Genomic DNA, 57,671 nt, shown 5'->3' on the forward strand with positions numbered 1-57,671 from the left:
ACCCCTGGTTAGTGGTGGGGTCATGATTTTGTTAATGGCCATAAATGTCGTTATAAAGGTCTATGTATTTTTCTTTGACTATTTTTCTTTTGAGCTTCATGGTAGGGGTAAGGTGACCAGCATCGATGCTCCATGTGTCAGGAGTTAGGCGGAACTGTTTTACTTTTTCCCATCTTGCAAATTGCTCATTGGCCAAATCTACTTCTTCTTGGTATCTTTCCAATACTTTAGGATTGGATATCAAATCTTCGTTACTCGTGAAAGAAATTCCTTTTTGCGTAGCCCAATCGCCCAAGAATTTAAAATCTGGCTGTATAAGGGCTGCAGGCATTTTTTCTCCTTCACCGACGACCATTAATTCTTCGATAAAGCGAGATTGTTTAAACCGGTTTTCTAAAATTTGTGGAGCTACGTATTTACCTCCAGAGGTTTTAAACATTTCTTTTTTACGGTCGGTAATCTTTAAGAAACCTTCAGAATCTATTTCGCCGATATCACCTGTATGAAAATATCCGTCTTTTAATACCTCTTTCGTTTTTTCAGGGTCTTTGTAATAGCCTAGCATTACGTTTGGACCTTTACACAGAATTTCACCGTCATCGGCTATTTTTACTTCTACCTTATCTATAATCTTACCGACGGTCCCAATTTTCCAGCCTTTGCCTTCTTCTTGGTTTACGGCAATTACAGGAGAGGTTTCGGTAAGGCCGTAACCTTCCATAACGGGTATGCCCGCAGCTCCGAAAACTCTAGCGAGCCTTGTTTGTAATGCAGCACTGCCCGATACCATGGTGGTTAGGTTTCCACCCAATCCATCTTTCCATTTACTGAAGATTAGTTTTCTTGCTATGCCCAATCGCTTTTCGTACCACCAGCCATTTGCTCCATAAGGCTCAAATTTCAATCCTATACTAACGGCCCAAAAGAACAATTTTTTCTTAATACCTGTTAGGTCGCTTCCTTTGGCTATTATGGCGTCGTAGACTTTTTCCAACAGTCTGGGTACAACGGTCATAACATTGGGTTTTACCTCTTTTAGGTTGTCGCTGATTTTGTCGAGTCCCTCTGCAAAATGAATTTGGATGCTGCAATATTGGTAGAGATACAAGATCATACGTTCAAAAATATGGCATACGGGAAGAAAGCTCAAGGCGCTTGCCCCTTGGTCAAAAGGAACGCGCAATTTACTGGCGACTACATTAGATACAATATTGTCATGTGACAGCATTACCCCTTTGGGCCTACCGGTCGTACCAGAGGTATAGATAAGTGTGGCCAATTGGTCAGGGGTAACCATTTCCTTTAATTTTTCTACTTCGGGCTGATTGGATTCATCTTCTCCCATATCAAGAATCGTCTGCCAATTATCACAGTTCTCAACCGAATTGAAACTATAGATTTTTGTAAGGTGTTTTAGGTTTGGCTTAATGGCATTGACCTTTGCCAGTACTTCATCACAGGAGACAAAGCAATATTTAGCTTCCGAATGGTTCAATATATATTCGTAGTCCTCTTCCGAAATGGTAGGATAGATAGGAACGGTCTGCGCTCCTAATTGTAATACTCCAATATCCATTATATTCCATTCGGTGCGGTTCGTCAATGAAATTATGGCTATTTTATCGTTTGGTTTTACACCAAGCCTTAGTAGTCCACGACTTATTGCGTTAGCTTTTTTGATATACTCTTCGGTTGAAGTTGCTATCCACTTTCCGTCATATTTGGTAACCAAAGCTTTTTCCAAAGGAAAGTTTTTCAGTTGGTAATACGGAAAATCGAATAGACGGGTAACTTTTTGCATACTTGGATTCTAAAAACTTTATTGCAAAATAATGAAAGAACTCGGTACTTTAAAATTGTATTAATAAATTTAATAGGGGTAGATTGGATATTCTATAATTGAAAGGAAGCTCTTTCTGTTGAGAGTGCCTTTGTTGTTTTGGTGCAATAATTTGTTGTTGAACGTGTTATGGGTCTTATTTTTAGAATCGATGGCAGGAACGGGACTGAAAATGTTTTTATTTGGATTTTATTAAAATTTTGGAATGAAATATAGTTGGAATAAGATCTTTTGTAAAAAGATCTTATTCCTGAACAAGTGTTTCTTTTCTCCTTACAGTGTTAATTTGTGGATTATGAATATCATTTCAAAATACACTTTTGGCAGAAGAAAGAAGTTTATGTCTTAAACAGGAAATTTTATAGAATTACCTATTTAAAATCCATTCCCTTGCATTTGTAAATGCTTCTAGCCATGGTGAAACTTCATCATTTCTATCAGAGGGGTAATAAGCCCAATTCCAAGGAAAGATAGAACGTTCTATATGTGGCATGGTAACCAAGTGCCTTCCCGTTCTATCGCAAAGCATCGCCGTGTTAAAATCACTGCCGTTAGGATTTGCGGGATAACCTTCGTATCCATATTTGGCAACTATGTTATAGTCGCTCTCTGATTTCGGCAATTTAAATTTGCCTTCCCCGTGAGAGATCCAAACACCCAAGGTCGCACCTTCTAAAGAAGAGAGCATTATAGAATTGTTCTTCTGTATTTTAACGGATGTAAAGTTACTCTCGTGTTTATGTGAATCGTTATACGTCATTTTTCCATGCGTATCATGTTCCGGATTTATTAAATCCAGTTCCATAAACAGCTGACAGCCATTACAGATCCCTACAGAAAGGGTATCCGGTCTCGCAAAAAAGTCCTTAATGACTTTATTGGCTTTTTCGTTATACTTTATAGCACCGGCCCAACCTTTGGCACTTCCCAATACATCTGAATTAGAGAAACCGCCTACGGCACCTAAAAACTGAATGTCTTCCAAGGTTTCACGTCCAGAGATAAGATCGGTCATGTGTACGTCTTTAACATCAAAACCTGCCAAATACATGGCATTAGCCATTTCTCTTTCAGAATTACTTCCTTTTTCCCTTAAAATGGCCGCTTTTGGTCTTTTTGGGGTTTCTTTCTGAGTACGGTTTGGAAGGTTGATCTTGTCCGTAGTCGGAAAATTATAGTTTAAAGATTGCTTTTTATAGTTGTCATATCTATCCTTTGCAAGGTCGTTAGCCGTCTGCTTATTATCTAAAAGGAAAGAAGTTTTATACCATGTATCTCGTAAAGAGGCGATATTAAGCCCCATTTCCATTCCCCCGTTTTTAACGGTCAAAGTGGCATCGGAAACAACATTTCCTATTTTTATGGCCTCTATTCCGGCAGCGGTCATATCTTGTTCAAAATGATCGTCTTTTGCCTGTACTACGATACCGGCGTTTTCTGAAAACAATAATTTTATGGTATCGTTTTCACCCAATCCCGATAGGTCCAATTTTGCGCCCAAATCAATATCGGCAAAACATAGTTCCAATAAAGTGGTGATCAATCCTCCAGACGCAACATCATGACCAGCAGCTACTTGCCCTTTTTTAATTGAAGTTTGGATCGCATCAAAGGCCTTTTTAAAATACGCGTCGTCTTTTATGGTAGGGGCTTCGTTTCCAATGGCATTTCTTACTTGTGAAAAAGAAGAGCCACCTAGTTTAAAGGTATCTTTTGAAAGGTTTATGTAATAGATAGAGCCTCCGTCTTTTTGTAAAACAGGTTCTATTACATTGTTGATATTGTTACAGTTTCCGGCAGCTGAAATAACTACGGTTCCCGGGGCGATAACCTCTTCGTTTTTATATTTCTGTTTCATGGAAAGAGAATCCTTTCCTGTAGGTACATTGATACCTAGGGCTATCGAAAATTCGGAAACAGCTTTTACGGCCGCATATAACCTGGCATCTTCGCCTTCGTTTTTACATGGCCACATCCAGTTCGCGGAAAGGGACACTGATTTTAGGCCATCTTTTAAAGGAGCCCATATTATGTTTGTAAGGGCTTCCGCAATACTGTTTTTGCTACCTGCCGAAGGGTCTATTAATCCGGAAATAGGGGAGTGGCCTATGCTTGTGGCAATGCCTTCCTTGCCTTTAAAATCCAGCGCCATTACACCTACGTTGTTCAGAGGTAGTTGCAACGGGCCGGCACATTGTTGCTTGGCAACACGGCCTCCGACACAACGATCTACCTTATTCGTAAGCCAATCTTTACACGCTACGGCCTCTAGTTGTAGTACCTGTTCTAAATAATCATGGAAAAACTCTAAGGAATATTCGGGGTTCGAATATGTTCTGGATACCGAATTGTCTTGCATGATGGTTTTTGGCGAACTACCAAAAATGTCGCTTAATTGAACATCCATCGGTTTTTCCCCGGTGGTTTTCGATTCGAAGGTAAAACGATCGTCCCCGGTGACGTCTCCGACCTCGTACATAGGAGAACGTTCACGATCCGCAATTCGTTTTAAAAGATTAGCACCTTCGTCGCCAATTACCAAGCCCATACGTTCTTGCGATTCGTTTCCTATAATTTCTTTGGCCGATAGGGTAGGGTCGCCTACCGGTAATTTGTCCAAGTCGATTTTACCACCTGTTTCTTCCACCAACTCAGACAAACAGTTCAAGTGACCTCCAGCTCCATGATCATGTATGGAAACAATAGAATTTTTGTCTCCCTCTACCATTCCCCTTATAGCATTCGCTGCCCTTTTTTGCATTTCGGGGTTAGAACGCTGTATGGCATTCAACTCTATTGCAGAACTAAATTCTCCTGTATCTGCACTGGAAACGGCGGCTCCGCCCATTCCTATTCTATAATTATCGCCACCAAGAATTACTATTTTGTCTCCTTTTTCCGGAGTTTCTTTTATGGCTTGGTCTATTTTTCCGTAACCGATACCACCGGCTTGCATTATTACCTTGTCGTAACCCAATTTTCTGGGTTCGGCACCACTAACAGAAACATTTTCATCGTGTTCGAATGTAAGTACTGAGCCAGAAATCAAGGGTTGGCCAAATTTGTTTCCGAAATCGGAGGCTCCGTTAGATGCCTTTATCAGGATATCCATAGGGGTCTGGTATAACCATTCCCTTTCTGCCATACCTTGTTCCCAAGGTCTTTCTTTTTCCAATCTTGATAGGGCTGTCATGTAAACCGCTGTTCCCGCTAAGGGTAAAGAGCCTTTTCCACCGGCTAGCCTATCTCTGATTTCACCTCCCGAACCTGTGGCGGCACCATTAAAAGGTTCTACGGTTGTTGGAAAGTTATGCGTTTCGGCTTTCAGTGAGATTACGGACTCAAATTCTTTTTCTTCATAAAAATCGGGCTTGTCGGCCGATTTTGGAGCGAATTGAACCACTTTAGGGCCTTTTAAAAAGGCTACATTGTCCTTATATGCAGATACAATATCGTTCTTGTTTTCCTGAGATGTTCTTTTGATCAGTTTAAAAAGACTGGAAGGCATTTCTTTGCCGTCTACAACAAAGGTACCGTTGAATATTTTGTGTCTACAATGTTCTGAGTTCACCTGACTAAAGCCAAAAACTTCCGAATCGGTCAGTTTTCGTCCCATTTTATCGGATAGCCCTTTAAGGTAATCCACTTCCTCATCGCTCAAGGCCAAGCCTTCTTGAATGTTATAGGCAGCTATATCGTCAATTTCCAAAACGGGCTCGGGCTGTACGTCTACGGTAAATATATCTTGGCCCAATCCATTGAATTTCTGAAAAAGCATCGGGTCAAAATCATTGAAACTGTCCGTTACCGCGTTAAACTCCTCAATTCTGATAATACCTGCTATACCCATGTTTTGGGTAATTTCTACGGCATTGGTACTCCACGGGGTAATCATGGCCGCTCTTGGTCCAACAAAAAAGGCGTCTAGAGACGCCGCGTTTATTTTTGGTTGATTCCCAAACAACCACATAAGTTTTTGTTCGTCTTGAGAAGTAATTTCTTTAGTAGTTTGGACGGCAAAAATCTTTGTTGCCAGATCTCCGAAGAAGTGAATCATATCAGCTTGGTTCTTTATCTAAAATGGAAAATGCAAAATTACGATTTTATGCTAGATTTATACAGATGTTCATCAACAGTTTTCAACGGTAATTGTTGATATTTAAAGAAGGTGTTTTATGGTAAATTACCGGTCTTTATTAAAACGGTGTCCTTCTGTATTTCAAAGCGTATCCAACTATCCAAAGAGCCCCCGTTCGTGTAATATCCGCCTTGTACATGCTCTTTAGAACCATCGAAATGGTCAAAGGTTAGGGTGTAACTGCCATCTGTGCGTGTGTTTTTCATGGTTAAAAAGCCCTTGGCAGCCTTATTAGGACCAATAGTTTTAATAACCGTACTGTCCATTTTTTCAGACGTAGATAGTACAATATTGTTGATTTCTGTATCCGAATTATTGACAACCTTATAACTGATACCGTTTTCTTTGGTCAGATTGCAGGAAAACAATAGAGATAATATGAACAAAAAAATTACTTTTTTCATATGAGGAGGTGTTCTATGAATGTTTCTATCAAAGATAAGAGATTGTAAAAACGGCGTAGAGATATATTTAAGAAAACTTAAAAATGTAAGATTTAGATTTTACTACGATGAAACAAAATATGAAAGCTAGCTAGAGCAATGGGGAGAGGAGTATCCAACATTGAAAAAATAGTTTTTTGTTGTTTTATTGGCTAGTCTTATTTTTAGACCTAAGCTTTGGGTGTGCTTATGTATGAAAAATAGACTGTATTCGTTATTTTTGTTTTCTTGTAATATTTTATTAGAATGAAAAAGGAAACCTCTTCGAAGAACAACCCAAAACCCGATCCTTGTCCCGTGGCATTCTGTATGGAGGCGATCGGAGGTAAATGGAAACCCATTATAATTTTTCGTATTTCAAAAGGAATAAACCGTTTTACGGTACTCATGAAGCATATAGAAGGCATTAATAAGCAAATGCTAAGCAAGCAACTGAAAGAAATGGAAAAATCGGGTATTTTAGAAAGAAAGATTTTTCCTGAAATACCACCCCGTGTGGAGTACTCCCTGACCTCTAAAGGAAAATCGCTCTTGCCCGTGATCCAGGCCATGAACAAATGGGGCCTAAAGCATATGCCAGGTGTTAAAACAGCCAAAAAGGATGATACTCAGCAATTACCGCTATTCGATTGAATAGCTACGCTTTCTTTTCTAAAAGTGCCATATAGAATCCATCATAACCACTTTTTGAGGCATAGATCTTTTTCTCTTTTATCAAAGAAAAGTCGTTGCCTTCCTCAGAGGCTAAAAATGATTTTACTTGATCATTGTTTTCTTGTGGCAATATAGAACAGGTAGCGTAAACAACTTTACCGCCTGGTTTTACGATTTTACTGTAACTGCGAAGAATTTCTTGTTGCGTTTTTGTGATCTTGTCCAAAAACTCCGGTTGTAATTTCCATTTGGTGTCGGGGTTTCTGCGAATAACACCTAGACCGGTACAAGGAGCATCTATTAGAACCCTATCGGCACTACCATATAGCTTTTTAAAGACCTTGGTAGAGGTAATTTCTCTTGGCTCTATATTGTGTGCCCCGTTACGTCTCGCCCGTCGCTTTAACTCCTTAAGTTTGCTACCGTAGATATCCATGGCGATCAACTGTCCCTTGTTTTCCATTAAAGCGGCTAGGTGTAAAGATTTACCCCCTGCACCTGCACAAGTGTCTACGACACGTTGGCCTGGTTTCACGTCTAAAAATGCGGCGACCAGTTGAGAGGAAGCATCCTGTACTTCAAAAAAGCCATTTTTAAAACTTTGGGTCACAAAAACATTGGCTCTTTCCGGTAACCGTAGGGCGTGTGGATATCCTTTAATGGGTTCTGTAACAATACCTTCATCCAATAAGGCCTTTCTCAGGTTTTCTTTGGTAGTCTTTAAGGTGTTGGTTCGTAGAATTACTTCTGCGGGCTCGTTCAATTTAGCTATTTCTGCGGTCCAAAGCTTTTCTCCCAAGGCTTTTTCGCATAGCTCATCTATCCAATCGGGAACTGCTTCCCTATATTTTCTGATTTTTGATAGTTCATCGAATTTTCCCTTAATACGTCTTTCTGGTGTGGGCTCTATTTGTTTCCAATCGGGTAAATTAATTCCCTTTAAAACTGCCCAGACTGCCCACATGCGAAAAAGATCAGGTCGGGTAAACGGTGCTTTTACATCCGCTATTTCACTGTAGAGTCTTTTGTAGCGAACCATCTCGTACGTGGTTTCGGCAATAAACCCACGATCTCGGGCTCCCCATCTTTTATCAAATTTTAATACCTTTTGTACTACTTTATCAGCATATTCGCCTTCGTTAAAAATTAAGTTTAACGCATCTATGACGGCAAATACCAAGTTTCTGTGCAATTTCATTCTAAAAAATTAAGGGTGCAAAGGTATTGTTTTAGAGTTGATTCCATTTATTTTTGAGAAATTTTGTACGTATGCGACCAATTATGCTTCTTTTGTTTGTAACCTGTTTGTTCTCTTGTAACAATTCTAAGGAACCTTTAATTTTTTCAGAAATTAGAGTGGATGATGTTTATACAGATTCTGTAAGTATCAGGGCCATAGAATTTCTGGACGATAATACGCTGGCTTTCGCCGGCAGTAATGGAATATATGGTACGGTTGATGTTTTGAGTGGAAAGGTACGGACCAATGTAATGCAATATGATTCTTTGACCCCTGAGTTTAGGGCTGTAGCCCATACGTCTTCCGATTTTTTTATGTTGTCGATAGCGAATCCCGCGTTACTTTACAAGACGGGTGATGAGGGGCGAATGAATTTGGTGTATAAAGAAGAAGGGGAGACCGTATTTTATGATGCCATGAAATTTTGGAACGATAAAGAAGGTATTGCCGTCGGAGATACTGTAGGTGGTTGCTTAAGTATAATTATTACAAGAGATGGAGGAAAGTCTTGGTCAAAATTGTCTTGCGATGTACTGCCGGCATCCGTTGATGAAGAAGGTGCTTTTGCCGCAAGTAATACGAATATCGAAATTGTTGGTGATAGTACATTGTTAGCGACCACTGCCGGACGTATTTATTTTTCGGGGGATAAGGGCGTACATTGGAAGGTTATTGAAACGCCAATGCAAAATAGCGGGCCAACACGGGGTATTTATTCTATTGATTTTTATGATGCAAAAACAGGTTTTGCAATTGGAGGTGATTATACAAAACCAGAAGAAAACAATAAAAACAAAATGTTTACAAACGACGGGGGGTATAAATGGGAGCTTACGGCCGATGGAGCTCCGCCAGTCTATAAGAGTTGCGTGCAATATGTTCCCGGTTCTTCGGCAAAAGGTTTGGTAGCTGTTGGTTTTACCGGAATTTCCTATTCTAACGATGGGGGAAAGAGCTGGAGGCAGCTTAGTGACGAAAGCTTTTATACGATTCGATTTTTAAACGATAAAGTTGCATATGCAGCTGGTAAGAATAGAATATCAAAGCTTGTTTTCAATTAAATAGGAATGGTGTTTACTTTTATTGCAACCCCTGTTCGGCCCTATGTTTAATGAATGTATATAAAAAAAAAGGGCTCAAGGGCCCTTTTTATAATTGTACGTCAATAAAATTATCTTCCTCCTTTGTTTTTCCGGTATTGTTTTATTAACTGACGTTTAAAATCATCCTCGGAACGCATTAGGATCAATGTTTTTTTTGCGGATATGACTTTGCTTACCTCTTTTAAATAAACCTTGTCAAGTTCTTCTTCTTCCTCTTCTATTTTAATGTATTTGTCCAATAAATTTTGAGCCTCTTTTTCAGATAAAGCCCCGGCATCCTTAAATTTACTTCTGAGTTCAATCCACTTTTTTTTACGTAGAGCTTCCCTTTTTTCTTCGTGGCCATTATAAACGGGCCAAAACTCTTGAGCCTCTTCAGGGGTAAGATCTAGACGTTCTGTTATAAAGGCGACTTTTAAAGTTCTTATTCTTTCTTTCGATTTATCTTGGGAGTAAGAGGAAACCGTAAGCAAAAGCAATGCAAGTGATAGTAGCTTATTCATTGTTTTCAATATTTAATTCTTCTATGTCTTCAACATTTTCATTAAGATAATCCAATATGTTTTCCTCGTTCATTGAAATATCTATAAAATCATATATTTCCATACCGTCTACAGGAATCACTTCTGCGATTTCATCAACAGAGAGGTCCAGATCATGGTTTTCAAAGTAACTTTCTATATCTGAATTGGCTATATCAGCAAACTCTATGGCATCTTTAGAATTCCAATCGATACCTATGGCCATTAGAACAAGTGCGGCAATAGAGGCTGCTATACCAATAAACTTTTTATAGGGTTTTAATTGTATTACCTTGACTTTTTTGTCGTTTTTAACTTCTGTGTCTTTCTTAAGTTTAGCGTTTAGCTTGGACTGGAAATCATCAAAATAAGATGGAGGAACGGTAAAACCGGTATTTTCTGGAATACGGGAAGTTTCCTTGGAAAGTTTGGCCATTAAATTGTCCTCAAAGTTATCAAAATAACCTTTTGGAGTGCTAAATGGATTTTTATCTAAATTCTTTCTTTTCATCTTATTGTTATGACTGTCAATTGTTTAAATGGTTTAATCTTGGGTTAAATAATTTTCTAATTTTTTTATGGCCAAGTGATAAGAGGCTTTTAAACCGCCTACCGAGGTATTTAAAATTTCCGATATTTCTTCATATTTTAAGTCTTCATAATATTTCATGTTAAAGACCAGTTTTTGCTTTTCGGGTAATTTTGCAATGGCTTTCTGAAGCTTTAATTGAATCTCGTCTCCTTCGAAGTATACATCGGCCTGCAGATTTTCCACCATTTTCTCTTGGTAATCGATGTCACTGACACCAAGCTTTTTGGTTTTTTGTTTCAAAAAACTTAGAGCTTCATTGGTCGCAATTCTGTACATCCAAGAAAACAGCTTACTATCCCCTTTAAAACCTTCAATATTTCGAAATACTTTTATAAATGTATTCTGTAAAACATCGTCCGCATCATCGTGGTTTAGCACAATTCTACGAACATGCCAATACAATCGCTCTTTGTAAGTGCTCACGAGCACTTCAAAAGCATGTGACTGTGTGTCTTTTGATTTTAATTCCTTTACTAAAGTTTCCTCTGCAATCAACGGAACGTGTTTTGTTTGTTAGACGATCAATTTTGGAAAAGGTTTAATGGTAGTTTTTAATCAACCAAAAAAACACCAATTCTAACAATTTATTTCTTATTTTTTTAGATATTTCAAAAAAGGTTTTATATGATATAACACATTGTAAGCTAGAATGTTGTGGTGGTAATAAAAATAAAAACTACTTTATAAAGTGGTTTTGTAAAGAATAGTGGCATAGGTCATATTACACCAACGTTTGCATATCTACGAGTTTCTTGTAGGTTCCTTTTTTTGCCAAAAGTTCAGAATGGGTGCCCTGTTCTACGATCTCTCCTTTTTTAAGCACAATAATATTGTCTGCATTTTGAATGGTGGAAAGGCGGTGGGCAATGACAATGGAGGTTCTGTTTTTCATCATTTTTTCCAATGCATCTTGCACAAGTCTTTCGCTTTCGGTATCCAGAGCGGATGTTGCCTCGTCCAATATCATAATGGGCGGATTCTTTAATACGGCCCTGGCAATGGATAAACGTTGTTTTTGGCCTCCGCTAAGTTTGTTTCCGCTATCACCGATATTGGTATTGTAGCCTTCGGGCAGATCCATTATAAAATCATGGGCGTTTGCTATTTTGGCCGCTTCTATGATCTCTTCTTCGGTGGCATCTTCTTTCCCTAATCCGATATTGTTCTTAACCGTGTCGTTAAAAAGAATAGAGTCTTGGGTAACAAGCCCCATTAAGCCTCGAAGCGATTTTTTTGACATATTCCTTATATCGACACCATCAATGGAAATCTCACCCTCGTTAACATCGTAAAATCGGGTGACCAAGTTGGCAATGGTACTTTTACCACTACCGGATTGCCCAACAAGGGCTACAGTACTTCCTTTGGTGACCTGAAGATTGAAGTTTTTAAGAACATATTCGTCTTCGTACTTAAAAGAAATATTCTTTAAGGTAATATCCGAATCAAAACCATTTTTCTCGACAGGATCGGTAATTTCAGAAATAGGGTTTTCTGTTTCTAAAACTTCCAGTACACGCTCTGCTGCCGCATTCCCTTTTTTTACCCCGTAAGAGGCTTTACTGATTGATTTTGCAGGGGTTAATATGTTGTAGGCCAGTCCCATGTATGCGATAAAGGAAGAAGCGTCCAATGTTTGGTCCACCAATACCATTTTACCACCGAACCAAAGTAATGTGCCAATTACCAAAATACCTAGAAATTCTCCGGTAGGAGATGCAAGGTTTTGTCGGTTGAGCAATATGTTGCTGAAATTAAAAAAACGCTTTGTAGAGTTGGTAAATGTTTTCTGGAACCTAGATTCTGAATTAAACGCTTTTATGACTCTGAGGCCTCCAAGGGTTTCCTCTATAATCGATAAGAATTCACCTTGTTCCCTTTGTACATCATCCGATTTCTTTTTTAACGATTTTCCGATCCTACTGATTATCATTCCTGCAACGGGAATAAAAATAAACACGAACAAAGTCAGTTTCATGCTTATGCCGAACATGATTAGAATCGTAAACAAAATGGTCAAGGGTTCTCGTACGATCAGCTCTAACACAGAAAGAAAAGAGTGTTGTATCTCTAAAACATCTGAAGTAATACGTGCTATAATATCTCCTTTTCTTTTTTCCGAATAGTAAGAGATGGGCAATTCTATCACCTTTTGGTATAGCTTGTTTCTAATGTCTTTTAGCACACCATTTCTTAAGAAGGTAATGAAGTACATGGCCATATAGTTAAAGAGGTTCTTTAGTAGAAAAAGAACCAGGATCAAACCTATGACCAACAATAGGCCTTTCATTTCATCATCACCCGAATATGCAGTAACCCTATAGTTGATATACTCTTGTAGGTAATCTTTTAAGTGCCCGATGCCTGTATAGCTAGGCTCTTTAAAAACCTTTTTTGATTTGTCGAAAAGAACGTCCAACATGGGGATAAGTGCAGCAAAGGATAATGCGCTGAACAAAGCATAAAGGATGTTAAAGAAGATGTTTAAATAGCCGTATTTGCTATACGGTTTGGCGAACCGTAGAATTTTTTTAAAATACTCCATTAACCTAGATTAAGCTCACTAAGGATGCTTTTTATTTTTTTATCCAATTGAGCAGACACGTTTTTGTAATTTTCAACACTGTCCAAAGTGGTGTTGGTACTGATATAAAACTTGACCTTAGGTTCTGTTCCGCTGGGTCTGGCGGCTATTCTTGTACCGTCTTCTGTTTCATATATCAATACGTTGGATTTGGGTATATCTATATTTTTCTCTTCGCCTGTCAATACATTTTTAGCGATAGAGGTGTTGTAATCCTCGATCCATTTTACTTTGGAGCCGGCCACGGTATCTACAGGATTTTCTTTAAAATCCTTAAGCATTTGTTTTATCTCTTCCGCACCACTGATTCCTTTTTTTGTAATGGATATCAAATGTTCTTTATAGCAACCATAATCTACATAACAAGCTACCAGTTCTTTGTAGAAAGAACTTCCGTTTGCTTTGGCCTGGGCTGCAATCTCACAAGCCAGTAGGGTAGAGGTAACCGCATCTTTATCGCGAACAAAATCGCCCACCATGTAACCAAAACTTTCCTCGCCACCTCCAATAAAATCGGACTGTGGGAAATCTTTGATCATTTTACCTATCCATTTAAACCCTGTGAGCGAGGTCTTGAACTCTACGCCGTATGCTTTGGCCATGGCTTCCATCATAGGGGTGGATACTATGGTCGTTGCAATAAACTCGTTGCCCTTAAATCCTTTTTCTTTTCTTTTTTCCAATAAGAACTTGGTCATTAAAACCATCGCTTGGTTTCCGTTGACTATTTCCATATTTCCGTCCATGTTTCGAACGGCAATACCCAAACGGTCACTATCGGGGTCGGTACCCACTACCATGTCCGCTCCGATCTCCTCGGCCTTTTTAACGGCCATAGAGAGTGCTTCGGGTTCTTCGGGGTTGGGCGATTTTACAGTGGGGAACGCCCCATCTGGTTTGGCCTGTTCTTCTATTATGGTAACATTTTTATAACCTGCACGTTTTAATACCTCTGGGATGGCTGTTATAGAGGTGCCATGAAGTGACGTGAAAACAATTTTGAAGTCGTCTTTGCCTTTGGCGTTAAAATTGCCGTTGGCAACGGAAGCCTCTATAAAAGCCTCGTCTACCTCTTTATCTATGACCTGAATTAAATTGTTATTGGAGTCAAATTTAATGTCCTCGTAGTTTAAGGCGTTTATTTCTGCAATAATCTCACCGTCTTGTGGTGGAACTATTTGACCTCCATCTGTCCAATATACTTTATAACCGTTATATTCTGGTGGGTTGTGCGATGCGGTGAGTACAATACCTGCATGGCAACCTAAATGTCTTACAGCGAAAGATAATTCTGGAGTGGTCCTCAATTCTGAGAACAAGAAAACCTTGATACCGTTGGCAGAAAATACTTCGGCCACCGTTCTTGCAAGTGTATCGCTGTTATGGCGACAGTCAAAAGCTATAACGACTTTAATTTCATCTTCTTCCGAATATACCTTTTTAAGGTAGTTACTGAGTCCTTGGGTGCTTTTCCCTAGGGTGTATTTGTTTATTCTGTTGGTACCTACACCCATTACACCACGCATACCTCCGGTGCCAAATTCCATATTCTTATAAAACCTGTCCTTAAGCTCTTCCGTATCATTATCAATTAGGTACTGAACTTCTTTTTTTACGTCAGGATCAAAAAAATCGGAGAGCCAACTCTTGGCGGTATCTAGGATGTTATCCATGTAATGTGTGATTTAAGTTTAGTATTTAAATTTACAAAGAATATTGGGTTTGTGTCGAATTCAAGTTTATTTCTTCGGCAATACGGTAACGTGGTTCGTTTCTTCGCGAACGAATCAAAATTTCACCTATAAAACCTGCCAAGAACAATTGAGTACCTATGATCATTGCTGCCAATGAAATAAAAAATTGGGGCCTATCGGTTATTAACCTGCCAAAAGGATTCAAGAAAAGTTTGTCTATTCCTAAATAAATGGCAAAGCCAAAACCTATAGTAAACATTAAAACCCCCAAAGCACCGAACAAATGCATGGGGCGTTTTCCGAATCTTGATACGAACCAAATGGTGATTAAGTCTAAAAAACCGTTTATAAAACGTTCCATGCCAAATTTCGTTTTACCGTATTTACGAGCTTGGTGCTTTACTACCTTTTCACCTATTTTGCTGAAACCGGCATTTTTGGCCAATACGGGAATGTACCGGTGCATTTCTCCTGAGACCTCAATATTCTTAACAACAGAGTTGTTGTAGGCCTTTAGGCCACAATTAAAGTCGTGGAGTTTTACGCCAGAGGTCTTTTTGGCCGCCCAGTTGAACAGTTTTGAAGGAAGGTTTTTGAACAGTACAGAATCGAATCTCTTCTTTTTCCATCCAGAAATTAAGTCGTAACCATCTGTGGTTATAAGACTGTACAGTTCTGGTATCTCTTCGGGGTTATCCTGCAAATCGGCATCCATCGTAATGATGACATCACCTTCGGCAGCTTTAAAGCCTGCATGTAGGGCTTGCGATTTTCCAAAGTTTTTGTGGAAACGTATGCCTTTAACATTGGCGTTTTGTTCGGACAGTTCTGAAATGACGGACCACGAATTGTCGGTACTGCCGTCGTCCACGAATAAAATTTCGTACGAAAAATGATTGGACTGCATTACGGACACAATCCAATCATGTAGCTCTAAGAGCGATTCTTCTTCGTTTAATAAAGGAATTACAATAGATAGCTGCATTGTTTGCTTCAGGAATTCCCTTCAAAAGTACAAATTAGTTGAGATTTTCTTGTCTTTTTAAAACTAATGCGGGAATTAATGAAAAAACAAAACCTATAAATAGGCTAAATATGAGCCCAAAAACAATTTGCATGGTAGGTGTAGAGAACTTTTTGCCCATTTCCATTTGAGCATCGATCTGTTCGGGAGTCAAAGCCGTCGTTTCCATTAATTGATTTCTTTGAAATTCCATGGCCTTGGTCATCATTTCCGGGTCGATTACGTTGGCCATTAACTGATTGAATATTATTCCGATAATACCACCGATTAGACTTACCCCGACACCGATTTTAAGGCCTTGGGCAAAGGTCATGAATCCGTTGTTCGCCTTTCTAAACTGCAACATGGCAATGATCACCGCGGCAAGTGTAATGGCCAAGCTAATCAACATAACGGCAATACCCCCTTGGTAATGCATATCTGCCGTATAAAGCATAAAAGCGAATATCACTGAAATGGCCCCTAGAATAAGACCATAGGTTAAAGCGTATTTTCCTGTTTTGGGTTGGTTTTCTTCCATTTTTATATAGGTTTTAGATGTTAAATACTGAATTAGTATATCAATAGCGTTATTTGTTACATATAAAATTACATATATTTTGTTTTTTTAGAGGTAATAAATTGTGGGTTTATATAAAATGACTAAATTTGCAGCCTTAAAATGAGTGCCCGTTGGAATGGGTGCGGTAAAGTTTTTAAAAATGAAAAAAGGAATACACCCAGAAAATTATAGATTAGTAGCCTTCAAAGACATGTCTAACGAGGAGGTTTTTATTACCAAATCTACGGCGGAGACAAAAGAGACATTAGAAGTTGATGGTGTTGAATATCCATTGGTTAAATTGGAGATTTCAAGAACTTCACATCCGTTCTACACCGGTAAAGCCAAATTCTTGGATACCGCAGGACGTATCGATAAGTTCAAGAACAAATACAAGAAATTCTCTAAGCCAGCTAAAAAGGAAGAGGAATAACATTTTGTTTATTACGACGATATATAGCGCCTCCGAACTTTCGGAGGCGTTTCTTTTTTGAAAAAGAACCAGATTTTAGGTGTTTGGGCCGGTTTTTACAATAAGTACTACAGTATTGATTAATTTTGAAAAAAAATCGAATAGATGAATTACATTCTTTTTGATGGTCCTGTTCGGGAAAATTTACTTCCGTTCACATTTACCCGCCCGGTAGCGGAGATTCGAATTGGGATAATGACCATAAAAGAAAAGTGGGAAGCATATTTAGACCACACGGTATCATACCTGACAGAAGAGTATCTAAGCCATAAGTTTCCATTGGTTTTAACAGCCGAGAATGTATTTATAGATGGCTCCATTTTACCGGATGCCAAATTATTAAAGGCAATAGAGAACCTGAAAACATTACAAGTATTAAAGCGGGGCGATACTGTGATTGCTTATAAAAGTGATACAGCCAATACCGACAACAATTGGGAAAGGTTTGAAACCATTGATTATAATGACGAATTTTTTCAGATAAGATATACTTGGGATATTTTCTCGAAAAATGGAAAAGCACTTCAAGACGATTTTGATTTTTTAACGAAGGGAAGAAAGAGTCAACCTATCTCCAAGACCAATAGTATTATTCATCCCGAAAGAATATTCTTGGAAGAAGGGGCGAAAGTGGAGTACAGTATTTTAAATGCTACCGACGGCCCTATCTATATCGGAAAAAATGCAGAAATATGGGAAGGAAGCCTTGTTAGGGGCGGATTGGCCCTTTGTGATAATGCCATAGTTAAAATGGGAGGCAAACTATATGGCGCAACGACTATCGGTCCGTATTCAAAAGTATGTGGAGAGGTGAGTAATTCCGTTATTTTCGGTTATTCCAGTAAAGGGCATGAAGGTTATTTGGGGAATGCCGTTTTGGGTGAATGGTGCAATATTGGAGCAGATTCAAATAACTCAAACTTAAAGAACAATTACGCCAAGGTTCGCCTGTGGAACTATGCGACCGAGAAATTTGAACAGACAGGGTTGCAGTTTTGTGGCCTTATGATGGGGGATCACAGTAAAACAGCTATTAATACCATGTTTAACACAGGAACGGTAATAGGTGTTAATTCAAATATCTATGTGCCAGGTTTTCCACGAAATTTCGTGCCAAGTTTTAGTTGGGGCGGAGCCTCGGGCTTTTCTACCTATATGCCTCAAAAGGCTTTTGAGGCGGCTAAGGTAATGATGGCAAGAAGGGGAGTGGAATTTAATGAGATGGATGCAGATATACTTGATCATGTTTTTGAAATCACCAAAAAGTGGCGTAATTACTAACTTGTAATGTTAAAGGGCATATAGTTTTATGAAAAAGAAAGTTGCATTTTATACTTTGGGCTGTAAGCTGAACTTCTCGGAAACTTCTACCATTGCCAGAAGTTTTGTTGACGAGGGCTTTCAACGTGTAGATTTTTCTCAGAAAGCGGACATGTATGTAATCAATACCTGCTCTGTGACGGAGAATGCAGATAAAAAATTCAAGACTATTGTTAAGCAGGCCCAAAAAGGGAATCCAAAAGCTTTTATAGCCGCGGTAGGATGTTATGCCCAATTGAAACCGGAAGAATTAGTTGCGGTCGATGGTGTGGACCTAGTATTGGGGGCCACCGAAAAGTTTAAGATTACCGACTATATCAACGATCTCTCAAAGAACGATTTTGGCGAGGTACATTCTTGTGAAATAGAGGAAGCCGACTTTTATGTGAGTAGCTACGCTATTGGCGACAGGACCAGGGCTTTCTTGAAAGTGCAAGATGGGTGCGATTATAAATGTACTTATTGTACCATTCCGTTGGCCAGGGGGATATCTAGAAGCGATTCTTTAGAGAATGTACTTTTAAAGGCGAAAGAGATAGCCGATCAGAATATAAAGGAAATAGTATTGACGGGGGTCAATATTGGAGACTATGGCAAAGGGGAGTTCGGTAACAAAAAGCATGAACACACTTTTCTAGATTTGGTAAAGGCCCTAGATGATGTAGATGGTATTCATCGTCTTAGGATATCATCTATAGAGCCTAATCTGCTGAAAAATGAAACCATAGATTTTGTGGCACAGAGCAAAACATTTGTGCCGCATTTTCATATACCGTTGCAAAGTGGTAGTGATGCTCTCTTGAAATTGATGAAGAGAAGATATCTTACCCAATTATATACCGATAGAATACAAAGGATCAAAGAGGTGATACCGAATTGTTGTATCGGTGTAGATGTTATTGTTGGTTTTCCGGGTGAGACCGAAGAACGCTTTTTGGAGACCTATCATTTTCTGAACAATTTGGATATTTCGTACCTGCATGTATTTACTTATTCGGAAAGAGATAATACAGAAGCTGCGTCTATGGAAGGTGTGGTGCCTAAAGATGTTAGGAACAAACGTAGTAAGATGCTACGGGCCTTATCTGTAAAGAAAAGAAGGGCTTTTTATGAAAGCCAATTGGGGGCCGAGTTGGAGGTGTTGTTCGAAGGTGAGAACAAAGAAGGGTATATACACGGATTTACACAAAATTATGTAAAGGTAAAAACCCCTTGGAATCCGGCTTTGGTAAATACCATACACCAAGTTAGGTTAAAAGATATTGCTGATGACGGTTTGGTAGCCATAGATTTTGTGGACGAAAAAATAATGGCATAAAAAAAGCCTCTCAATAGAGAGGCTTTTTTTTGTTAGATTCTGATACCTACCGGTAACATTTCTTTGTATTGTCTATTCTTTCTTAAAAAACCTGCTATTTGAGGGCTTGTAGGTACTACTCTAAGGCTTTTTTCTTGAATGTGATGAAGAACAGCTTTAATAAAATTTTCTTTGAAACCTTCTGTCGTTATCCCTTCAGGAACTACAAGTTTGGTTAAAAAGACCTTTCTTTCTTGGGACGAATACTCTATTTTGGCAAGTTGGCCATCGACAATAGTTTCGAATTGACGCAAGAAGGCGTTGTCTTTAATAATAACATCGTTCATATAGTTGATTTTAGTATTGTGTTTAGACAAAAAAATTACGATGTTCTCCAATCGTAATTTGTTCAATATTGCTTCTATATCAGAAAAAACAATTTATTAACAAGTAATGTTCAAAACTAATAAAAAAATAGCTAATTTCCTATTTTTTACAGTAATTGCTTTTTATGTCAGATTCCATTATTCATGTTTATTTTATGCCAGGAATGGCAGCTAGCCGTAAAATTTTCGAATACATAAAACTCCCTAAAAAACAGTTTCAAATTCACTTGCTCGATTGGTTTATTCCAGAAAGTGACCAAAGCCTAACCGACTATGCCAAACAAATGACAAAAAAAATAGAACATCCGAACCCGGTGCTTCTAGGGGTGTCTTTTGGGGGAGTACTAGTTCAGGAAATGGCCAAATTGATACCGGTTAAAAAAGTAATTGTCGTATCAAGCGTAAAACTAAAAAGAGAACTCCCAAAACGAATGTTGTTTGCGAGGTATACCAAAGTACATAAGCTATTACCAACTGGGTTGATTACCAATGTGGAGCTATTGGCAAAATATGCCTTTGGAGAATCTGTAACCAAAAGATTGGACCTTTATGAGAAGTATTTATCTATACGCGACAAAAAATATATAGATTGGTGTATAGACCGGTTGGTAAATTGGGACCAGACGGAATACGCCGATAATGTTGTGCATATTCAAGGAGATAAAGATGCCGTGTTTCCCATTGCCAATATAAAAGATTGCATAAAGGTGCCAAATGGCACCCATACCATGATAATACATAGGGCTAAATGGTTTAATGAGCACCTGCCCACAATTATTTTGGATTAAGACAGTTCTATTGATACCTTTATGGTGTATTAAACTAATTTTAAGTGTATGAAGATTTTAAAGAATGTCCTAATGTTCTTGGGGGTTTTGTTCGTTGTTGGTACTTTGGTATTTGCCACCAAGTCAGGTGATTTGGCAATTACCGAGAAGAAAGTTGTTGTAATTGATACGATTCAAAAAAATGTAGCTTCGGGCTATCGTATTTCGGCCATAGATATTCCTGAAGATTTGAATTTTGCGGGAGAGTTGGTTCCTCAAGAAGACCCGGAAATAATGGAACGTGTGGATAGGGAGTTTTTGGTAAATACCTATTGGCAGTCCAATGCATTGCTTTTAATGAAACGTGCGCATAAATATTTTCCAGTAATAGAACCTATTTTGGCCAAAAACGGAATTCCCGATGATTTTAAATATCTGGCCGTTGCAGAAAGTGGATTAACGAATGTAGTATCCCCGGCCGGTGCTACAGGTTTCTGGCAGATAATGAAAGAAACGGGTAGAGAGTACGGTCTGGAGGTTAACTCCAATGTAGACGAAAGGTACCATCTAGAAAAATCCACGGAAGTTGCCTGTAAATATTTGAACAAATGGAAAGATCGTTATGGCAGTTGGTCATTGACCGCTGCGGCCTATAATGCAGGTCCGGGAGCGATCAACAAATTTATGGGAATACAAAAAGTTGATAATTATTGGGATTTGCTTCTGGGTGATGAAACAGGAAGATATGTATTTAGGATCATGGCGATAAAAGAGATTCTGTCGAATCCGGAAAAATATGGATTTCATGTAGAAAAAGAAGATTTGTATACCGCGGTTCCTACTTTTAAAGTGGAGGTAGATGAGCCTATTGCCAGTTTTGCCGATTTTGCAAAAGAATATGAAATCACCTATAAAGTACTTAAGCGTCATAACCCATGGTTACGCCAGCCTCATTTAAATAATAGCTCTAGAAAAAAGTATGTAATAGAAATTCCGAACAAAGGGTATTACAAAGAATCAAAGTAATAACTCTTTATATTGATTAGGTCTTATCGGAATGACAAAAAGAAGCCCAAACTGTTTTTACAGTTTGGGCTTCTTTTATAACCTATAAAACTAGACTCAGCTAAATTAAATCTTTTTCATTTGTTGCTGCATCATGCGGATCTGATCGGTCAACATATTGTTCTTATCCAATTTTTTAGCTTCGTTGAGTAGGGTAGTGGCCTCTCTTTTTCTTCTTTTTTGCATGGCTATACCGGCCAAACTCAATTTTGCCATGGCAACATCATAATCCATGGTTAAACCGAGCTTTAATGCCTTTTTAAAGTATTTTTCTGCCTGTGTAAGGTTGGTTTGTGAAAAAATAATTCCGTGTAGGTAATTGTAATATCCCTGTTGTTTTTGAATTAAGGCGCTTTCGGGATTTTTAATTTTTGACAACCATTTTTTTGTTCCTTCCAAATCTTGTTTTCGCATTCTTAAGAATGCCAGTAATATAATTTCGTTTCTATAATATAGAAATATGAATATTAGCGATATTAAAATTAAAAATATACCGTTACCTATGTTACCTTCGATAAATTGATATACCGCATAACCAATGATCAATGCGGCTATGACCAGTTTTATGTTTTTGTTGAACATTTTTATATTTATTATGTTAAACCTATTTTCATTAAGCACTTGCTTATAATATTGCACCTTTAACAATAAAAGTGCACCTAGAAAACGGGTTCGGCAAAATTAGGGAAAAGCTAGGTTTTGGAGCGAATGGATTTATTAAAATATTTTTTTCATATCTACTTGCCAAAGAAAAAACTCTTTGTATATTTGCGCCCAGTTTTACCTGTCCACGTAAGGTAGTTCAAAAATAGACATATAGATTAAAAAATATAGGCGATGAGTAAAAGAACATTTCAACCATCTAAGAGAAAGAGAAAAAACAAACACGGTTTTCGTGAGCGTATGGCTTCCGTAAATGGAAGAAAAGTTCTTGCTAGAAGAAGAGCAAAAGGAAGAAAGAAGTTAACCGTATCCTCAGAGCCACGTCATAAAAAGTAATGACTGTAGATAACTTTTAAAAAAAGGTGCTGCTTATTTAAGTTTAGCACCTTTTTTTTGACCTAATTTTGAATTTATAGAAAACGAGAAACACAATTGGAATGCCAAAAAGAAAAGATTTAAACTCTATTTTATTGATTGGTTCTGGCCCTATCATTATAGGCCAGGCATGTGAATTTGATTATGCGGGAAGTCAATCTTTGCGCTCATTGCGAGAAGATGGTATCGAAACTATTCTGATAAATAGTAATCCGGCCACTATTATGACAGACCCTTCAATGGCGGACCATGTTTACTTAAAACCACTGACAACGAAATCGATTGTTGAGATTTTAAAGGCACATCCTCAAATTGATGCCGTATTACCTACCATGGGAGGGCAGACAGCCCTTAATTTATGTATAGAAGCCGATAAAAAAGGAATTTGGGAAGATTTTGGTGTTGAGCTTATTGGTGTAGATATAGATGCTATAAATATTACCGAAGATAGGGAACAGTTTCGTGAGTTAATGTTGAAGATAGGTGTGGGGATGGCTCCCCAAGCGACCGCTACCTCATTTTTACAAGGAAAGGAAATAGCGCAAGAATTTGGTTTTCCGTTGGTGATCCGAGCTTCCTATACACTAGGTGGAGCAGGAGCTTCTATAGTTTATAAACCAGAGGATTTTGATGAATTATTAAGTCATGGCTTGGAGATTTCCCCTATTCATGAAGTAATGATAGATAAGGCCCTAATGGGGTGGAAAGAGTATGAATTGGAGTTGCTACGTGATAAAAACGACAATGTTGTTATTATCTGTACCATCGAAAATATGGACCCTATGGGAATACATACAGGTGATTCCATTACCGTAGCACCTGCAATGACCTTGTCTGACCGTACTTTTCAGAAAATGAGGGATATGGCCATTAAAATGATGCGCAGTATAGGCGATTTTGAAGGAGGCTGTAATGTACAGTTTGCCGTGAGCCCAGATGAAAAAGAAGAAATAATTGCCATTGAGATAAATCCGCGTGTTTCAAGATCATCTGCTTTGGCATCTAAAGCCACTGGATACCCCATTGCGAAAATAGCCACTAAATTGGCTATTGGTTACTCGTTGGACGAACTTGATAATCAAATTACAAAATCAACTTCAGCGCTGTTCGAGCCTACTTTGGATTATGTAATCGTAAAAATTCCTAGATGGAACTTTGATAAATTCGAAGGTTCTGACCGTACCTTGGGACTTCAGATGAAATCTGTAGGTGAGGTAATGGGAATAGGGCGCTCTTTTCAAGAAGCACTGCACAAGGCTACACAATCGTTGGAGATTAAAAGAAATGGTCTTGGGGCCGATGGTAAGGGGTATAAAAACTATGACCAGATCATAAGTAAGCTTACCGTACCAAGTTGGGACAGGGTGTTCGTAATTTATGATGCCATACAAATGGGAATTCCATTAAGTAGAATTCATGAGATAACAAAAATTGATATGTGGTTCTTAAAACAATATGAAGAACTCTATCAATTGGAAAAGGAAATTTCGAAATATACCATCGCATCCCTATCAAAAGATTTGTTGCTAGAAGCAAAGCAAAAAGGTTTTGCAGATAGGCAGATAGCGCATATGCTGGATTGTTATGAGAGTGAGGTTTATAATAAACGTACAGAACTTAGTATAAATAGGGTATATAAACTGGTAGATACATGTGCCGCTGAATTTAAGGCCATGACTCCCTATTACTATTCTACCTTTGAGGCCGAAATCGAAAAACCCGATGGCACTAGGTATGTAGAAAATGATAGTATAGTTACCGATCGTAAAAAAATTGTGGTTCTTGGATCGGGACCAAACCGAATAGGGCAGGGTATTGAGTTCGATTATTGCTGTGTTCACGGAGTTTTGGCCGCGGCCGAATGTGGTTACGAGACCATTATGATCAACTGTAACCCCGAAACGGTTTCTACCGATTTTGATACTGCCGACAAATTGTATTTTGAGCCTGTTTTCTGGGAACATATCTATGATATTATAAGGCATGAGAAACCAGAAGGTGTTATTGTTCAATTAGGAGGGCAAACAGCCTTGAAATTGGCCGAAAAGCTTTCTAAGTACGGAATTAAGATTCTAGGTACAAGTTTTGAGGCCCTTGACCTTGCCGAGGATAGGGGAAGTTTCTCTGAACTTTTACAAGAAAACAACATTCCATTTCCGAAGTTCGGTGTTGCGGAAACGGCCGATGAAGCCTTGACACTTGCCGATGAGTTGGATTTTCCGTTACTGGTAAGACCATCTTATGTGCTTGGTGGACAGGGAATGAAAATCGTTATCAATAAAGAGGAATTGGAAGAGCACGTAGTGGATCTATTGCGTAAGATTCCAAATAATAAATTGTTGTTGGACCATTACCTTGATGGGGCCATTGAAGCGGAGGCAGATGCTATTTGTGATGGTGAAGATGTGTATATTATTGGTATCATGGAGCATATAGAGCCTTGCGGAATTCATTCCGGGGACTCTAATGCAACCTTGCCACCTTTTAATTTAGGTGAGTTTGTGATGCAACAGATAAAAGACCATACCAGAAAAATTGCCTTGGCATTGAATACGGTAGGTCTTATTAATATACAGTTTGCCGTAAAGGATGATACGGTTTATATAATTGAAGCCAACCCAAGAGCTTCTCGTACGGTGCCATTTATAGCAAAAGCGTATAAAGAGCCTTATGTGAACTATGCAACAAAAGTGATGTTGGGAGAGAAAAAAATAAAGGATTTTGATTTTAATCCACAGTTAGAAGGCTTTGCCATCAAACAACCGGTATTCTCTTTTAATAAATTTCCTAATGTAAACAAGAACCTAGGTCCGGAAATGAAAAGTACGGGAGAAAGCATCTTGTTTATAGATAGCTTAAAAGATGATGATTTCTACAATCTTTATGCGCGAAGAAAAATGTATTTGAGTAAGTAGAAATTTGTAACCAAACAAAAAGCACCCTTAGAGGTGCTTTTTTTGTTTATTAGTTAAACCATACGGCATAACGCTTTCGTCTAAGTTCTAGAGCAAGAATTTTTTCCATTTTTAGAGCCTCTGCTCTCGTAGAGAAAGGGGGAATATGGTTGTAAAGGCTTCCGCGCAGATATAATCCATATTTTTTTACGATAGAAGAAGATAGATCGTATCCCTTTTTGCTCAAGGTGCCTTTTTTATGCTGATCAAAGCGTTCTTTAGGCGATTTACTGGTCATGCCTACATACAGGCATTCGAGAACCCCGTTAAACTGTGGATTTGCTTCCCTGAATTTTCTGTTTTCCGTGAAGACCTTTTTTGAAAGTTCTACAACATAAACTCTATATTCTATCTTGGGCATCTATTTCTGATTATAAGCTGAAACATGTTTGTTGCGGTAAGTAATTTAATTGGGAATTTTACTTTCTTCCTCGAAAAGATAGGCAACGATGGTATTCAAAAATTTGGTAAGGTTATAGGGTTTATGCACAATATCATTGACCCCAGAACTTAATATTTCGGTTTTGTTTTCGTCAAGTTCAACGGCCGTAAGAGCTATTATCGGTACTTCTTTATTAAATTCCCTTATTTTTTTTGCAGCTTCCATACCATTCATTTTTGGCATGTTGATATCCATCAAAATTAAATCGAAATGATTTGTTTTGCACATCTCTATGGCTTGCGCACCATCATTGGCAAGACTTGATAGGATATTATATTTTTTTAAAGTTTTTTGGGTTACTTTTTGATTTATTTTATTGTCATCGACAATAAGAACTTTTTTGGCCTCGCCGGGTGCTAAGGGATTATAGGAACTTAAGGTCCCGTTCAAGACATTTTCGGTAGTAGGGTCCTCCTTTAAAGCTATAAGATTAAGGGTGAAACTAAACTCAGAACCGTAATCGGGTGCGCTTTTTAAATGAATTTTACTATTGTAGAGTTTCAATACTTTCTTTACAATGGTAAGTCCGAGCCCAGTACCTTGATAGCTATGGTTGTCGTTATCTAATTGTACGAATTCATTGAATATCGTTTTTTGTTCGTCTAGAGGAATGCCCGGACCGTCGTCTTTTATTATAAATGTAGTCTCATAGACCTTCTTATCTATTATTTTGGACAATCTGAGATCTAACCAAACGTTTCCATTTTTTGTAAACTTAATGGCGTTGCCAACTAAGTTGATAAGGACTTGCGATAGGCGTACAGGGTCCCCTATAAGGCTGTTGGGTAATTTTTTATCTATAGTTAGATGTAGTTCGTTGTTGTTTTGTTTTAAAGTAGACTCAAACGAATAAACAATGTTGTTCAGTAAAGCATCTAACTTATAGGGGGTTTTTGACAAGGTGATGGCATTGGCATCCATTTTGCTCAATAATAGCACATCATTGATTAATGAAAGTAAGTAATCCGCAGAAAATTTAAGGGAGTTTAGATCATCTGAGTATGCGGCTAGGTTTTCATCTTCTTTTAAAAGTGTTGAGATACCTATTACCCCATACAGTGGAGTACGAAGTTCATGGCTGACAGTTGATAGAAATTTGGTTTTTATTTTCGACAGTTTTTCGGCCTTTTCACGGGCGGCATCCAATTCGATATTTTTTTTCTTCAAGCTTTCTATATACTTTTTTCTTGTTCTAATAAAAAGGTAAACCGCAAAAAGGAGTAATAACAGTATACCTATGGCACTATATAATAGGGTGTTGAGGGATTTTGTTTTAGATACAAGCTCTTGTGCATATTTTTGTTCCTTTCGAGCAATTTCTAAATCTTTTTGGGCTTGTTTAAGTTCAAATTTGGCTCTGGCCTTTTCGGTTTCCTTTAGCTTTGTCAGTGTATAGGCTTTCTGCTTATAATCGTAGTACTTTTCTAAATTCTTAAAAGCTTCTTTTAAATTAGAGGTTTCTTTATATAATTGGGCTAAGTTGTTATAAGTCTCTAAGGCTATATCTATATTATTCTCCTTATCGGCGAAAAGTGCAATATCCTCCAGCTTTAATGCGGCCTCTTGGTAATTCTTTTTTGCTAGATGGTACCTTCCATATAAAAGGTCAAGATATACCTTGTTAAGTGAGTCTATTTTATTTTGGGGCAGGGCAGAAGCTTTTTGTAGAAATTTGTATGCCTCGTCGGTTTCGTTATAGTCAAGATAGGTCCAGATTAGATTGATGTACGTAAGGCATACCTCGTCATAATCCTTAAGTTTTTTATTAATGGCAATACTCTCTTGAAAATAGCGCACTGCCTTGTCCAGGGTGTTTTTGTTTTCCGAATATAAAACACCCAAATTTAAGGCCCCCCAGGCCACTAAACTGTCTTTTCCTGATTTTCTGGCTAGTTCAAGCGCTTTTTCCGAATATCTCTTTCCTTGTAAACTATCATCGGTTTCTACATAGATGGCCCCTAAAATATCGTAACCAAGAAACTCATAATCTGTTTGATCGTATTCTTTTCCCTTTTCGACCAAAATAGAAGCGTACTCTATAGCTTCTTTATATTTATAAAGATCATAAGCGTCGTTCGACTTGTTTAAATAAGACTCTAAACTATCTCTTTGCCAAATAGAATCATTTTGGGCAATTGCAAAAGCGGTGTATAACAAAAAACCAACTAAAGTCGATTGCCTGATTTTTTTCATAAGGTTATTAGGCTGGTTAAATGTGGTTTGGTATGCTCTTTCGGGGACTAATATAGGAAAATGAAAATAGAATACGTCCTATCTACGATTATAGATCGATAGCTGGTATAATTTAGTCGTGATGTAAAAATAAAGGGTCGCCCCGATGAGCGACCCTTTGTTTTTTTATTCCCATTCGGTATGAAAAATACCTTCCCTATCCAATCGCTCATAGGTGTGCGATCCAAAATAATCTCGCTGTGCTTGTATCAGGTTTAAAGGTAATCTACTAGAGGTATAAGCATCGAAATAGGTAAGTGAATTTGAAAGACCTGGTAACGGAATACCGTTTTTGGCCCCGAAAGCCACTAACTCCCTTGCCGAGCCCACTGTACTCTGAACTTTTTCGACAAAAGTGGGTGATAATAGTAAATTGGGTAATTTGTCATCGGTTTTAAAAGCTTCTGTAATATCTGCTAACAAACCTGCTCTAATAATACATCCTGCACGCCATATTTTGGCTATTTCGGCTATGTTCAATTCATAACCATATTCTTTAGACGCATCCGCCAATTGGTGAAGACCTTGGGCGTAGGTAATGATAAAAGAAAAATATAGTGCCTCTTCGGTTATTTTTTCCAGTTTATCTTTATCCATATGTGCCACTTTGGGGCGATCATATAGTTTATCCGCTTGAATTCTTTCCTCTTTTAAAGCGGAAATTTCCCTCATACTTACGGCAACATCTATAGAAGGCACCGGAATACCAAGATCCATGGCATTTTGGCTTGTCCATTTACCTGTGCCCTTTTGTTTGGCCTTGTCCAAAATCATATCTACAAGTCTTCCATTTGTGAGGTCATCTTCTTTTTCAAATATTTCAGAGGTAATTTCTACCAAAAATGACTGTAGACGGTCGTTGTTCCATTTTTTAAAAGTTTGGTGTAGCTCATCATTGGTAAAATCACCTCCTTTTTTAAGAACATCATATATTTCCGATGTAAGCTGCATTAGGCCATACTCGATTCCATTATGCACCATTTTTACATAATTTCCTGCAGATTTTGGGCCTAAATAAGCAACACATGGCTCCCCTTGGTATTTAGCGGAAACAGCTTCGAATATTGGTTTTACGTGTTGGTAAGCTTCTTTGTTGCCCCCGGGCATAATGCTAGGGCCTCTTCTGGCTCCTTCTGCGCCTCCCGATACACCGGCTCCAAAAAAGTTGATTCCTTTCTCCGATAAATAAGCTTCTCTTCTGTCAGTGTCGGTATAAAATGAATTTCCTCCATCAATAATCAGGTCTCCTTCATCCAAATTTGGTAAAAGCCCTTCAATGACAATATCGACAATTTTACCAGCTGGTACCAACAACATAATTTTTCTAGGGCTCGAGAGAGCGTCCAAGAATGTTTTGGTATCCGTAGAGGCATTTACTTTTTCAGGATTTCCACCCTCTTTTATAAGAGCATTTACTTTTTCCTCGTCCAAATCGTTTCCAAAGGCCGTAAAACCGTTATCCGCAACGTTCAAAATAAAATTACGTCCCATGACACCTAGTCCTACCAATCCAAAGTCATATTTCTGCTCCATATAAAATGCTATTTTCCTTTTATTAAAAATTGAGTTTCAAAAATAAATGAAAATATTCACAATCCTTCTTAACTAATAGTAAACTCCTTGTGTTTTAGTTTTTCTTTTCGATACTTTTGCCCCTCATCTAAGAATTAAGATAATAATGAACAGGACAGAAAATCAAATGCTGGTCATATTTGGGGCCTCTGGCGATTTAACGGCCAGAAAATTGGTTCCCGCTTTATATAATTTATATGAAGCTGGTCAGTTACCCGATAATTTTGTGGTGCTGGGGGCAAGTAGAAGTAACCTAACAGATGATGATTTTCGAAAGAAAGTAGTATTGGATAGTGTTTATCTAAAGGAAAAACTAAAAGATAAAAAGAAAGAGGAGATAGTGGATTTTGCCAATAAGTTCTTTTATGAGGATCTAGGCGAAGATTATGATACCGATTATGCCCCTTTACGAAAGCGAGTGGGCGATTTGAACAAAGAAAAGGGTACCGATGGTAATATTATGTACTATCTGTCTACTCCACCTACTTTGTACGAAACTATCGCTAAAAACCTGGCAGATGCGGGGTTGAGCACCCAAAACAATGGTTGGAAACGATTGATCGTAGAAAAACCCTTTGGGTATAGTTTGGATACGGCAAAGAAGTTGAATGTAGGAATTCAAAAATATTTTACCGAATCTCAGATTTATCGAATAGACCATTATTTAGGTAAGGAAACGGTTCAAAATTTGTTGGTGACCCGTTTTGCAAACAGCATTTTTGAGCCCTTGTGGAACAGAAATTATATTCATCATATAGAGATTACGAATGCCGAAAGCGTTGGGGTAGAAAAAAGAGGAGGATATTACGATAAATCAGGGGCTTTAAGAGATATGTTCCAAAATCATTTACTTCAGATCGTTTCTCTTATAGTTATGGAGCCACCTATTAGTGATGGTGCAGAAGAGATCCGTAACGAAAAGGTAAAGGCCTTAAGGTCTTTACGTATCATGAAAGATGAAAAAACATTACATGATCAAACCATTAGGGCACAATATATGTCGTCTAGAATTAATGGCGAAAAAGTAAAGGGGTATAGAGAGGAAGAAGGGGTAGATCCTATGTCTACAACCGAGACTTATGCGGCCATTAAATTTTATGTGGATAATTGGAGGTGGAAAGATGTGCCTTTTTATGTACGTACGGCCAAAAGAATGCCAACCAAGGTTACCGAGGTGGTCATTCATTTTAAAACTCCTCACCACCAAATATTTAAAGAATCGGGTATTCATAATAAGGACAATAAGCTGATTATTAGAATTCAACCGGATGAGGGAATACTGATCAAGTTTGGTGTAAAAGTTCCGGGGCAAGGGTTTAACGTGGAACGTGCGAATTTAGATTTTTATTATTCTAGTTTGGTGGAGACACGTGTTATGGATGCCTATGAAAGATTGTTGTTGGATGCCATGCAAGGTGATGCCACTTTATATGCCAGGGCCGATGAAGTGGAAGCTGCTTGGGCATTTGTAGATCCGATATTAAATTATTGGAAAAATGGTGAGAACGTACGCATGTACGGTTACCCCTCTGGTGTGTGGGGGCCAGAAAATGCAGATGACCTTATCGAAGGTATCGGTGCTTGGCGTAACCCTGGAGAAAACCTTACCGATGACGAAGGCTTCTGTGTTCTATGTTAATAGTTGATAGATATTGAATTGATTGAAAATATGGAGTTAAAGATATATACCGATAAAAACGAAGTTGCCGTTGAATTTTCTAAATATTTCTCGGATTTTGTTTCAAAGAGAAAAGTAGCGCATATAGCGTTGTCTGGCGGTAGTACACCCAAAATTGTTTTTGATGAGTTGGCATCATTGTATGCCAATAAGATAGATTGGAAAAATGTTCACTTTTATTGGGGGGACGAACGTTGCGTGGATCCTACCGACGATCAAAGCAATTATAAGATGACCGTGGCGCATTTATTATCAAAAATTGATATTCCTACCGAAAACATCCATAGGGTAAAAGGCGAAAACGATCCAGAAGAAGAAGCGGATAGGTATGCACAGGTTTTAGAGAAAAATTTACCCAAGAGCAATGGTCTGCCAAAATTTGATTTGGTAATATTGGGAATGGGAGACGATGGCCATACGGCCTCTGTTTTTCCACATGAAATAGATTTATGGAATTCTGATAAACTCTGCGAAGTTGCCGTACACCCAGAAAGTGGCCAGAAACGTGTTACCATTACGGGTGGTGTGATCAACAATGCCGATACCGTAGCATTTTTGGTGACCGGTGAGGCGAAGTCAGAAAAAGTTCGGATTATCACACAACGGGAAAAAGGTTATAATAAATATCCCGCTTCCTTGGTGGACCCTGTCAGTAAATCATTGGTATGGTTTTTAGACCGGTCGGCGGCTTCTGAAATTTCTTAAAGGTTTAATTCAACTTTACAGTTTTCGTTTTCCAGTTCTTTAAGATACTGATCGGCATCAAAGCTATCCGATTCAAACTTGGTATCCCTTTCGCGGGCTTCCAGTTTACGGTACTTACTACGGGTAAAACGTCGTACCCCTTGCTTATCGGTAACCATTAACCCCGGCACGGGAACACTTTTTCCTTCACTGTCTTTGGCCACCATGGTGAAATAGGAAGAATTACAATGCTTTTTTTCTCCGGTGGTAATATTTTCAGATTCTACACGTACCCCTACCACCATAGAGGTTCTGCCTGTATAATTAATAGAGGCCCTAAGGGTCAATAACTCTCCCACTTCTACAGGATGAAGAAAATCTACCCTGTTTACAGATGCGGTTACACAATAACATTGCGAGTGTTTAGAGGCACAGGCAAACGCTATTTGGTCCATTAAATTTAAGATATGTCCACCGTGTACTTTTCCTCCAAAATTGGAATGGGAGGGAAGCATTAATTCGGTGATGGAAACTTGGGAGTCTTTGGCACTTTTAAATTTTTCCATTAATTCCTGATATGTGGTGATTTTTCTTGTTGTACGTTGGTTACAAAATATTTAGAATCGCCCAGCCAAAAGAAAGTGGCATAGCGTTCGGTATAATCGATCTTAACATATTGCCCTTGATAGTCCTTTAACTTCTGTATCACTTCTTTGTCTTTGTCAAGCACTGAAAAAGAGAATATCTGGGCCCCCGATATGCCTTGGCTTATCTCACCTTCCCATGTTTTTACCAAAACCCCTTTCTTACTTACTTTTATTAACTCTCCAGACCTAACACCCTCACTGTAGGGTACGTAGTATATAAAAGCGTAGAACAATGCAAGTAAAAGCAAGCAACCACCTATAAAAAGGAATAATATTTTTTTCATGTTACTGTTTAGGTTTGGGAGCCTCTATCTCAAAATTTTCATCGTGGTCCTGTGCTCTTTTTAAAATTGGTTCTGGGATGGATTTTTTGGCCTTCGCCCCCATCTTTTTTAGTTTTTCTATGCTCGTGACAATATTTCCTCTCCCTTCTACCAATTTGTTCATGGCACCTTTATATTCATTTTTGGCCTCGTCCATTTTTTTGCCCACTTTGGTAAGATCGGTCACGAAACCTTCAAATTTGTCATACAATGCCCCGGCCTGTCTAGCAATTTCAATAGCATTACGTTGTTGTTTTTCGTTGTTCCACATACTGTCTATGGTCCGTAAGGTAGCCAACAGGGTAGAAGGAGTCACGATTACAATATTCTTTTCAAAAGCCTTGTTGTAAAGGGTATTGTCGTTATTAACGGCTATGGCAAAAGCAGGTTCTATAGGAACGAACATTAAAACAAAATCAGGACTTTCCATTTCATACAGGTCCTCATATTTTTTAGAGGACAATTGATCTACATGTTTTCTAAGGCTGTTTATATGGTCTTTTAAGAATTTTTCGCGCAGTTCATCTTCCGAATTTACATAACGTTCGTAATCGGTTAGGGAAACCTTTGAATCTACGATCATTTTCTTGCCATCGGGAAGGTTGATGATGACATCCGGTAACACGCGGCTACCGTCTTCTCTTGTGAAGCTCTGTTGTACCGAATATTCCCTGTCCTTCTCAAGCCCCGATTTTTCTAACACGCGTTCTAGCACCAACTCGCCCCAGTTACCCTGCATTTTGCTATCGCCCTTTAAAGCCTTGGTCAGGTTTTCGGCTTCTTGGGTTATTTTCAGGTTCTGTGTTTGTAAATTCAATAATTGCTCTTTAAGGGCAGAGTGTATACTAATATTTTCTTTTTGACTTTCTTCTACCTTTTTCTCGAACAATTGTATTTTTTCGTTGAGGGGCGTTAAAATGTTTTTTATGTTTTTCTCGTTTCTCTCGGTAAACTTTAGGCTTTTTTCCTCTAAAATTTTATTGGCCAGGTTTTCAAACTCTTTTGTAAATTTTTCTTGGAGTTTTTCGACCTCTAGCTTTTGCTCTTTGTTTTTAGCGTCTAAATTCTCTAGATCGGCTTGGTACCTTACAATTTGATTGCCTAACTGCACTTTTTCAGAACGTAACTCTTCTCGCTCATTTTCGACCGTAAGAATACGATTCTCCAATTGCGTTTTGATCATGGCCAATTGCCTGTTTTCTTCCTCTAGCTTACTTTGGTTCGATTTTGTCTTTAAGCTTTGAATGTAATAACCTAGAAAATACCCAAGTACAAGGCATATCAGCCCAATAATAATATAATACAATGTTTCGTTCATTTTTATATAAAATACGCTAAGTAAAGATACATGTTACTTCTGAATTCGGAAAGTTCCGGATATACTATCGAACACGACCGTGTTGGAGGGGAACAAACTTTCGAAAGCCTTATTTTCTATGAGTTTCGATGGTTTTTCAAAGGGGTTTTTATGGCCGTCCAAAATTAAAATTTTATCACACAATTGAATGGCCATTTCAATTTCATGACTGGTAAATACGATTGTTTTATTGGTTTTGTGGGCTATGGATTTTAAAATTTTAAGTATCTGTACCTTGTGGAACAGATCAAGATGGGTAGTGGGCTCGTCCAATAAAATAATGTCCGTATCCTGCGCCAATGCCCTTGCGATGAGTACCCGTTGCAATTGGCCATCACTTAGTTCGTAACATTTTTTTTGCTTCAGGTTGTCCAGTTCCAATATCTGTACGGCTTCGTTGATTTTCGATTTATCGGTCGGCGATAAATTACCTATCCAATTGGTATAAGGTTGTCTGCCCAGAGCAATAAGCTCAACAACGGTCAAATTTTTAGAAGCAATGGGTTCGGTCAGCACAACACTTACTTTTTTTGAAAAATCTATAGGAGCAAAGTCGGTTTGTGGTTTTCCTTCAAATAAAATATCTCCCGCTATTTTAGGTTGAAAATTGCCTATAGTTCTTAGTAAGGTAGATTTGCCGATTCCATTTATTCCCACAATGGCCATAAATTCACCCTGACTTGCCTTAAATGAAATATTGTTACATATAGGGGTTGCATTATAACCTATCGAAAGATCGTTAATATCTAGGGTACTATGTTTATCTGTATTTTTTATGATAATTCAGTATTTAAAAAACCATTTTTCTTTTTCGTACCAAAAGCCAAATAACGACAGGAGCTCCTATAATGCTGGTTATCGCATTTATGGGAAGAACACTGGCCATACCCGGTAACTGGGCCACAATATCACATATCAACAATATTATACTGCCATATATTAGTACTGCAGGCACCAAAACTCTATGGTCGGTCGTATTAAAAATTTGCTTGGTCAAATGGGGTACCGCCAATCCAATAAATGCAATGGGGCCGGCAAAGGCAGTAACACTGCCAGCTAAGATACCTGCGGCCAAAATAATTAGCAGCCTGGATTTTTTTATGTCTACACCAAGGCTTCTCGCATAATTTTCTCCCAATAGATATCCATTGAGAGGTTTAATGGAAAGTATGCTCAGTACAATGCCGGTAATGATCGTGATAGAGAGAATACCCAGTTGTTGCCAAGATAAATTTCCTAGGCTACCAAAAGTCCAATAAATATATTGTTGTAGCTTTTCCGCATCTGTAAAATAGGAAAGGACGCTTACTATGGCTGCAGTGATGCTACCGAACATTAAACCAATGATCAATAGGGCCATTGTGTCCCTTATTTTAGCAGAAACGCCAATTACCAAGAAAAGCACTAAAAAGCTACCCAAACTAGAGGCAATGGCCAATGAAATATCATTAATAAGGGCCAGCGATAAAAAGCTTGATAGAATGGAAGCTCCCATAATAAGTATGGCGGCCCCTAAACTTGCTCCAGAACTTATTCCCAGTACAAAAGGCCCTGCCAATGGATTTCTAAACAAGGTCTGCATTAAAAGACCGCTTAGGGCCAAACCGCTGCCTACCAGTATTGCGGTTATAGCTTTTGGAAAACGATAATTGAATATGATATATTCAAAAGCGGGGTTGTCTATGGTAAATCCAAAAATAGCTTTTAATGTATCTGTAAATGAAATGGTTACGGACCCTAAGCTCAAGTTAAGTATAAAGCAAAAGCACAAGACCGCGAAAAGAACCGCAAACCGAAGAAAATATGTTTTCGTTTTATTCAATTATTTCAATGGCTTAAAAAAGAATGGTTCATGTTTTGGCAAAAGTCCTGGATGCAAAATATGAATCAGGTCCTTTAGTACCAAATCGGGTCTTTGGGGAGCAAGTTCATAATACAACAGGCCTCCTGTTTCACCTACAGTGCTTGAAAAAGTATATATTTTTTTATTTTGAAAAGCATCAAATTGTTTATAGTGTTCGCTGGAACTGGACATATCTTCATAACCTACAAATTGGGCCGGGGATATCCAATATTCCGCATTTTTTGCTTTTTGCAGTACGTGTTCCCAACTAAGTGACAAGCTACCGGTTTCGGTTGTTTCTTTCCACAGATAATCTGCATTGGCATCATTTATAAACTGGGCTGCCCAGCTATTGCCACCGGGAAGATACCAAACATCTTTATACATGGCCCCACTAAGCACCGTAGGGCTATGCGATGCGCTTTTTGCAATCTGTTTTGCAGATAGATAGCCTTTTTCTATATCGGAAAAAATTTGCGCTGCTTCTTTTTCCTTATTAAAAAATGGGGCAAAAAATTTGATCCATTCGGCCTTTCCCAATGGTGTTTCCTCCGTCCAATCACCATTATATACCACGGGGATATTGGACCGTTCTATATTTTCATAGGCACGGTTCTGCGCATTGATACCAAAACCGACCACAAGATCAGGCCGTAAAGATATTACCATTTCGGTATTAATGGTCTCGTTGTTTCCCAATTCAATAATCTGGCCGCTTTCTATGCGTTTTCTAGCTTCTTTTGATGAAATGTATTGTGTATCGGGGAATCCGGTTAATTTATCCAGCTCATTTAAAGCTTCCAACGCAGGAATGTGGGTTGTGGAAGTGACTACCACGGTTTGGATAGGAACCGGTATTATGGCATCAAAATCGGTTTTGTTAAGGTTGATCGTGCCCGCTTTTTCTTTTGGCACCAGTGCATATGTGAAAGAAGCTTCAGCATTGGGCCAAGGCGAAGTCAACTCTATAATGGTAACACCGTCGGTCGTTTTTTTCAAGGTAAACCCCTGAGCATATTCAATAGGGTCAGCTTCAGCATTGTATTGGGGTGGTTTTGTTTCTTTTTTCTCGGATTTACATCCAAAAACAAACAACAGGGCAATGAAATAAAAAATCTGTTTCAAAAGATGGTGGTTTTTATAAATGCTTTTTCAAAAGTAATATTATTTAACTCTTGCCTATAAAAATGGACAAAATGTTTATTTTCGCCCCGAATTTTGGTTCAAGATGGTTTTTACATAACTGTTTTGATTAAAAGGGAATCCGGTGAAAAACCGGAACTGTTCCCGCAACTGTAAGCTCAGCCGTTTATCGGCACTTATTGTAGACTTCAAGACCACTGGTTTTTATAGACCGGGAAGGTAAACAATAAGATGCAAGTCAGGAGACCTGCCAAATTCAAACAACTATTGTTAAACTTTCGGGATAAAGGTTTACGTATGGGTACAGACATACTATTCGCTCGAACAAGAGATTTAAAAAAATGAACAAAAAACTTGTAGGTTTTGGTGGCTTGGCATTGCTATGCACCAACGTAATTGCACAGCAAGTAGTGCAAAATGATTCTATTTCGGTCCAGCAATTGGACGAAGTGGTCGTAAGTGATTCTCGTTTTAAATTAAAAAGGGAAAATTCAGGTAAAACGGTGATTAAAATTTCAGCCGAAGAATTGGAAAGAAACCAAGGGCGTTCGGTGGCCGAGATTATTAACACTAAAAGTGGATTAGAGGTAAATGGTAGCAGAAGTTATGCGGGACAGAATATTTCTGTGTACGCAAGAGGCGGAAACAATCGTCAGGTTCTGGTGATCATTGATGGTATACAGGTATCGGACCCTTCTAATGTAAGTGCCGAATATGACCTTCGTTTGTTGAACACTTCACAAATTGAAAGTATAGAGATCATAAAAGGGGCTTCCAGTACCCTTTATGGCAACTCTGCAGCAACGGCTGTCATCAATATAACAACTAAAAAGGCAAAAGAAGATGGCTTGGCTTTAGATGTGTTGTCAAGTGTTGGCACCAATCAACCAGAGAACGATCAGAATTATAATATTTCCGATTTTTCCAATACGGTTACTATTACTGCCAAAGAGGGAGGTTTAACTGTCTTGGCCTCTGGTGGGCATCAATATACCGATGGTTTGTCTGCAGCGGTCGGAGAGGAGGCCGACGATTTTTCTAGAATAGACGGTACTGTTAAAATAGGGTATCGGTTCTCTAACAAGTTAGATCTAACGGCATCCGCTTTTTACAACAAACTAAATGCGGAGTACGATAATGGGTTTCCTATAGAGGATGCAGATTTTTATTATAAAGGAGAGCAGTCTCGATTTGGTCTTGCGGGAACTTACTTTTACAAGAACGGGGAAATACATGCAAATACTGCTTTTAACCAGATAAATAGGGAGTTTGTTTCGAATTTTCCTTCGGCGTATGATTCTGAGTCTTTAGTGTTCGATGTATTTAATAAATATACTTTTAATAAGAATCTACACACTGTTCTAGGGGTAAACTATGTTGATGGCAAAACACTGTTCGATGAAGAGAAAAATGCGAATAATTTTGATCCCTATGCGAATGTTGTCTATGTAAGTGATTTTGGTCTAAACTTGAATATTGGGGCAAGGTTGAACAATCATAGCGAATATGGCAGTAATCTCATTTATAACATTAACCCTTCTTACCGTGTTAGGGTCAACGATGGGTATATTAAGGTGATGGGCTCTTACGCAACATCGTACATAGCGCCGAACCTTTCGCAGTTGTATGGCCCGTATGGTGCCAACCCTGATTTGGAACCCGAAGAAGATACGACCATAGAGGGAGGCTTAGAGGTGAAATTTTCTGATTGGCTAAGGTTGAGTGGAATCTATTTTAATAGAAGGGAAGAAGGGCGTATCGGTTATGTTACCATTAACCCAGAAACGTTCGAAAGTCAGTACAGAAATATTCTAGAGGATGTTAATTTGTCCGGTATAGAGATAGAGCTGCAGGCAAAACCCATAAAGAATATGGATGTTTCCGCTAATTACACCTTAACGGAAGCAGAGGAGGATCTGGCTTTGAGAATACCAAAGAACAAGATCAATGCAACAGTAGGGTATACTTTTGGAAACAAGACCTATGCTTCTGTGATGTACCAAAATGTCTCTAGCCGAACCGATACTGATTTTATTACCTATAGTACCGTAGATTTAGAGCCTTTTAGTCTTGTGGACCTTTATTTGAAACATGAGGTTTGCGATCAATTTAGTTTTTTTATATCGGTCAACAATATCTTCAACGAAGAGTATGTAGAGATACTTAATTATACTACGAAAGGAAGAAACGTTCGTATAGGAATGAATTTAAAATTATAAACAAGGAAAAGGCGGCTAAAAAGCCGCCTTTTTTAATTTTTTTTGATTATTCTTTATTCCAAGTTGGTGTTGTAATGTGTGTCGTCAATCATTTTATCCTTGAAAGGACTATACCTTTTAGAGCTACTAAAAATTTCAATGGGGTTTTGGACCGTGAAGTCCGTTTTTCCGGTAGTTCCCGTTATCTCTTGAATCGCACGGGCCAATAAGGGCTCGTTCAAATCTCCTAGAATTCCCAAATTATCATAATCTTCCTTAAGTAGAATATCCGGTACCAACCCACTGGTAAAGTCAGAGAAACCATCTGCATTTTCATTTCGGCCCAAAAGGGGCTGTATGGCCCATTCGTTGTTCGAATTTATTTGGTTTACCCTACTTGGGGTATATAGGTAAGAGTTTTCCCTATCATCTACCAAAGTAGTGGAAAACTCATTTTTTCCCCGTGTTACATCACCAATATGTACAATATCCATATAAGGTTCTAAACTATTGATCAAAAGCTCACTGGCCGAAGCGGAGCTGGCCGTGGTTAGGACATATAGTTTTGATAGTCGTAAAGGGTCGATAGTATTACCTTCAACTTCATTAGTAAAATATACCTCTAACTGGCTTTCCGAAAGTTGTTCTTGAACCTTGTCATTGTACCTTTTTCTTAAGAACAGATTGCTATTGTCCGTATCATAGATCATACTGGCCAGTAGTCTTGTAGTGTTTACGGACCCACCAGGATTATATCGTAGGTCCAACACCAGTTCTGTTATACCTACATCTTTTAAGCCAGCGATGGCATCATATAGATCGTTGTCATATTCATTGGTAAACTGGTTGTACATTAGGTAACCGATTGTAATACCGTTTATCTCAAATGATTTGGAAATAAATACCGGGTTTTCTGCAAGGGCCTCTTGTTTGGTCAATGATACTTCCTCGTCATTTTGTACTACATCGCCATTGGCAAAATCGGCCATATTCAACACATAAGTGTCATTATCCCCAAATAGTAGGTCGGCATAGTTATTGATCGTAAGTGTCTGCCCGTCTACACCGGTAAAAAGGTCTCCTCTTTTAATGTTCTTGGTAGCTGCATCAGAATTCGCTACAATATATCGTACGTACCCGAATACTTCATCGCTATTGGCCTTACGCACCAATCCAAATTCTAATCCGTTACTTCTAGAGATACCTGCCAAAGATTGCGTTAATACCCTATAATCGGAATTGTAGAAACTAAATCTGTCCTCAATATATAGAAGTTTATTGTCGAAAAAGGCTCCGGGGTCATCTTCAGACTCTAAGAATGCGGTATAGGTTTCAGAATCGGCAAACCTATCGTCTGCCAAATCTGGCATATCCGCTTGCCAGAAATACCAAAAGTTCATTGCTTTCCACATAAAGTCTTGTACGGTTACATCTGCAGAGGACAATGGATCTATGGTACCTGGAATACTGAGCTCATCGTCTTTGGAACAAGAGATGACGATTACCGTTAAAAATAAAATTAAGAACCTTTTCATTATAGGTAGAACTTTGAAAGCTGTGTTTTATTTTAGTTTATCTATAGGATTTTTAGAGACTCGTCTCAAATTATCCAAAATAAGAACGTTTTTTCTGTCGTCGAACAGTTTAGAGCTAGAGACCAGATTGGCCGGCATTACCACTTCAAAACTTCTTTTGGCACTAATACCGGTAATTTCTTCTATGGCCTTGGCCAATAATGGTTCATCGGGATCACCTAATGTGCCTAATTTGGTTACATCCTCTTCTAGTTCTATGTCAGGAATCAGACCATCGGCATAATCAGAGAAACCTGCACTGTTTTCGACCCTGCTTACTATAGGTTGTAGCGCCCACTGGTTATCCGGATTAATTTGGTCTTCCGTTTCTTCGTCATAAAAATTGCCATTTTCCGGATTATCCACAAAAGTGATCGACCCTTGGTTTTTACCAACAGTTGTGGTTCCGATATGTACTACTTCCATATATGGCTCTAGCCCTACCATGACCAATTCACTTGCCGAAGCCGAAGAATCTGTGGCAAGAATATACACTTTACTCAAGTTTAAAGTGTTTAAAGGCGTATCTGTATTACCAAACAACGTACCGGTAGTGGCCACGAAATTATTATCGAGTTCCCCTTCTTCGAAAAGGGCCTGTAATTTTGCGTTATATCTAGTGGTGTACAACAAATCGCTGGTATTGGTACCGTATATAAGGCTGGCCAATATTTCGGCCGTAGATCCGCTACCTCCCAAATTGTATCGTAGGTCTAGAACAAGATCGGTAACATTCTGACTCTTAAACTCTCCAAAAACTTCGTTAAGAGCCTCACCAGATCCCCCTATAAACGAATTGTACATAAGGTAGCCGATTCTTTTATCCCCAATGTTAAGAACGGTATTGGTTAAAATAGGATCTTCGACCAAACCTTCTTGTTTTGTAAGAGAGACCTCTTTACCATTGGGACTAATAGTATTGTCCTCGATGGTGGCCATATTTAGAACATAAGTATCGTTATCTCCGAAAAGTAAATCGTAGTAATTGTCCACCGTAAGGTCGATTCCGTTTACACCTATAAAATAATCACCCCTTTTAATATCTTTCGTAGCTGCATCGGAACCTTTTACCACATATTGTACAAATCCGAAAACGTCATCGGTATTCCCGATTCGGCTAAGGCCGAACTCTAATCCGTTACTTTTTGATATACCTGAAAGGTAGTTCGTTAATTCCCTGTAATCATCGCTATAAAATGTAAAGCGGTCTTCTTCATAAAGAAGTTCGTCTATTAAAAAATCTTCGGGATCCTTATGTTCGGCCAAATAACTTTCATATTCTGTTTGGGTGGCAAAACGGTCATCTGCCAAAACGGGTACATCACCTTGCCAATAATAATAAGCATTTAAGGTTTGCCACATAAAATCCTGTACCTGAATATCAACTTCTTCAGCAACTTCATCGTCGGTAACTTCCTCTTCAACTACTGGGTTGTCATCATTTTTTTTACAAGAGACAACGATTATCCCTAAAAATAACAGGTGGAAAAAATACTTCTTCATAAATTCTTTTTGTTTTTATTAAAGTCCTTTGAACAAGTATTATACCAATAATGAGATGTAAAATAATCGTAGGGGACTTTAGGTAATTAATTATTATACGTAATAAACATTGATAAGAGATGTTAAATTTACCTAGATGAAACAGAAAAAAAAATTAATTGTAACAAAATTCGTTTAACCTCGTCTTCCTAATATAAACCGGTAATAAGGTTTATGGACAACTAAACCAGCATGAAACAAGGGGAATTTTTAAATGTGGTAATGCCTTTTAAGGATAAATTATACCGACTGGCGAAACGTCTTTTGGTCTCTAGTGAGGAGGCAGAAGATGCCACACAAGAAATTTTGTTGAAGTTGTGGGCCAAAAAGAAATCAATGGCCAATTACAAAAATGTAGAGGCTTTTGCCATGACAATGACTAAGAATTTTTGTTTAGATCGCTTAAAGTCGAAACAGGCAGGTAATTTAAAATTGGTTCATAGTAATTATAAGGAAGAAGGCACAAGCTTACAAAACCAAGTAGAGGCACGAGATAGTATAAGTTGGGTAGAGAGAATAATGGAGGAGTTGCCCGAACAACAAAAAATGGTATTGCAGTTGCGAGATGTAGAGCAATATGAATATGATGAAATTGAAGCATTGTTGGGTATGAAGCCAACGGCTATACGAGTAGCTCTATCTAGGGCAAGAAAAACAGTAAGAGAAAAATTAATGGAAAAACATAGTTATGGAATTGGATAACATAGAAAAATTGTTGGAAAAATATTTTGAGGCCACTACAACGGTTGCCGAAGAAGAGGAGTTAAGGCGATATTTCTCTAAAGAAGATATACCGGCCCATTTAGAGCAATACGCTTCTATGTTCCAATATTTTAATTTGGCAAAAGAAGAGCGTTTTACCAAACAGTTGGCATTAAAACCTAAAACGCACCTTTATAAATGGGCTTCTGTTGCAGCGGTGGCAGTGTTGGCTTTTGGGGTGTATTTCGGAAACGACTATCGCCAGCAAAAACAAGCGGAAAAAGAGGAAGCTTTATTTGCCTATAACCAAACAAAAAAGGCCTTTGCGCTTTTGGCGGAAAACTTTAATAAAGGAACACAAAAGGTTGCTTATTTAAAGGAGTTCGAAGAGGCTAAAGGGAAAATTTACAATAACGATTAAAATTAAAAATAGAAGAAATGAAAAAGATAATAGTAACCGTAGCATTGGCATTGATATGTTCTACAGGGTTTTCTCAATCCGTGTTCGATAAATACGAAGATTTAGATAATGTAAGTGCCGTTGTAGTGAACCAAAGTATGTTCAGACTACTGTCAAATATAGATGTAGAGGTAGATGACCCAGAAGCCAAAGACTTTATGGACATTGCCAAAAGTTTAAAAAACTTAAAGGTCTTTGTTACAGAAGACAAAAAAATATCTGCGGATATGTTGGGCACCATGAATTCTTACCTAAAGTCAAATTCATTGGAAGAACTGATGCGTGTAAAGGATAAGGATGCGAACGTAAAGTTTTACATTAAGCCAGGAAAAGACGAAGACCATGTAAGTGAGTTGCTTATGTTCGTTACCGGTATCAATAATTCAGATGTTGAGCTGAACGGAAGAAAGGTCGAAACGGTACTATTATCCTTGACCGGAGATATAGACCTGAACAAGATAGGCTCACTTACCAGTAAAATGAACCTTCCGGAAGAATTGAACAAAGCCGGAAAGGACAATTAAAATGATTGACCGGTCAGATTTAGGTATTCTAAAATTAGGCCGAGAGATCGATATATAAATAATTCATCAATAATAAATCAAAAAACAAACAGTCATGAAAAAATTAGCAGTAGTACTTTTAGTAGCCATTTTACCCGTATTTGGATTTTCACAATCGGTATTCGATAAATATGAAAGTATGGATAACGTGGGTTCTGTCATCGTAAATAAAGGAATGATAGATCTGGTATCAAAGATAGGAGCTTTGGACGATGATCGGGAAACACAAGAATTCGTGGAAGTCGCAAAAGGACTTAAAGGGGTAAAAGTGTTTATGACAGAAGATAAATCTGTCTCCGCAGATATGGCCAAGACGGTCAAGAAATATTTAAAATCCTCAAGGTTAGAAGAATTAATGAGGGTTAAGGATAAGGATGTCAATGTTAAATTCTATATCAGAAATGGAAAGAAAAAAGACCATGTAACAGAATTGTTGATGTTTGTTTCTGGAATGGATAACGTTGAAATTGGACACAACGGAAGAAAGCTGGAAACGGTTCTGGTAAGTCTTACCGGAGATATAGACTTGAATAAAATAGGGGCTTTAACCGATAAAATGGATTTACCCCAAGACCTGAACAAGGCAGGTGGCAAATAAAAACATCTAAAAAGACCTATCGAACAATCGATAGGTCTTTTCTTATTTTAAAATATGATAACTATGAAAAAAATTAAAAATGCGATTGTTCTTGTTATAGTGGTAATCGTAAGTTCTTGTTCCTCTACCCAGAGCCTGCAAGAATATTATATAGACAATACCGAGAATCCCAATTTTTTACATCTAGATATTCCAACGAGTATTTTGAATATTAAAGAAGCGGACCTGTCGCAGGAACAACAAATGGCATTGGCCTCTTTAAAAAAATTGAATATTCTTGCCTTTAAGAAAACAGCGAGCAATGCGGATGAATATAAATTAGAGAAAAAACAGGTAAGGGCTATTCTGTCGGCAGATGACTATACGGAATTAATGAAAATGAATACCGATTTTGGCCGTGCAACAATAAAATATTTAGGAGACGACGACGCCATTGATGAGGTAATTATATATGGTGATAATAAAGATAAAGGCTTTGCCTTGATAAGGGTATTGGGAAATAATATGAACCCAGCACATTTTGTACAATTATTACAGGCCATTCAAAAATCTGATTATAAAGGAGAAGGTCTGGGCGAGATCAGAGACCTGTTTAAAGGTTAAAACATAAAGTATCTTTAAAGAAAAACCTGTTATGATATCATAACAGGTTTTTTGTTTTCCATGCTGAAATTTAAATTTTGAATACAAAAGAGTGACCTTTTACTAATTTTAGTGTCACACTAATAAATAACCCTTAAAACTAAAATTAGAGAAAAAATGGAACAGAACGCACAAGTATGGATAGATAAAGGAATAGGACTCGCAATAGAGTATGGCCCCAAATTATTAATGGCAATTTTAATTTACATTATAGGTTCTTGGGTAATCAAGAAATTAATGAACCTTCTTAAAAAGGGGATGACAAAACAAGACTATGATAAATCGCTTCAAAAATTCTTGTTGAGCCTAGTTAAATGGGGACTTACCATTTTTCTTATAATAACGGTCATTTCTACCTTGGGTGTTGAAACTACTAGTTTGGCAGCTGTTATAGCCGCGGCCGGTTTGGCAGTCGGTTTAGCCTTACAGGGGTCGTTGTCGAACTTTGCCGGTGGTGTTTTGATCATAATCTTTAAACCATATAAGGTCGATGATTTAATAGAGGCCCAAGGTGAATTGGGGCATGTAAAGGAAATAGATATTTTTACTACCAAATTGATAACGCCGCAAAACAAATTGGCTATCGTACCGAATGGGGCAATGGCGAACGGTAATATTGTTAATTATACCGCCGAAGGAAAAATGAGGGTAGATACCGTGATAGGAGTAGGGTATGATGAAGATATTAAGAAAACGAAAGAAGTATTGATGGATGTTTTGGCCTCTAACCCAAAAGTTCTTTCAGATCCGGCACCATCTGTAAACGTTATGGAATTGGCCGATAGCTCTGTAAATTTTGCCGTACGTCCATACTGTAGACCAGAAGATTATTGGGACGTGTATTTTGGAACGATAGAAGGGTGTAAACTGGCCTTGGACAAAGCTGGTATCGAAATACCATATCCACACGAGGTACAGATAAATAAGTAATAGAATTTGATACTAAAGAAAAAGGACCGTTTTAAACGGTCCTTTTTTATTTACTATATTTTATAAAACTATATTCCTGTATAATTACTAGGTGTTATCTGTTTCAGTTCAGTTTTAATTTCGTCTGAAACATCTAATGTTTCTATAAAGGATGCAATAGATTGTTGGTTGATCTTTTCGTTGGTTCTCGTAAGTCCCTTTAGTGCTTCATAAGGGTTAGGGTAACCTTCTCTTCTTAAAATGGTTTGAATGGCCTCTGCTACTACGGGCCAGTTGTTTTCCAGGTCTTGTTCAAATTTTTCCTTATTGAGCAATAATTTGTTCAAACCTTTTATTGTAGATAGAAATGCTATGATGGTATGTGCAAAAGGTACGCCCACGTTTCTTAATACCGTACTATCGGTTAGATCGCGTTGCAGTCTTGAAACGGGAAGTTTTGCCGATAGGTGCTCAAAAAGGGCGTTGGCGATCCCAAGGTTTCCTTCAGAGTTTTCAAAATCTATAGGATTCACTTTGTGTGGCATGGCCGATGAACCAACCTCTCCCGCTTTAATTTTTTGCTTAAAATAGTCCATGGATACATAAGTCCAAAAATCACGATCCAAGTCTAAAATAATGGTGTTAATACGTTTCATGGTATCAAAAAGAGCTGCCATATGGTCATAATGCTCAATTTGTGTTGTGGGAAAAGAGTGGTACAACCCTAATTTATCCTGCACAAATTCTTGACCGAATTTTTTCCAATCAATTTCTGGGTAAGCTACTTTATGTGCATTGTAATTTCCGGTAGCACCTCCGAATTTTGCGGCACTCGGAATGTCGTTCAATAAATTAAACTGTTCTTTTAGCCTAACAACGAATACTTGGATCTCTTTTCCTAAACGGGTAGGGGAGGCCGGTTGCCCATGGGTTCTTGCCAACATAGAAATCTCGGCCCACTCTTTTGAAAGTTCTTCTAGCTTGTTTACTACATTTAGATATTCGGGAACGTATACATCGTTCAAAGCCTCTTTTATAGATAAGGGTATGGCCGTATTATTGATATCTTGGGAGGTGAGTCCAAAATGTATGAACTCTTTAAAAGAAGAAAGCCCCAGATTGTCAAAGGCTTTTTTTATAAAGTATTCGACCGCTTTTACATCATGGTTGGTCGTTTTCTCTATTTCTTTGATCTCTAACGCATCTTTAGCGTCAAAATTTAAATAGATATCCCGTAAGGCACCAAATTTTGAGTTATCAAAATCCACTAGTTGTGGCAATGGTATTTCACATAGGGCGATAAAGTATTCTATTTCTACCCTGACCCTGTATTTTATTAACGCTTCTTCAGAGAAATAGGGGGCTAGGCTTTCAGTTTTGTTTCTATATCTGCCATCTATCGGAGAAATGGCGTTCAATGCATTTAAGACCATGATGTTCGGTTTGTTTTAAGGAGGCAAATATACCGATAACTGATAGAGTTTAAAATACTTCTGAGAACTAAAATTTAGTAGATATTTTTTAATAGGGGGTTAAGTACGTTTGCCTTTCTTTCGTTGTAATTTTTTTAGTACCCTTTTGGCCCTTGCTTGGTATGCGGCACTACTTTTTACATAGTTCTGTTCCAACACCATTTTTAATTCTGGATGTATCCAGTCATATTCGGTTCCTAATAAAAATAATGTTGTCATGGCATATGCTTTTGGAGCTACTTTATGATTGCCTATCAACCAATCAAAACAGGTCGAGGTAATTAGCTCTAAATGATTGTTCTTGATGTGTTTGTGACTTTTATCCTTATTAGCGGAAAAATGGTCATCGATCAACAGTTCGCAAATTTTTGCCATGGGGCGTATAGAGGATTCTAAGATTACCTTGTCTATCACGTTTGTAAAATCGTCTAAATACGGGTACATGATAGCCAGTTCTTTTCTGGCGGTAAACTCCAAAACCCAACTTGCCTTACATGAAATTGGGTTGTTGTTTTTGCCGATTATCTCTAATAAAAGTTTTATGGATCCAGGTTCTGACAATACAATTTTGACCGCTTCTTCTCTTTTTGCAAGGGTGGCATCCACATAATTTAACAATTGATATAATCCATCTACGGTCATAGTATCGTAATTTTATAAATAAAAAATTTCCCCACTCAAATGAAAATACTGAAAAAAATTACAGTAGGCCTACTTTTAGTATTCATTGCCCTACAATTTTATAGACCGCAAAAAAATATCAGCAACGGTGATCATACCAAAGTTTTTGTAGAAGAAACAAATCCGTCAACAGAGGTTTTGGCTATATTAAAGACCTCGTGTTACGATTGTCATAGTAATAATACCATATATCCATGGTATAATCAGGTAGCCCCTGTTTCTTTTTGGTTGTCTGATCATATAAAAGACGGAAAAAAACATCTTAATTTTTCTGATTGGGAAAACTACACCAAACAAAAAAAGGATCATAAATTAGAAGAGATTATCGAAGAAGTCCAAGAAGGGGGCATGCCTTTAAGAGAATATACTTGGACACATAAAGAAGCTGATCTTTCTGAACAACAAACAAAACAGATAGTAGATTGGGCCACTAAAACTAGGTTATTGTACCAATTAGGGAATCAACCAAATTAGGGACACCCTTTTTTGCTTTTTCCGGTATTATCGTTAGGTTTTGTCTACTATTTTCAGAAATGGAGGGTTTAGGGTCAATATAATAAATAGGGGTTGTGTCGGTTGCAAAATCGATCAGGCTTGCCGCCGGGTATACCTGCATTGATGTACCAATGATAATTAGTATATCTGCAACGGCCGTTATTTTTATGGCTTCCTCCAAAAGAGGAACTGCTTCTCCGAACCACACGATATGGGGTCTTAATTGATATCCCCGTTCACAGGTGTCTCCCAACAACAAGTCTTTTTTCCAGCTTATTTCTTTTCCGTCTTCTTTGGTGCTTCTTACTTTTAATAATTCTCCATGAAGATGTATAACATTAGAACTGCCGGCCCTTTCATGTAAATCGTCTACATTTTGTGTGATAATGTGTACGTTGTAATATGATTCTAGTTGTTTTAGGGCGGTATGGGCGGGGTTTGGGTGCACTTGTAAAAGTTGCCTTCTTCTTTGGTTGTAAAATTCCAGTACCAACTCGGGGTTTCTTTCAAAAGCTTCTGGCGTGGCCACCTCCATGACATTATGCCCTTCCCAAAGCCCATCCGCGTCCCTAAAGGTCTTTAAACCGCTCTCGGCGCTTATACCGGCGCCAGTGAGTACTACAATGTTTTTCATGATCGCTTTTTGTTTCAAAAATATACTTTTTATTATCTTGGATTTTATGATCGATACAGAGCTTTTAACTTATTTGGAGGATTTTATATCCGAAGAACGAAAAGAACGTTTTATTTCAATATTAAAAGAACGTACTAAATTTATTACCGTAGCTATCGAAGATGTCTACCAAATGCACAATACCAGTGCCGTTATAAGAAGTTGTGAATCTTTTGGGGTGCAAGAAGCCCATTTGATCGAGGGTAGGTTCGGGAAACGTTTGGACAAGAATATTGCTATGGGGGCACAACAATGGGTAGATGTTTATAGGTACACCTCTTCGCGACAGACAATTAAAAATCTTAAGGACAAAGGCTATAAAATAATAGCCACTTCGCCACATGCCGACAGTTCTTTATTGACCGATTTTACATTCGATTCAAAAATTGCTTTGTTTTTTGGTACTGAGAAAGAAGGCCTGAGCGATGAGGTTACGACCAATGCCGATAGCTTTTTAAAAATACCTATGGTCGGGTTTACCGAAAGCCTTAATATTTCGGTTTCGGCGGCAATTATTCTTCATGATTTAACCACCAAACTAAAAAAGAGTGATTTAAACTGGCAACTGACACCTGAAGAAATCATTGAAAAAAGATTGGATTGGACCAAAAAATCAATTAAAAGTATTGATGATATTTTAAAAAGATTATACCAATCCAAATAATATTTTTACTATATTAAAGAAATAACCAACTAATTGATACACAAATGGATATAGTGATTTATATTTTGGTTGGCGTTGTTGCTTTGGTATTACTATTGGCAGTGGTCGCCCCTAAGTCTTACAATGTTTCTAGAAGCATAAATATCAATAGTTCTAAGGATGTTATATTTCCGTATCTTAAATATTTGGAAAAACAACGAGAATGGTCCCCGTGGTCGAAAAAAGACCCTGCGATGCAAACCAAGCTAACTGGTACAGATGGAGAAGTAGGAGCCGTAAGTTATTGGAATGGGAATAGAGAAGTCGGAGAAGGGGAACAGGAGATTAAAAAGGTTGTGGAAGGTGAAAGGGTAGAAGGTGAGCTGCGTTTTTTTAAACCAATGAAATCTCAATCGGATTGTTATTTTGTCTTAGAGGAATCCTCTGGGGATACATGTAAGGTTACATGGGGCTTTTCTGGAAAAAATAAATTTCCGTTCAGTATAATGATGCTTTTTATGAGTATGGACAAAATGGTGGGAAAGGATTTTGAGGAGGGATTACAAACCCTAAAAAGTATATTGGAAAACTAATGTCTATAAGGGGCAGAAGATTTTATGAACCTTGCAAACCACTATAAAATAAGTGTTGGTCAGTTTTTGTTACTAATTGCTATACATAGAAAATAGAGGCTTCTGCCCTTGCACCGAACCTTACAGGTAGTAACGTAGTGCCGATACCTTTAGAAACATACATTCTAATATTGTTGGTAGTATACCACCCTTTTAAGTAAATGCCACTACCGACCGGTTTAAATAATTCTTTGCCGAAAAAAGTAATCTGTCCGCCATGGGTATGCCCGGATAGTATACAGGTAATATTCACTTTTTGCGATGAGTTCAGTTCTGAGATGGTATCGCTGTATTCCGGACAATGGTTTAAGACAATGGTATCTAGTTGTTTGTTGTCCATATCGTTCGCGGCTTTTTGAAAATCGGCTGTACCCCCAACAAAATCATCGATACCCACTATGTTAATGCTTCTGGTGCCTTTGGTGAAAATATGATTTTTATTCACCAGAACAACTCCGTTATGTTTATTAAGTACCGGAGCTATTTCTTCATAAAGAATTTTACCCGAATGTTCTTTGTTACCGTAAATCAGAATTTTTAAAATGCTTTGGTCGAACAGGGCAAGTAGTTCATTTAGCATGGGTAGCTTACTTTTTCTAGTAATGGTGTCGCCCGTAAAGAGGATAACATCGGGTCGAATATTATTTACCTTCTCGACAATTGAAATGAGGGAGGAGTTGAGTTCCTTTAAATGTATATCGGATAACTGAATTAAGGTTATTCTGTTCTTTTTGTTTTTACTGATGTCAAATACGGTCCAATCGATAATATATTTTTCGAACCAAAATGCGTCCAAAGCAAAAAGGCTACCAAGACCAACAATAGAAAAAAACAATTTTTTGATAAACCCCCTTCTCTTCATTACTTCTTCAACTCTCTTCGATGCTATGCTATATTTCTTTTAAGGTTTAATGGCCAACTGTAATAGTGCTATATCGTAGTCATTATCCAAAAGTACTTTTCCGTTTTTGACTTCTACGGACGTTTCCGAATACGTATCAAATAATTTGGTGCCGTCGCCAAAAAAACCTTTTACCCAGATAGACTTTTTTCCTTTGGGTAAATCTAGGCCAACTACCACTTTGTCTTTATAATCGCCCTTTATATAGGTTCTTCCGAATGAATAAGGCGATTTTCCCAAACGTTTATGCCTGCCTGCCCCAATGGCGGGGTGGTTGTTTCTAAACTGCCCCAGTTTCTGCCAATACTTTAATGTTTCATGCACTTTTGGTACGGTATCGAGCTCGTTCCAGTTCATAAAAGACCTAAGTGTAGCGTCTCCTTGGGTACTATCTATGACCAAACTTCTTATGGTTTCGTCCCCGTAATAAATTTGTGAGGCACCTGGTGTAAGAAGAAGAACGTTGGCAGCCCTTTTCGACTTTGAACGTAGTTTGTCGTATGGGTTGCCATCGTCATGAGAAGTTAAATAATTAAGTACACTTTTTCCTTTTAATTGAGAGTGAAGTATTTTGTCGTATTTAGAGAAAATGGTCTCATAGTCATCTTTCGCATCCTCTTTCAGTTCAAAATTGATCAGGCTGTGGAAACCGTTTTTAAAATAATCTACTTTTTTATCACCAAAATCGTAATTTCTGCCAGATGAGATACCATATCCGTATACTTCTCCGACCATATAAAACTCAGCATCGTCCAAAACCGATTTTGGATGTTTTCTTTTCCATGTGTTAAAGGCATAGGATGCTTCTTTGTATAATTCGGCCCAGGCATTTTCATCAACATGCTTTACGGTATCTACCCTAAAGCCATCGATTCCGAACTCATGAATATAGTCTGTTAGCCACTTTATTATATAATATCTTGGAGCTCTCGGATAACCGGTTCTTTCAAAAAATAGTTGCAACTCGTCCAGTTCGGTACTTAACCTTCCTTCTTTTTTCCATTTTGCCAACAAATGATCGGGTAGTTTAACAGCTTCGTCCGAGGCTGTTATAATGTCTGGCAAGTTATTTACCAGTGTACAATTTGTGGTGTTCTCGTAGGTTGTAAATTCGCATGTAGGTTCGGTGATAACCCATTCTTCTGGCCAAACGGGATCTTCATCTGTTACCGGCCCCGTATGGTTAAGAACAACATCCATAATAATTCTTATACCATTTTTATGGGCAGTTCGCACTAAATTGGCCAAATCCTTTCTTGTCCCGAAGTTGGGGTCTAAAGCGGTCCAATCTTTGGTCCAGTAGCCATGGTAACCGTATGTGTTGCCCGTACCTTCATCGGTATCGCCATGTATTTGCTCTACGATGGGCGAAAACCAAATAGCGTTAATTCCGAGATCGGTAAAGTATCCTTCTTTAATTTTTTGTGTGATTCCTTCTATGTCTCCGCCCATAAACTCTCTGAGCTTTCCGGTTTTATGGGTACGCCCAAAATTTATGTCGTTATGGGGATTGCCATTATTGAATCTATCCGTAAGTAAAAAATAGATATTGGCGGCATCCCAAGAAAAGGGAGTTTTCTTTTTTGTGGTAGTCGGTGTGTTGTTAGAGGCTATAGGCGCTTTGGGGACCTCTTTGTTTTTTAAGTTGCATGAAAATAAAAGAGAAAATATACCTGCGACAACGATCAAGTTTTTCATATGCATCTTAATTTTGTTAAAGCTATAAAATGCAGATGGAAGGCTAAAATTTATTTCTTGCGATTTAAAACTTTAAACTCTTCATAACAGCTACTAATGGCGTCCAAAATTTGAAGGTCGTTCGCTGTTGTTATAAAAGATTTTGAATAATTACAATTGTTGAGGATGTCTTGAATATCCATTTTGTCCAATTGTAAAAGTTCCATCAGTGTTTCACGATCAAATTTAGAGGCTAGAAGATCACGTATCTGGTCGTCTTCCTTCATTTGACGCAGTTTTCTCATTTGTGCGGGTCTTTTTCCGAACAAATTCCTTAGTAGGTCTGCAGGGTTTAATATGGCACCTAAAACCTTTGTAACTGCACTTGGGTTTTTGTTACCGCCTTCGTAACCTACCGATAAACCAGAGATACTATATTGATATGCATTGTTGATAGGTAGGTTTTTAACGTCTATTTCTAAATATCCCGTTAGTTGATAGGGTCTTACGATAACCTCTTCAAGTGCATATGCAAGCTCTGTTAAGGCAATTTCGGTATTTTGAAACTTGAACATGTCGTTGGTTACCCTTATTTTCTGAGACTTAAAACCTAGGTAGGAAAAGTATAGGGTATCGTTAACGGCCGCCGAAATAGAAAATTCCCCTTTTTGGTTGGTAATGGTACCAATGACCTGATTAAGGTTTACGACGTGTACACTTTCTAAAGGTTCATCGGTTTGGGCATTTTTAACAACCGCCTTTAAAGATCTAATTGTAGAATCTTCTTGGGCAACCATAAAAACACTAAAAAAACAAAAAATTCCTACAATGAGAACACGCATAAATCTGTTTCGTCAAAATTTAAAGATACAAACAAAATAAAAAAATACGCCGAAGCGTATTTTTTAATATACAATTAACTAAAAGAAATCACCTTTTCTTTTTTGGCTCCGTCTTTTACCGGAATTTGGACTTTGTGAATTTCCGCGGTCCCTACCTTTGCTTCGGCTTCTATCATCGTTTCTAGAGCGACTTCTTCCTTTTCCCCTGTCTCCTCTAAAACCTCCGCCTCCGCGTCGTTTACCTCCGCCTCCGCCTGGATTCTTAGAGATTTCCACGTTTACGAACCTACCATCTACCTTAAAGTCTTTAAAGGTGCTCAGTATTTTCTCGGACACTTCGGCATCGGTGTTAAAGAAAGAGAAGCTTTCTTTGACATCTACCTTGAAAACATCTTCTTTGCCAAGCCCTACGGTATCTCTGATAAAATCTTTTAGGGACATCCAGTCATAACCGTCTTTTTCCCCGACATTAACAAAATACCTAACGGACCCATTACTCGGTACAGATGAGTTTCTTCCATAATCGTTATCCCTTCCGGATCCGGAACTAAGATCCTTCGCCTTATTGTAGTAGTTATAGAATCTTGTAAATTCTACGGAAACTATCTTTTTGATCAGTTCTTCACGATCGATACCCTGTAAAACATCATTGATGGCCGGTAGGTAGTTATCTACTTCCGGATTAATTTGGGTATCCTTTATTTTGTTGGCCAAATGGTAAAGTTGTATCTCGCAAATTTCCATTCCCGTAGGAACGTTCTTAGATATAAAATCCTGTTTTATCTTATTCTCTATTGCTTTGATTTTTCTTAGCTCACTTCGGGTGACTATTACCATAGAGATACCCGATTTTCCCGCACGTCCAGTTCTACCACTTCTGTGGGTATATGTTTCTATTTCGTCGGGCAATTGATAATTGATAACATGTGTAATATCGTCAACATCGATACCCCTGGCCGCAACATCGGTGGCCACAAGCATTTGAATCTGCTTTTTTCTGAACGCGTTCATTACAAGGTCACGTTGGTTTTGGCTCAGGTCACCATGCAACGCTCCGGCATTATACCCATCTTCAATTAGTTTTTCGGCCACTTTTTGGGTGTCTCGTTTTGTTCTACAGAAAACAACCGAAAAAATATCAGGATTCGTGTCCGCCAATCTTTTTAAGGCGGGGTAACGATCTCTGCCACTTACCACATAATATTCATGTTGTACAGTAGAAGCTCCCGAGTTTTTTGCACCTACCGTAATTTCTTGTGGCGAGTGCATGAATTTTTTTGCTATTACCGACACCTCTTTTGGCATGGTAGCGGAAAATAGCCATGTAGACTTTTCGTTGGGGGTATTTGACAGAATATCTTTGATATCTTCAAAGAAACCCATGTTCAACATCTCGTCCGCCTCATCAAGAACACAATAATCGATTTTGGTGATATCCACCAAACGACGATTGATCATGTCTTTCATTCTACCTGGGGTGGCCACGACTATTTGTGCGCCTCTTTTTATCTGTCTGGCTTGTTCGGTAATACTGGCACCACCATATATGGCAACCACATTAACGTTTTTCTCGTATTTGGAATAGAGTTGCAACTCATTTGTTATCTGTAGGCACAACTCACGTGTAGGCGATAATATAAGGCCTTGCGTTGTTCTACTGTTGCTATCTATTTTTTGAATCAGGGGAAAACCAAAAGCGGCGGTTTTTCCGGTTCCTGTTTGTGCAAGTGCTACCAGATCGGTCTCACTTTCCAATAAAATTGGGATTGCTTTTTCCTGTACTTCGGAGGGCGATTCAAAACCCATATCCGAAACAGCATCTAATAGAGACTTTTCTAGTCCCAGTGCTTCAAACTTTGTCATAATTATGTTATACTTAATCGCAAATAAGAATGTTGCTTAGAGCGATTATTTTATAACCTGTTTAGACTCAGCGCAACACATGCTATACCAGCGGCATTAATTAAAGCGGCAAAGGTACTGCTAATTAATGAGATGTTATAATTATTAACGGCATTGATTTTTAAGGGGCCAAAAAATAGCCGTAGGAGGACATTAAAATACCTACGATGCCAAATGCTATCATAAGAACGATAAAGGTTTTTTGAAGCTTGGGATTGTCGTATATGATAATACAAACTGCCCCGAGAACTATGCTTATTTGAAAGAAAAGCATGCCCAGATCAAATTTTTTGGTAGCATTGTCATATTCTTTGGTCAATGTTTCCCATTCATTGATTCCGACAATTTTACCCATTTTCCCGTCAAGGTCTTGAGCCCATTTATCTTTAGGGGTATTAGCTGATCCGATCAATATCTCTTTCTTTTCGGCACCGTATTTCTCAATTTTACCTTTTATAGCGTCAATTTTGTTCTTAACACCCTCTTTGTTGTCTTCGAGTACTATACCGCTTTCCAATAATAGTTGTAAATAATCTAGTTCTCCTTCTTTTAGGCTTTCTTTGATGCTTTTTGATTGATACCAGTTAGAGTAGTTTACGACTTTGTTGTGGGCGATCATCATTTCTTCTTCCAATTCTCCGTTGATCATTTGCGAGATGGCCATTAAGGCCGCAAAAAATGCTATGAGAACACCTCCGACAGCTTCCGCTCTTTCGGAGGCAACAGAAACTTCTACGGTATCGTTGTTCTTTTCAGGGTCTGACATGCTGGGTGTTTAGATAGGAAATAAGCTTCGAGAAAGCTTTTCCCCGATGTCCGATTTGATTCTTTACCTTCAATGGTAGCTCTGCAAATGTTTTGTCGAATCCTTCGGGTTTGAATATGGGATCGTAACCAAAGCCGTTTTTACCGTTTTTTACCTTGGTGATCTCTCCTTTGACAGATCCTTTGAAAAACAATGTGTGATTATC

The 57,671-nt window shown here is 38.2% G+C and carries 54 protein-coding genes and 1 riboswitch (1 of these 55 only partly in view); of the genes, 21 read left to right on the forward strand and 33 right to left on the reverse strand.

Annotated elements, in window-relative coordinates:
* Window positions 1–31: 31 nt before the first annotated feature.
* From J8L85_RS10180 to J8L85_RS10190, 3 genes are all read right to left on the reverse strand, one after another.
* Window positions 32–1,801, reverse strand: coding sequence for an AMP-dependent synthetase/ligase (locus tag J8L85_RS10180; RefSeq protein WP_211016950.1), 1,770 nt, complete (start codon window positions 1,799–1,801; stop codon window positions 32–34).
* A gap of 406 nt (window positions 1,802–2,207) precedes the next feature.
* A complete protein-coding gene (gene purL, locus J8L85_RS10185; protein ID WP_211016952.1) occupies window positions 2,208–5,897 on the reverse strand; it encodes a phosphoribosylformylglycinamidine synthase in 3,690 nt (1,229 codons plus the stop codon).
* Window positions 5,898–6,013: 116 nt separating this feature from the next.
* The gene (locus J8L85_RS10190) at window positions 6,014–6,382 is read right to left on the reverse strand and encodes a hypothetical protein (RefSeq protein ID WP_211016954.1); all 369 of its coding nucleotides are present in this window, start codon (window positions 6,380–6,382) and stop codon (window positions 6,014–6,016) included.
* 285 nt (window positions 6,383–6,667) lie between these two features.
* On the opposite strand from J8L85_RS10190, the gene J8L85_RS10195 reads away from it, so the two are divergent.
* The gene (locus J8L85_RS10195; protein WP_211016956.1) at window positions 6,668–7,054 is read left to right on the forward strand and encodes a helix-turn-helix domain-containing protein; all 387 of its coding nucleotides are present in this window, start codon (window positions 6,668–6,670) and stop codon (window positions 7,052–7,054) included.
* A gap of 4 nt (window positions 7,055–7,058) precedes the next feature.
* Here J8L85_RS10195 and J8L85_RS10200 read toward each other — a convergent pair whose 3' ends face one another.
* Window positions 7,059–8,273: a methyltransferase domain-containing protein gene (locus J8L85_RS10200; RefSeq protein WP_211016958.1), complete on the reverse strand. Its 1,215-nt coding sequence runs from the start codon at window positions 8,271–8,273 to the stop codon at window positions 7,059–7,061.
* Window positions 8,274–8,344: 71 nt separating this feature from the next.
* On the opposite strand from J8L85_RS10200, the gene J8L85_RS10205 reads away from it, so the two are divergent.
* Window positions 8,345–9,376, forward strand: coding sequence for an oxidoreductase (locus tag J8L85_RS10205; protein WP_211016959.1), 1,032 nt, complete (start codon window positions 8,345–8,347; stop codon window positions 9,374–9,376).
* A 110-nt stretch (window positions 9,377–9,486) separates the two neighbouring features.
* On the opposite strand, the gene J8L85_RS10210 is transcribed toward J8L85_RS10205, so the two are convergent.
* The 7 genes from J8L85_RS10210 to J8L85_RS10240 form a co-directional block, all read right to left on the reverse strand.
* Window positions 9,487–9,921: a hypothetical protein gene (locus tag J8L85_RS10210; protein ID WP_211016962.1), complete on the reverse strand. Its 435-nt coding sequence runs from the start codon at window positions 9,919–9,921 to the stop codon at window positions 9,487–9,489.
* A complete protein-coding gene (locus J8L85_RS10215) occupies window positions 9,914–10,450 on the reverse strand; it encodes a hypothetical protein (RefSeq protein ID WP_211016964.1) in 537 nt (178 codons plus the stop codon). Before J8L85_RS10215 ends, J8L85_RS10210 begins: the two co-directional genes overlap by 8 nt.
* A gap of 33 nt (window positions 10,451–10,483) precedes the next feature.
* Window positions 10,484–11,026: an RNA polymerase sigma factor gene (locus J8L85_RS10220; RefSeq protein ID WP_211016966.1), complete on the reverse strand. Its 543-nt coding sequence runs from the start codon at window positions 11,024–11,026 to the stop codon at window positions 10,484–10,486.
* 226 nt (window positions 11,027–11,252) lie between these two features.
* On the reverse strand, window positions 11,253–13,076 hold the full coding sequence (locus J8L85_RS10225; RefSeq protein WP_211016968.1) for an ABC transporter ATP-binding protein: 1,824 nt from the start codon (window positions 13,074–13,076) through the stop codon (window positions 11,253–11,255).
* The gene (locus J8L85_RS10230) at window positions 13,076–14,788 is read right to left on the reverse strand and encodes a phospho-sugar mutase (protein WP_211016970.1); all 1,713 of its coding nucleotides are present in this window, start codon (window positions 14,786–14,788) and stop codon (window positions 13,076–13,078) included. The genes J8L85_RS10225 and J8L85_RS10230 overlap by 1 nt, the downstream gene beginning before the upstream one ends.
* Window positions 14,789–14,819: 31 nt before the next feature.
* Entirely contained in the window at window positions 14,820–15,794 is a 975-nt protein-coding gene (locus tag J8L85_RS10235) for a glycosyltransferase family 2 protein (protein ID WP_211016972.1), read from the reverse strand.
* A 34-nt stretch (window positions 15,795–15,828) separates the two neighbouring features.
* Entirely contained in the window at window positions 15,829–16,353 is a 525-nt protein-coding gene (locus tag J8L85_RS10240; RefSeq protein ID WP_211016973.1) for a DUF4199 domain-containing protein, read from the reverse strand.
* 181 nt (window positions 16,354–16,534) lie between these two features.
* Here J8L85_RS10240 and J8L85_RS10245 point away from each other — a divergent pair, with 181 nt between their 5' ends.
* The 3 genes from J8L85_RS10245 (at window position 16,535) to mtaB (ending at window position 19,484) form a co-directional block, all read left to right on the forward strand.
* On the forward strand, window positions 16,535–16,807 hold the full coding sequence (locus J8L85_RS10245) for a type B 50S ribosomal protein L31 (protein WP_047247757.1): 273 nt from the start codon (window positions 16,535–16,537) through the stop codon (window positions 16,805–16,807).
* A gap of 144 nt (window positions 16,808–16,951) precedes the next feature.
* Window positions 16,952–18,127: a GlmU family protein gene (locus J8L85_RS10250; protein ID WP_211016974.1), complete on the forward strand. Its 1,176-nt coding sequence runs from the start codon at window positions 16,952–16,954 to the stop codon at window positions 18,125–18,127.
* 28 nt (window positions 18,128–18,155) lie between these two features.
* Window positions 18,156–19,484 carry a tRNA (N(6)-L-threonylcarbamoyladenosine(37)-C(2))-methylthiotransferase MtaB gene (gene mtaB / locus J8L85_RS10255; RefSeq protein ID WP_211016975.1) on the forward strand — a complete coding sequence of 443 codons (1,329 nt, stop codon included), beginning with the start codon at window positions 18,156–18,158 and terminating at the stop codon, window positions 19,482–19,484.
* Between the two features lie 32 nt (window positions 19,485–19,516).
* Here the strand turns inward: mtaB and J8L85_RS10260 are convergent, their stop codons facing one another.
* Window positions 19,517–19,810, reverse strand: coding sequence for a GNAT family N-acetyltransferase (locus J8L85_RS10260; protein WP_047245077.1), 294 nt, complete (start codon window positions 19,808–19,810; stop codon window positions 19,517–19,519).
* A 164-nt stretch (window positions 19,811–19,974) separates the two neighbouring features.
* On the opposite strand from J8L85_RS10260, the gene J8L85_RS10265 reads away from it, so the two are divergent.
* On the forward strand, window positions 19,975–20,637 hold the full coding sequence (locus tag J8L85_RS10265; protein ID WP_211016976.1) for an alpha/beta hydrolase: 663 nt from the start codon (window positions 19,975–19,977) through the stop codon (window positions 20,635–20,637).
* 48 nt (window positions 20,638–20,685) lie between these two features.
* A complete protein-coding gene (locus J8L85_RS10270; protein WP_211016977.1) occupies window positions 20,686–21,642 on the forward strand; it encodes a lytic transglycosylase domain-containing protein in 957 nt (318 codons plus the stop codon).
* A 105-nt stretch (window positions 21,643–21,747) separates the two neighbouring features.
* On the opposite strand, the gene J8L85_RS10275 is transcribed toward J8L85_RS10270, so the two are convergent.
* Window positions 21,748–22,263: a DUF2892 domain-containing protein gene (locus J8L85_RS10275; protein WP_211016978.1), complete on the reverse strand. Its 516-nt coding sequence runs from the start codon at window positions 22,261–22,263 to the stop codon at window positions 21,748–21,750.
* A gap of 255 nt (window positions 22,264–22,518) precedes the next feature.
* On the opposite strand from J8L85_RS10275, the gene rpmH reads away from it, so the two are divergent.
* Both rpmH and carB read left to right on the forward strand, forming a co-directional pair.
* Entirely contained in the window at window positions 22,519–22,680 is a 162-nt protein-coding gene (gene rpmH, locus J8L85_RS10280; RefSeq protein ID WP_084696363.1) for a 50S ribosomal protein L34, read from the forward strand.
* Between the two features lie 101 nt (window positions 22,681–22,781).
* Window positions 22,782–25,634: a carbamoyl-phosphate synthase large subunit gene (gene carB / locus J8L85_RS10285; RefSeq protein ID WP_211016979.1), complete on the forward strand. Its 2,853-nt coding sequence runs from the start codon at window positions 22,782–22,784 to the stop codon at window positions 25,632–25,634.
* Window positions 25,635–25,683: 49 nt separating this feature from the next.
* Here carB and J8L85_RS10290 read toward each other — a convergent pair whose 3' ends face one another.
* The 3 genes from J8L85_RS10290 to gndA all read right to left on the reverse strand — a co-directional run bounded on the left by J8L85_RS10290 (window position 25,684) and on the right by gndA (window position 29,880).
* On the reverse strand, window positions 25,684–26,034 hold the full coding sequence (locus J8L85_RS10290) for a ribose-5-phosphate isomerase (protein ID WP_211016981.1): 351 nt from the start codon (window positions 26,032–26,034) through the stop codon (window positions 25,684–25,686).
* 45 nt (window positions 26,035–26,079) lie between these two features.
* The gene (locus J8L85_RS10295) at window positions 26,080–28,308 is read right to left on the reverse strand and encodes a response regulator (protein ID WP_211016984.1); all 2,229 of its coding nucleotides are present in this window, start codon (window positions 28,306–28,308) and stop codon (window positions 26,080–26,082) included.
* A gap of 165 nt (window positions 28,309–28,473) precedes the next feature.
* Window positions 28,474–29,880, reverse strand: a complete 1,407-nt coding sequence (gene gndA, locus J8L85_RS10300) for an NADP-dependent phosphogluconate dehydrogenase (RefSeq protein ID WP_211016986.1) — start codon at window positions 29,878–29,880, stop codon at window positions 28,474–28,476.
* Between the two features lie 145 nt (window positions 29,881–30,025).
* Here gndA and zwf point away from each other — a divergent pair, with 145 nt between their 5' ends.
* Complete coding sequence (zwf, locus tag J8L85_RS10305; protein ID WP_211016988.1) at window positions 30,026–31,558, forward strand: glucose-6-phosphate dehydrogenase; 1,533 nt, start codon at window positions 30,026–30,028, stop codon at window positions 31,556–31,558.
* Window positions 31,559–31,588: 30 nt separating this feature from the next.
* Window positions 31,589–32,302: a 6-phosphogluconolactonase gene (pgl, locus tag J8L85_RS10310; RefSeq protein WP_211016990.1), complete on the forward strand. Its 714-nt coding sequence runs from the start codon at window positions 31,589–31,591 to the stop codon at window positions 32,300–32,302.
* On the opposite strand, the gene J8L85_RS10315 is transcribed toward pgl, so the two are convergent.
* Genes J8L85_RS10315 through J8L85_RS10340 form a run of 6 tightly spaced genes read right to left on the reverse strand, consistent with a single transcriptional unit; the run spans window position 32,299 to window position 37,576 of the window.
* Complete coding sequence (locus J8L85_RS10315; RefSeq protein WP_211016992.1) at window positions 32,299–32,847, reverse strand: acyl-CoA thioesterase; 549 nt, start codon at window positions 32,845–32,847, stop codon at window positions 32,299–32,301. The genes pgl and J8L85_RS10315 overlap by 4 nt on opposite strands.
* Complete coding sequence (locus tag J8L85_RS10320; protein WP_211016994.1) at window positions 32,847–33,212, reverse strand: 6-phosphogluconate dehydrogenase; 366 nt, start codon at window positions 33,210–33,212, stop codon at window positions 32,847–32,849. The genes J8L85_RS10315 and J8L85_RS10320 overlap by 1 nt, the downstream gene beginning before the upstream one ends.
* Window position 33,213: 1 nt before the next feature.
* Window positions 33,214–34,569, reverse strand: a complete 1,356-nt coding sequence (gene rmuC, locus J8L85_RS10325; protein ID WP_211016995.1) for a DNA recombination protein RmuC — start codon at window positions 34,567–34,569, stop codon at window positions 33,214–33,216.
* A 33-nt stretch (window positions 34,570–34,602) separates the two neighbouring features.
* Window positions 34,603–35,391 carry an ABC transporter ATP-binding protein gene (locus tag J8L85_RS10330; protein WP_348771759.1) on the reverse strand — a complete coding sequence of 263 codons (789 nt, stop codon included), beginning with the start codon at window positions 35,389–35,391 and terminating at the stop codon, window positions 34,603–34,605.
* A 7-nt stretch (window positions 35,392–35,398) separates the two neighbouring features.
* Window positions 35,399–36,430: an iron ABC transporter permease gene (locus J8L85_RS10335; protein ID WP_211016996.1), complete on the reverse strand. Its 1,032-nt coding sequence runs from the start codon at window positions 36,428–36,430 to the stop codon at window positions 35,399–35,401.
* Window positions 36,431–37,576: an ABC transporter substrate-binding protein gene (locus J8L85_RS10340; RefSeq protein WP_211016997.1), complete on the reverse strand. Its 1,146-nt coding sequence runs from the start codon at window positions 37,574–37,576 to the stop codon at window positions 36,431–36,433.
* An 87-nt stretch (window positions 37,577–37,663) separates the two neighbouring features.
* Window positions 37,664–37,864, forward strand: a riboswitch (cobalamin riboswitch).
* 71 nt (window positions 37,865–37,935) lie between these two features.
* Here J8L85_RS10340 and J8L85_RS10345 point away from each other — a divergent pair.
* A complete protein-coding gene (locus J8L85_RS10345) occupies window positions 37,936–39,813 on the forward strand; it encodes a TonB-dependent receptor plug domain-containing protein (RefSeq protein ID WP_211016998.1) in 1,878 nt (625 codons plus the stop codon).
* A gap of 53 nt (window positions 39,814–39,866) precedes the next feature.
* Here J8L85_RS10345 and J8L85_RS10350 read toward each other — a convergent pair whose 3' ends face one another.
* On the reverse strand, window positions 39,867–41,327 hold the full coding sequence (locus tag J8L85_RS10350) for a S41 family peptidase (protein WP_211016999.1): 1,461 nt from the start codon (window positions 41,325–41,327) through the stop codon (window positions 39,867–39,869).
* 27 nt (window positions 41,328–41,354) lie between these two features.
* Window positions 41,355–42,869, reverse strand: a complete 1,515-nt coding sequence (locus tag J8L85_RS10355; RefSeq protein ID WP_211017000.1) for a S41 family peptidase — start codon at window positions 42,867–42,869, stop codon at window positions 41,355–41,357.
* A 231-nt stretch (window positions 42,870–43,100) separates the two neighbouring features.
* Here J8L85_RS10355 and J8L85_RS10360 point away from each other — a divergent pair, with 231 nt between their 5' ends.
* The 6 genes from J8L85_RS10360 (at window position 43,101) to J8L85_RS10385 (ending at window position 46,803) form a co-directional block, all read left to right on the forward strand.
* Entirely contained in the window at window positions 43,101–43,610 is a 510-nt protein-coding gene (locus J8L85_RS10360) for an RNA polymerase sigma factor (RefSeq protein ID WP_211017002.1), read from the forward strand.
* On the forward strand, window positions 43,597–44,031 hold the full coding sequence (locus J8L85_RS10365; RefSeq protein WP_211017004.1) for a hypothetical protein: 435 nt from the start codon (window positions 43,597–43,599) through the stop codon (window positions 44,029–44,031). The genes J8L85_RS10360 and J8L85_RS10365 overlap by 14 nt, the downstream gene beginning before the upstream one ends.
* 17 nt (window positions 44,032–44,048) lie before the next feature.
* Complete coding sequence (locus J8L85_RS10370) at window positions 44,049–44,594, forward strand: DUF4252 domain-containing protein (RefSeq protein WP_211017006.1); 546 nt, start codon at window positions 44,049–44,051, stop codon at window positions 44,592–44,594.
* Window positions 44,595–44,688: 94 nt separating this feature from the next.
* Window positions 44,689–45,231: a DUF4252 domain-containing protein gene (locus tag J8L85_RS10375; RefSeq protein ID WP_211017008.1), complete on the forward strand. Its 543-nt coding sequence runs from the start codon at window positions 44,689–44,691 to the stop codon at window positions 45,229–45,231.
* 63 nt (window positions 45,232–45,294) lie between these two features.
* A complete protein-coding gene (locus J8L85_RS10380; protein WP_211017011.1) occupies window positions 45,295–45,834 on the forward strand; it encodes a DUF4252 domain-containing protein in 540 nt (179 codons plus the stop codon).
* A 156-nt stretch (window positions 45,835–45,990) separates the two neighbouring features.
* A complete protein-coding gene (locus J8L85_RS10385) occupies window positions 45,991–46,803 on the forward strand; it encodes a mechanosensitive ion channel domain-containing protein (protein ID WP_211017013.1) in 813 nt (270 codons plus the stop codon).
* 68 nt (window positions 46,804–46,871) lie between these two features.
* Here the strand turns inward: J8L85_RS10385 and purB are convergent, their stop codons facing one another.
* Window positions 46,872–48,215 (reverse strand): adenylosuccinate lyase, encoded by a 1,344-nt coding sequence (gene purB / locus J8L85_RS10390; protein ID WP_211017015.1) that lies wholly within the window; start codon window positions 48,213–48,215, stop codon window positions 46,872–46,874.
* Window positions 48,216–48,314: 99 nt separating this feature from the next.
* On the reverse strand, window positions 48,315–48,896 hold the full coding sequence (locus J8L85_RS10395) for an adenylosuccinate lyase (RefSeq protein WP_211017017.1): 582 nt from the start codon (window positions 48,894–48,896) through the stop codon (window positions 48,315–48,317).
* Between the two features lie 39 nt (window positions 48,897–48,935).
* Between J8L85_RS10395 and J8L85_RS10400 the strand changes: the two genes are divergently transcribed.
* Window positions 48,936–49,409 (forward strand): heme-binding domain-containing protein, encoded by a 474-nt coding sequence (locus J8L85_RS10400; RefSeq protein ID WP_211017019.1) that lies wholly within the window; start codon window positions 48,936–48,938, stop codon window positions 49,407–49,409.
* On the opposite strand, the gene J8L85_RS10405 is transcribed toward J8L85_RS10400, so the two are convergent.
* Window positions 49,372–50,064, reverse strand: a complete 693-nt coding sequence (locus J8L85_RS10405) for an NAD-dependent deacylase (protein WP_211017020.1) — start codon at window positions 50,062–50,064, stop codon at window positions 49,372–49,374. The genes J8L85_RS10400 and J8L85_RS10405 overlap by 38 nt on opposite strands.
* Window positions 50,065–50,110: 46 nt before the next feature.
* Between J8L85_RS10405 and J8L85_RS10410 the strand changes: the two genes are divergently transcribed.
* Together J8L85_RS10410 and J8L85_RS10415 are read left to right on the forward strand one after the other, a co-directional pair.
* A complete protein-coding gene (locus J8L85_RS10410; protein ID WP_211017021.1) occupies window positions 50,111–50,767 on the forward strand; it encodes an RNA methyltransferase in 657 nt (218 codons plus the stop codon).
* Window positions 50,768–50,811: 44 nt separating this feature from the next.
* Window positions 50,812–51,339: an SRPBCC family protein gene (locus J8L85_RS10415; RefSeq protein ID WP_211017022.1), complete on the forward strand. Its 528-nt coding sequence runs from the start codon at window positions 50,812–50,814 to the stop codon at window positions 51,337–51,339.
* 79 nt (window positions 51,340–51,418) lie between these two features.
* On the opposite strand, the gene J8L85_RS10420 is transcribed toward J8L85_RS10415, so the two are convergent.
* From J8L85_RS10420 to J8L85_RS10445, 6 genes are all read right to left on the reverse strand, one after another.
* Window positions 51,419–52,240: a metallophosphoesterase gene (locus J8L85_RS10420; protein ID WP_211017023.1), complete on the reverse strand. Its 822-nt coding sequence runs from the start codon at window positions 52,238–52,240 to the stop codon at window positions 51,419–51,421.
* A 39-nt stretch (window positions 52,241–52,279) separates the two neighbouring features.
* Complete coding sequence (locus J8L85_RS10425; RefSeq protein ID WP_211017024.1) at window positions 52,280–53,977, reverse strand: alpha-amylase family glycosyl hydrolase; 1,698 nt, start codon at window positions 53,975–53,977, stop codon at window positions 52,280–52,282.
* A gap of 50 nt (window positions 53,978–54,027) precedes the next feature.
* A complete protein-coding gene (locus tag J8L85_RS10430; protein ID WP_211017026.1) occupies window positions 54,028–54,798 on the reverse strand; it encodes a carboxypeptidase-like regulatory domain-containing protein in 771 nt (256 codons plus the stop codon).
* A gap of 78 nt (window positions 54,799–54,876) precedes the next feature.
* Entirely contained in the window at window positions 54,877–56,661 is a 1,785-nt protein-coding gene (locus J8L85_RS10435) for a DEAD/DEAH box helicase (protein WP_211017028.1), read from the reverse strand.
* 160 nt (window positions 56,662–56,821) lie between these two features.
* A complete protein-coding gene (locus J8L85_RS10440; protein ID WP_211017029.1) occupies window positions 56,822–57,466 on the reverse strand; it encodes a DUF4337 domain-containing protein in 645 nt (214 codons plus the stop codon).
* Window positions 57,453–57,671, reverse strand: the final stretch of a protein-coding gene (locus J8L85_RS10445) for a non-canonical purine NTP diphosphatase (protein ID WP_211017031.1). 369 nt of this gene lie beyond the right edge of the window; 219 of the gene's 588 nt are visible here — the last part of the coding sequence; its start codon lies off the right edge, out of view; its stop codon occupies window positions 57,453–57,455. The genes J8L85_RS10440 and J8L85_RS10445 overlap by 14 nt, the downstream gene beginning before the upstream one ends.

Source organism: Maribacter sp. MMG018 (assembly GCF_018100785.1).
Taxonomy (GTDB): domain Bacteria; phylum Bacteroidota; class Bacteroidia; order Flavobacteriales; family Flavobacteriaceae; genus Maribacter.

Excerpts from the sequence above, each read along its gene's own strand:
- J8L85_RS10180 (WP_211016950.1), bottom strand. The coding sequence starts at position 1,801 with ATGCAAAAAGTTACCCGTCTATTCGATTTTCCGTATTACCAACTGAAA.
- purL (WP_211016952.1), bottom strand. The coding sequence starts at position 5,897 with ATGATTCACTTCTTCGGAGATCTGGCAACAAAGATTTTTGCCGTCCAA.
- J8L85_RS10190 (WP_211016954.1), bottom strand. The coding sequence starts at position 6,382 with ATGAAAAAAGTAATTTTTTTGTTCATATTATCTCTATTGTTTTCCTGC.
- J8L85_RS10195 (WP_211016956.1), top strand. The coding sequence starts at position 6,668 with ATGAAAAAGGAAACCTCTTCGAAGAACAACCCAAAACCCGATCCTTGT.
- J8L85_RS10200 (WP_211016958.1), bottom strand. The coding sequence starts at position 8,273 with ATGAAATTGCACAGAAACTTGGTATTTGCCGTCATAGATGCGTTAAAC.
- J8L85_RS10205 (WP_211016959.1), top strand. The coding sequence starts at position 8,345 with ATGCGACCAATTATGCTTCTTTTGTTTGTAACCTGTTTGTTCTCTTGT.
- J8L85_RS10210 (WP_211016962.1), bottom strand. The coding sequence starts at position 9,921 with ATGAATAAGCTACTATCACTTGCATTGCTTTTGCTTACGGTTTCCTCT.
- J8L85_RS10215 (WP_211016964.1), bottom strand. The coding sequence starts at position 10,450 with ATGAAAAGAAAGAATTTAGATAAAAATCCATTTAGCACTCCAAAAGGT.
- J8L85_RS10225 (WP_211016968.1), bottom strand. The coding sequence starts at position 13,076 with ATGGAGTATTTTAAAAAAATTCTACGGTTCGCCAAACCGTATAGCAAA.
- J8L85_RS10230 (WP_211016970.1), bottom strand. The coding sequence starts at position 14,788 with ATGGATAACATCCTAGATACCGCCAAGAGTTGGCTCTCCGATTTTTTT.
- J8L85_RS10235 (WP_211016972.1), bottom strand. The coding sequence starts at position 15,794 with ATGCAGCTATCTATTGTAATTCCTTTATTAAACGAAGAAGAATCGCTC.
- J8L85_RS10240 (WP_211016973.1), bottom strand. The coding sequence starts at position 16,353 with ATGGAAGAAAACCAACCCAAAACAGGAAAATACGCTTTAACCTATGGT.
- J8L85_RS10245 (WP_047247757.1), top strand. The coding sequence starts at position 16,535 with ATGAAAAAAGGAATACACCCAGAAAATTATAGATTAGTAGCCTTCAAA.
- J8L85_RS10250 (WP_211016974.1), top strand. The coding sequence starts at position 16,952 with ATGAATTACATTCTTTTTGATGGTCCTGTTCGGGAAAATTTACTTCCG.
- mtaB (WP_211016975.1), top strand. The coding sequence starts at position 18,156 with ATGAAAAAGAAAGTTGCATTTTATACTTTGGGCTGTAAGCTGAACTTC.
- J8L85_RS10260 (WP_047245077.1), bottom strand. The coding sequence starts at position 19,810 with ATGAACGATGTTATTATTAAAGACAACGCCTTCTTGCGTCAATTCGAA.
- J8L85_RS10265 (WP_211016976.1), top strand. The coding sequence starts at position 19,975 with ATGTCAGATTCCATTATTCATGTTTATTTTATGCCAGGAATGGCAGCT.
- J8L85_RS10270 (WP_211016977.1), top strand. The coding sequence starts at position 20,686 with ATGAAGATTTTAAAGAATGTCCTAATGTTCTTGGGGGTTTTGTTCGTT.
- J8L85_RS10275 (WP_211016978.1), bottom strand. The coding sequence starts at position 22,263 with ATGTTCAACAAAAACATAAAACTGGTCATAGCCGCATTGATCATTGGT.
- rpmH (WP_084696363.1), top strand. The coding sequence starts at position 22,519 with ATGAGTAAAAGAACATTTCAACCATCTAAGAGAAAGAGAAAAAACAAA.
- carB (WP_211016979.1), top strand. The coding sequence starts at position 22,782 with ATGCCAAAAAGAAAAGATTTAAACTCTATTTTATTGATTGGTTCTGGC.
- J8L85_RS10290 (WP_211016981.1), bottom strand. The coding sequence starts at position 26,034 with ATGCCCAAGATAGAATATAGAGTTTATGTTGTAGAACTTTCAAAAAAG.
- J8L85_RS10295 (WP_211016984.1), bottom strand. The coding sequence starts at position 28,308 with ATGAAAAAAATCAGGCAATCGACTTTAGTTGGTTTTTTGTTATACACC.
- gndA (WP_211016986.1), bottom strand. The coding sequence starts at position 29,880 with ATGGAGCAGAAATATGACTTTGGATTGGTAGGACTAGGTGTCATGGGA.
- zwf (WP_211016988.1), top strand. The coding sequence starts at position 30,026 with ATGAACAGGACAGAAAATCAAATGCTGGTCATATTTGGGGCCTCTGGC.
- pgl (WP_211016990.1), top strand. The coding sequence starts at position 31,589 with ATGGAGTTAAAGATATATACCGATAAAAACGAAGTTGCCGTTGAATTT.
- J8L85_RS10315 (WP_211016992.1), bottom strand. The coding sequence starts at position 32,847 with ATGGAAAAATTTAAAAGTGCCAAAGACTCCCAAGTTTCCATCACCGAA.
- J8L85_RS10320 (WP_211016994.1), bottom strand. The coding sequence starts at position 33,212 with ATGAAAAAAATATTATTCCTTTTTATAGGTGGTTGCTTGCTTTTACTT.
- rmuC (WP_211016995.1), bottom strand. The coding sequence starts at position 34,569 with ATGAACGAAACATTGTATTATATTATTATTGGGCTGATATGCCTTGTA.
- J8L85_RS10345 (WP_211016998.1), top strand. The coding sequence starts at position 37,936 with ATGAACAAAAAACTTGTAGGTTTTGGTGGCTTGGCATTGCTATGCACC.
- J8L85_RS10350 (WP_211016999.1), bottom strand. The coding sequence starts at position 41,327 with ATGAAAAGGTTCTTAATTTTATTTTTAACGGTAATCGTCATCTCTTGT.
- J8L85_RS10355 (WP_211017000.1), bottom strand. The coding sequence starts at position 42,869 with ATGAAGAAGTATTTTTTCCACCTGTTATTTTTAGGGATAATCGTTGTC.
- J8L85_RS10360 (WP_211017002.1), top strand. The coding sequence starts at position 43,101 with ATGAAACAAGGGGAATTTTTAAATGTGGTAATGCCTTTTAAGGATAAA.
- J8L85_RS10365 (WP_211017004.1), top strand. The coding sequence starts at position 43,597 with ATGGAATTGGATAACATAGAAAAATTGTTGGAAAAATATTTTGAGGCC.
- J8L85_RS10370 (WP_211017006.1), top strand. The coding sequence starts at position 44,049 with ATGAAAAAGATAATAGTAACCGTAGCATTGGCATTGATATGTTCTACA.
- J8L85_RS10375 (WP_211017008.1), top strand. The coding sequence starts at position 44,689 with ATGAAAAAATTAGCAGTAGTACTTTTAGTAGCCATTTTACCCGTATTT.
- J8L85_RS10380 (WP_211017011.1), top strand. The coding sequence starts at position 45,295 with ATGAAAAAAATTAAAAATGCGATTGTTCTTGTTATAGTGGTAATCGTA.
- J8L85_RS10385 (WP_211017013.1), top strand. The coding sequence starts at position 45,991 with ATGGAACAGAACGCACAAGTATGGATAGATAAAGGAATAGGACTCGCA.
- purB (WP_211017015.1), bottom strand. The coding sequence starts at position 48,215 with ATGGTCTTAAATGCATTGAACGCCATTTCTCCGATAGATGGCAGATAT.
- J8L85_RS10395 (WP_211017017.1), bottom strand. The coding sequence starts at position 48,896 with ATGACCGTAGATGGATTATATCAATTGTTAAATTATGTGGATGCCACC.
- J8L85_RS10400 (WP_211017019.1), top strand. The coding sequence starts at position 48,936 with ATGAAAATACTGAAAAAAATTACAGTAGGCCTACTTTTAGTATTCATT.
- J8L85_RS10405 (WP_211017020.1), bottom strand. The coding sequence starts at position 50,064 with ATGAAAAACATTGTAGTACTCACTGGCGCCGGTATAAGCGCCGAGAGC.
- J8L85_RS10410 (WP_211017021.1), top strand. The coding sequence starts at position 50,111 with ATGATCGATACAGAGCTTTTAACTTATTTGGAGGATTTTATATCCGAA.
- J8L85_RS10415 (WP_211017022.1), top strand. The coding sequence starts at position 50,812 with ATGGATATAGTGATTTATATTTTGGTTGGCGTTGTTGCTTTGGTATTA.
- J8L85_RS10420 (WP_211017023.1), bottom strand. The coding sequence starts at position 52,240 with ATGAAGAGAAGGGGGTTTATCAAAAAATTGTTTTTTTCTATTGTTGGT.
- J8L85_RS10425 (WP_211017024.1), bottom strand. The coding sequence starts at position 53,977 with ATGAAAAACTTGATCGTTGTCGCAGGTATATTTTCTCTTTTATTTTCA.
- J8L85_RS10430 (WP_211017026.1), bottom strand. The coding sequence starts at position 54,798 with ATGCGTGTTCTCATTGTAGGAATTTTTTGTTTTTTTAGTGTTTTTATG.
- J8L85_RS10435 (WP_211017028.1), bottom strand. The coding sequence starts at position 56,661 with ATGACAAAGTTTGAAGCACTGGGACTAGAAAAGTCTCTATTAGATGCT.
- J8L85_RS10440 (WP_211017029.1), bottom strand. The coding sequence starts at position 57,466 with ATGTCAGACCCTGAAAAGAACAACGATACCGTAGAAGTTTCTGTTGCC.